Origin of the sequence: Carnobacterium sp., assembly GCF_040274945.1 — a bacterium.
Lineage (GTDB): Bacteria > Bacillota > Bacilli > Lactobacillales > Carnobacteriaceae > Carnobacterium_B.
This window is the reverse complement of record NZ_JBEMAR010000008.1, coordinates 1-57,671: the sequence shown is the minus strand read 5'-3', so window position 1 is coordinate 57,671 and position 57,671 is coordinate 1. Positions and strand designations below refer to the sequence as shown.

Sequence of the window (57,671 nt, the reverse complement as noted above, 5' to 3'; positions counted from 1 at the left end):
AAGCATTTCTGCCGACCAACTAGGGGTTAGTCAAAAACTTATGGAACAAGTATTCGGAGCGCTACAAGATGGCTCACTTACTTACCAAGATATCCTAAGCGGCAACTACGATAAATTCGCTGGCTCTATTGGGGCAAGTGCGGAAGAAGTCAAAAAAGCAATGGATGGTATTATGGAGGTTGTTCTAGGGGATAATAAAACAATTACAGATGCTTTAACAGATGCTTCTAATAAATGGTCTTCAACAGCAAAAGATAATGTTTCTCAACTAGGCGAAGCTTATAAAAAATACATGACAGAAGCTAACAAAGTTCTGAATCAGTATAATACTACGACTGGTACATTAAATAACTTGCTGAATCAAACAAATCAATCTTCTAAAAATGTAACGCAATCAATTAAAAACCAAACTGATGCAATGGTTAAAACCAAAAAAGCATCAGATAACACTTCAACTTCTGTTAAGAATTTAGAAAAAATGTTGATTGGTAGTGGTAATGGTGGATTATTTGGTTCATTTGTAAAAGTTAAAAACGAACAAAATAATAAACTGCAACCTTCTATTAAAACAACAACTAAATTAACTAGCTCATTAAGTTCAACAGTAAACACTACTGCTGGCAAATATAAATATATGGGTGAAAGGGCAGAAGAAGCTCGCCAAAGAGTCATTGCTTACAGCGATAAAAAGACAAAACAAGGAGTTAAAGACGTTGAGTCAGCTGGTAATGTTGCTAAAAACAATGCTGCCAAATATGATACTTGGAGAAAAAACATTGATAAAACTAAATCTTCTACGGAAGACTTAATCAAATCATTGTCTAAGCTCCCAGGAATGGAAAACTTCTTAGGTCAAGCAACAGGTGTAGCTGGAGCAACAGCCGGAAATAAAGTTGGGAAAGCTTCTAAGGGAGCATCTTTTGATACTGGTGGTTACACTGGTACATGGGATAATTCAACAAATAATTCGACTGGTAGAATGGCTATCTTACATGAAAAGGAACTTGTACTAAATAAATATGATACTTCTAATTTATTAGAAGCTGTTAAATTACAACGTAACTTGACAGAAAAGCTTCAAAATGCTAAACTAAGTGCAGCGAGCACGATAAATAAAGTGAATGAAACAGTAAATAATAATCGTATTGATAATAGTAATATTACTCAACCGATTACTATCCATGCTGATTTCCCTAATGCGAATAGCTCTTCAGAAATTGAAGCTGCATTCCAAGGATTGTTTGGGAAAGCTTCCACTTTTATCGGTAAAAAATAGAATCAAAAAAGGGCGGAACGATAACTATTTGTTCTTGCCCTTTTTATTTTCTAAAGAGAAAAGACGAGAGAGTAAAAGGAGTGGAAATAAATGGATCAAGATAAAATTGTCCAAGACTTATTTAAATCTATGGAGTTAATCGCAGAAAAGAAAATTAGCGAACTGGACACTCCTGGAGTTATTGTAGGAAATATTATTGAACGCTTAAATAACAGTGATTCATATAGTATTTCTTATTTAAATACAGAAATAACAGCCTCAAGTCTAGGAGGTCTTTATAATAAAGGTGATGAAGTATTTATACTTCTTCCAAGTGGATTAAATAAAACTAAGTTTATCTTAGGTAAAACAAACAATAGAACACCAACATTTACCTTTAACGGAGAAGGTTTATCTGAACAAGACCTGGCATTATTACAAGACATAATTAATGAGATACAAAATTTGACGTCCGATAATGTAATTAGTCCAGTAGAAAAACAAACTTTACAAATGCAATGGGAAAACATTGTAAAATCCTACAATGAGGTTATGCAATTAGTTAGTCCTTATGCAGAAGAAATAGACACAAGTGAACTAGAGCAGTCTTTTAACGCATTGAGCATTCTTTTCACAACGATTTTAGCCAACATGGAGGAATCAACCCCTATTGATGGAGAAGCCTTCAGAAACGCTGTTACGGGCTATTTAAATCTTGATAAAGATATTCGATTAGCAATTCAAGCAGCATTACGAGAAGAACTTACCTATAAAGTAGATATTTTTTCTTCTAATGGAGAGTCTTTTAAGAACGGAGTTATTGAGACAACTCTTACAGCTGTCGTTATGAGAGGTAAGAATATTGTAACTGATATTATAGGTGACACTAATATTATATGGAAAAAATTGAATGGAATGGGAGAAGAAATTGCTGGTTGGACTAGAACTGGCAAAAGTATTGCTGTTAACCAAGATGATGTTGATGGAAAACAAATCTTTCAAGTTTCTATTCAAATAGACCAAGCTATTGTAGCTAGAGATATTGTTACTATTGTAGATTTAAACGATATAGGAAATGTTTCTTTAAGTGCTACTACAACAAGAAATAAAGTTCAGGTATATAACCCAGAGACTGGAACTTTCAAACCTGATTATACAGTAACTAATCAACAAATTGCTATCACAGCAATTTATAATGGAGAAGATGTTACATTAGATTCTGTATTTACATGGTATTATAACGACGAAGAATTGACTGCTTCAGATAGTCGTTTTGTAATTGGCAATGATAAATTAACCATTAAAAAGAATTTAATGAATACAACTACTATCCCATCAATGAAAATGAAAGCAGTTGTGAGATATTATAATCCCGATTATCAAGTAGATGTTGATAATATTATTGAAATTGATTTTTCTTGTGTTCAAGATGGAGAAACTCCTATTCTAGCACAAATCTTAGCCCCAAAAGGAACGGTAATTAAGAATGAGGGAACTGATTTATCGGCGACAGCTGTTCTACGACAAGGAAATATTTTATTAACTCCAGATACTATTACTTGGTATTCTTCTAGTAATACAACATCATGGACGGAAATTCCTTTATCAGCTAATCTAAACACAATCGCTATTCTTAGAGAAACGATAGATGGCACGCTTCATATAAAGGCAACAGTTACTTATAAAGCAAAAACTTATGAAACAGCCGTAATTAGTTTTGCTGACCTCTTGGATGCAATTAATCCTGTTATTATTGGTTCAGGTTTATTTAGGGACGGGTCAACGAATACTTATACAGCTGATATTTATTTAGGACAGGAATTAGTTGAAGATCCAGAATTATATTACGATATAGTTTGGTCTATAACTAATCAACAAATGAGAGCTAGTTTATTTAATGGAGACTGGCCTAAACGAGGAAAAACTATTACAGTAAGTGCAAGTGAAGTTCCAGATAATGCTGGTGTTGCATTAGTTGTAAATGTTTTCAAAAAAGACGAGTAAAAGGAGAGAATCTTATGGCACAATTGGTAGGTTCAAATTCCCTTGGTTTAGGGAAATTAATTGATGGTAAAAATCAGTTTGTTCATATTATGTATTCTGCTAATGCAGATGGCTCTAATATGACGGCTGATATACAAGCCGATACAAAATATATTGGTATTGTAACAAGCAACAGTGAAACTGCCCCAACAAATCCATCAGACTATTCATGGGGACGTTTTGTAGGTACGTCGGGTACTTCAAGTTATACTTGGCTTAGATATTCTCCGAATGAAGATGGATCGAATATGACAGCCAACCCTACTCCTGAAACAAAATATATTGGGGTAGCAATTACAGCTGATAATAATGCGCCAACAGACTATACAAAATATTCTTGGGCATTGATTAAGGGTGATGATGGTAGGGGTATTTCTAAAACAGAAGTAACTTATCAAAAATCTACTAGTGGAACCGTAATTCCAACAGGAACTTGGGTTACTACTATTCCAACAGTAAATGCAGGGGAATATTTATGGACAAGAACTTTGTTTACCTATACAGATAATACAACAAGTAGCACATATAGTGTTGCCCGTAGTGGTGTTACTGGACTAGGTATTTCAAGATCTGATGTTGACTACCAAAAATCAACAAGTGGTACGGTAGCTCCAACTGGAGCATGGACAGCAACTATTCCAACTGTTGCAGCTAATGAATATTTGTGGACTCGTACTACACTTACTTATACAAATGCAACAACTAGCGTAAGTTATTCAGTAGGTAAGATGGGTGCTGATGGTAAAGACGCACAATTACTCTACTTAACAGCTTCTTCACAAATTCAAGCTTTTGATAAAGACGATAAACCAAAAACAACTCAAGCTATTACGATTAGCGCTAAGTTACAAAATGCTTCTGGAACAGCTACTTTTGTAGCAATTCCGTACATTGGTAATGTGGCACAAACAGCTATTACATTAGGTGGCACAGGGAATGATAGAACATTGCTACCGAGTCAATGGACCAATTCTCAATGGACAACTATTGCTATTACTGCCACTCTTGGGTCTTTAACTGATACGATTAGTATTATTAAAGTAAAAGATGGAGCAACAGGAGATAAAGGAGATCAAGGTAATCAAGGGATACAAGGACCTCCAGGACCAGATGGTAAACCAACTTATATTCACTGGGCTTATGCGTGGAGCGCAGATGGCAAGGATAGATTTACCACATCATATCCTAATGAAAATTTATTAAGAACAACAACTAATACCGCTACAATAGTGGGAATGGCACAATCAAATCAAACAGACGCAAGAACAAATTACATCCTGAAAACAACACCATTCAACACCCTATGGGCGGATATGAAAGTAGGAGATACATTCACTTTTTCTTGTGACGTGACTATCTCAGGTAGTGGTTTTGCGGGCCAGTTCCGCACTCAAACACATATGAACCCTTATGTTGGTATGGGTTCATATTATAAGATTACTAAAGCTGAAACAGTAAGGGTTAGCTTTACAGGAACCGTAACACAAGCACTTATTGATAGTGCTACGGTAACTTTGATACAAATGAGATACGATGATGTACCAACAACTGTATCTATAACAGTTAGTAAACCTAAACTGGAGCATAATAATTCATCGACAATTTATACGCCAACGCCTAGCGAAAGTTTTGCAGACGCTTACCCAACTTATGCTGGTACCTATACTGATAATGAATTGATTGATAGTGAAGATCCTACAAAATATACATGGCAAAGGATTTTAGGTGATGAAGGTGAAAGTGCATCAAGTTATTGGATAACCCCTAGTGTGAATGTTATTAAAAAATCTATGACGGGTCTATTGAGTCCTACTACTATCACATTTAGTGCTTTTACTAAAAAAGGGTTAGAAGATAGTGTTCCTTATTCAGGTAGGTTTGTGATCTTCACTTCAGCCGATGGAGTCATATGGACAAATAGATATACGGCAACTGCTGATAGTACATCTTATACTTATACAATTCCATCAAATGTAAATTTTGTTAGAGCAAGAGTATATCAAGCAGGTGCTACAACAGCGTTATTAGACGAGACTAATGTTCCAATAATTGAAGATGTGAACGGACTTGAGCTAGGAAACCGAAATTATTTTTCTGTTAAAGCATGGAATACAAAACCTCCTTTAACATCTAGTGCGGTTCCATATATGGATATTAAGGTAGAGCCTAATACGCAATATACTTTATCAACTAATATTCCAGATAGAGCAGGCTTATACGATGTATTCTTCTTCAAGGGAACAGATGTTATATCTTCTAACTCTAATGGCGTATCAAAAGGACGACCTAGAACATTAACTTCAGATGCTGATGGAATTTTAAAAGTTGGTATGAGAGAATACGACTTATCAAATGGCTATTGGATAATGTTATCACAAGGGAACAAAGCTCTTGATTGGCAACCAGCGTTAGAAGATGCTCAGTTATACACAGCTTGGTCAACTAGTCCAGATGGTACAACAGACTTTTTACAAAAATATCCTAATACAAACTTATTCTCAATGAAGAATTTTATATATGGGAAACATGTGTCTTGGAACGGAACTAGCTTTGGAGGTCTTACAGATAGTGTTTATAGAGGAACTTCTGATTATATTAAAGTTGAGCCAGGAAAGAGATATTCTTTTAAAGTATGGGGAGATAAAGCCTACAACTTTGCTGTGTTCCTTTATAAAAATTATGGCGAAGCTACATCTGATAAAAGATTAAATTCTGCTAATACAGCATGGGAAACTCCTAATGAAGCCGGAGCGACTAACGCCTTAACAAATGCTGTTCCTGCTATTCCAACAGGGTATAATTATATGAGATTTTCTATTATTCCTGGGGCTTCAACTCCACCAGTGCTAACAGAATCATTAGTTAAGTCAGCTAAAATTAAGGTTGAAGAAGGAACTTCTTCCACAATTTATTTAGTTTCACCAAATGATAATGGATTATCTGAAATGCCTTATATTGGATATTCTGCAATCAACAGTACAGATCCAAAAAGTTATACATGGTATGAAAATCCTAAAGCTAAGATAACCGTCAAGAGATGGGCTAATGACCCTAATGGAATGATAGATTTTACGGACCGTTATCCAAATGAAAATGAGCTTTTAAACTCAAGATCGCCTAAGATTAATACCTATCAAGGAACTGTTGTTACCATCGAAGAAAACGTTTCTGTTCCAGAATGGGGCGCAACAGATGCGGTTAAACATACTGTATCTGGAGGAACTCACGCTACTGTTGCTGGTACACTACCTGCAGGAGGATTAGTTGATGCAGGAGCTACTTATGTCCACAGCATTTACGTTAAAAACTTGGGTACGTCTTATATTAGATTTAACAATAATTTGGGTCAAGCTATTGATGTATATCCTGGCGAAACTAAAAAAGTTGTTTTTAATCCTTCTGGTAATGCTGCAGGTTCTGCTGCAAAACAATTTGTTTTGTATAGAGCAAATGCTACAGTAACCCAAGAGTTTATTATATGGCACGCAAAAATAGAAAAATCAAATGATAAGGAAACAATTTGGACACCTGCTCCAGTTGATGGAGATTTACTATCAGAAATTCCTCAATATATAGGAATAGGATCTAAAGATAGTATGAACCCAGGCGATTTTGTATGGAGCGTTAATCCAGAATATACTCAAGCACGAACTGACTTAGGGTTAGACACTAAGGTTGACGATGAAACATTTAATGATTCTCAAGATCATATGAATGAAGTTATAGATAGTAAAGCTGATGCTCAAGAGTTACAAGACTTAAAAGATATGGCTGATAACCTACAACAAAGTTATGAAGGCTTTGTTGGGGAAGGTGGACAACACGAAGCTGATTTACTAGCACTTCAAGCTAGAGTTGAAGGTTTAATCTTTGAGTTAGGCGAACAAGTTGCAGCCTTTGATTTTGTTAAAACTCATATGCGCCTAGGCGAAGAAGGATTTGAGATTGCAGAAGAAGGAAGTACAATGAAAATGCTATTAAGTAATAATGCGTTAAGCTTTATTGATGGTGGTAAAGAAGTGGCTTCATTCTCAAATCAAAAATTCATCATTAATCAAGGGGCAATCGTAGAAAGTTTACAAGTTGGTTCACATAAAATGTCACGATTAAGTGATAAAGTTACTGTATTCCAATATGCACCAAAAACTACGGTTACAAATTAGAATCTTTTAGCCACACTCGTTTAAATACAGTGTGGCTAAAATTATATAAATAGACAATGAGAAAAAGGAGAGGGTAAACATGGCACTAAGCGGTTCAGCTTATACTTCCTTCCATCGACATAGACTTGTAATTGAATGGTCTGCTACACAAAATATTGGATCAAATACATCTAATGTCACAGCGAAGGTTTATTTACAAGGTATGGATGCGTATTCTGCAATTAATGCGCCTGCCCAAAATAATGGTTCTGTTACAGTTAATGGAACAACAAAAAGTTTTACGGCAAGCTCAAACTTGAGCGCCTATCAAAAAAAATTATTGACAACACAAAGCTTTTCTGTAGGACATAACTCAGATGGTACAAAAAGCTTTAACTTTAGTACAACATTCAATATAAATGCTACACTTTCTGGTGTATTCCATGGGAATAAAACAGCCAGTGGTAGTGCAACATTAAATACTATCCCAAGAGCAGCAGGGGTAAGTGTAACAAATAGTGGTTTTAACTATGGTAGTAACCTGAATTTTACTTTATCGGGCACAGTTTCTAGCTTTAACTATGATTGTAAGGTTACCATTGCTGGTAATACGACAACTACAAATATTTCCGGTGGATCGGCCGGAGGAACTAAATCAATTAATATTCCACTCTCTTGGGCTAGTAAAATACCAAACGCTTCATCTACAAGTGGTACATTAACAGTAACCACAAAAAATGGTAGTTCTTCGATAGGCTCTAAGAGTGCTAGTTTTACAATTAGAGTTCCATCCTCTGTAACGCCAAGTGTATCTTCAGTTGCTTGTGTAGAAACGAATACAACGGTAAGTAATGCTCTAGGAGTAACAACTACTTATATTCAAGGTATGAGTAAAGTAAGAATAACAGCTAGTGCAGCGGGAAATCAAGGTTCTACAATAAATAGTTATCAATACACAGTTGATGGGAAGAGTTATTCAAGTAGTTCTAATAGCTATATCTTTGATTTTGGTAGAACTTCCATTTCATCTGGTACAAAAACAGTAACAGTTAGGGTTACAGATTCTCGTGGTAGAACGGCTTCAAGGGATACTACAATTCCAGTATTAGCTTATGATTCTCCTAAAATTACGCTTTTTGATGGTTATCGTGCGACTGATGCTGGAGTTGAAAGTCAAAGAGGAGCCAATGTAATGGTTGTTCGTGCGGGTAGTGTAAGTTCTTTAGTTGTTGGTGGCTCAGATAAAAACACAATGACTACAACTGTTTCTTACAAAAAATCAGCAGATACCGTATATACTGTAGCACAAACAGGTACATCTTTCGCAAATCTTTTAGTAAAAAATATTGCTGTTGACAGTTCTTATGATTTCGTGTATACTATTAGTGATAAGTTTAATACTGTTACAGCAACAGTAACTATTCCAACTGCTTTCACAATGTTCTCAATGGTAGAGGATAAAGGTGTCGGAATTGGTAAAATTCGTGAACAAGGCGTACTCGATGTTGAAGGAGACAGTTACTTTAACGGTAACTTAATGTTAGGTATGAATGGACGAGTAAAGCTTTCTCCAGACTTATATGCTTCACAAGGTGGAGGTATAGATTTCAACAACTCAGACTTAGTTGGTATTAACGGTATTTGGATTGGAGCAACTCGTGGAGGGAAAGATCCAGCCAATAATGATGGAGAGGGATTGCTATTCCCACAAAGTAATACTATAATTCCAGAAGATGGAGTTATAACAACACGAGATGGCTGGGATAATTTCAGAATCATGGACGGCACTGGTTATTTAAACGGAGTTCCTGTAATCATGGATACCACACAAGTTTTATGGAGTGGACAGTCATATCCTGTTGCTAACTCGAATATTACGCCAAAAATAAAATTAAGCGATTGTCCAAATGGATGGGTGCTACTTTGGTCTGACTATGATTCAGATACAGGTACTGCCAATGGATATGATTGGTATTATAGTTTTATTCATAAGACATTTAACTCTGGTGGGGGTATTCGTCTTCATATACCTAATACAGATAATGACTATGGTAATAAATATATTTATTGTACAGGAACTGCTATAAATGGACATGCAGTAAATAGTCAAACTGGTGGTTCAAAAGACGTTGTTCTTCGACAAGTATTAGCATTTTAAGGAGTTGATTATATGAAAGCATATTTATTTTTAGATGAAGATGGGTTTTGCACTGGTTGGGGTTCTAACGAAGAAGAAAATAGTGTTCCAATCGAAGCAGAAGAAGAAGTCCTAAATGGAATTAGGAAGTATCGTTATGAAAATGGAGAATTAATTTATGATGAAACTAAAGCATTAATTGATGCAAAAGAATCTCGTAGATACAAACTAAAAAAATCAATGTCAGAGAAGTTATCTGAAGGCTTTATAATTGACCTTGAAGATGATAAATTTATATACCCTTATAATAACGACAACAAGGCTTACTTAAATAAAGTCTATGAATTATCCACAAGTGGACTAATCGATTCTGCAACTTTTGATTTTTTAGATAAAGATGGTAATGAAGTCACTATGGAAGTGTCTAAAATTAATATTACCGAATTGTGGTTATTAAGTTTTTTGTATGAAGAAAATATTAAAAAACTACAAGCTAAAGAATTAGAAAAGATAGAGAAAGCTAAAAGTCTAAAAGAAATTCAAGAAATTAGTCTTGACAAAAACGAATAAATAGTGTATAATGGTATTATACCGAAAAGAGAAAAGGAGAGCGTTATATGATTACTTTTAAAAAACATGAATTACCTCTATTAGAAGAGTTCCTTGGAGGAGTAGAGTTATATAGAGCAGCGTCGAGAGGCCGCAACAGATTACTCACTCTCTTGGAGCAAAAGAGAGAAGAAGTTATGGAAGAAGAACAAGATATTATGAAGCAATATGCAGAATATGATGAAGATGGAAATGTTAAAACTAAAAGAGTTGAACGAGAAGATGGTCAACCTGGGATTTACGTTGTGTTTAAATCTGATGAAGCAAATGTTTCTTTCATGCAAGAGATGCAAGAGTTATCTTTAGAAGATTGTTCTATCTCTATTGAAGAATATCTTCCATTAATGGAAGCTCTTTTAACAGGTTTAGATGAATATGATAAACCTTTATCGGGTAATCAAGCTTATTTATATGATTTACTTTGTACTCAATTAGAAGAAAACTTGGGTTAATTACCTTAACCCAAGTTCACCCTTATTTAATTAATTAAGAGAAGGAGGATGATAATATGAATCCAGAAGATATCGCACAATTAGTGACAGTTTTATTAGCTACAGGTACTGCTTTATCACCAGTAGTGTTTTGGCTATTGCAAAAAGTAGTTAAACCTTTCGTAGCAGATGGACGTTTTATGCCACTTATCGCTATTGCCGTAGGTGGGCTACTAGGATTAGCAATTCCTTTCATCCTACCAGCATTTGGAATGTCAACAATCCCTTGGATTGGTTCTATGGTGGCTGGTATGGTCGGTGGAGCTATTGCTATGAAGACATATGATGAAGGTGTAAACGAAGGTATTAAAAAAGTGGAAGGTGAAGAATAATGGCTAAACATTTAATCGTTTATGGACATGGCCAACAAGACCCAGGTGCCGGAGGTAATGGCTATGAGGAAAGAAATTTCACTCGCTATACTTTAGGGCCTCACTTAGAAAAATACGCTAAACAACTTAAAAAGAATAGTATCGATTTTTATGATAAATCTTTAAACATGTACTACCAAACACAAGCTGGTAGAGGTGCTTATACAACTTCTACAAGCTATGCTTCTGTATCAGAATTTCATTTAGATGCAGCAGGCTCATCAGCAACAGGTGGACATGTTATCGTAAGTAAAAGTTTCTCAGCTGATAAATATGACTTAGCGATTGCTCAAGTAGTTAATAAGTATGTTGGTTGGTGGGGATCTGTTAAAGGTTCTAAAGGAATTAGCTATCGTAGCGACCTATTAAACTTAAATGTTTATGCACGTCGTGGAATTAGCTATCGTTTAATTGAATTAGCATTTATCACAAATAAAACTGATATGCAAAAATTGGTTAAAAATATCGATGCTGTTGCTAAAGAAATGGTTGAAGCTATTACAGGTGAAAAATTATCTGGTTCTACTGGCGGAAGCACAAATACTAGCAAACCTAGTAAACCTAGTACAACAGTTAAAAACACAACTAAATATAACAAAGGCGACAAAGTTAAAGTATTAAGTAAAGCAACTCGCTATCAAACAGGACAACCTATTGCTTCGTTTGTGAAAGGCTCAACTTATACAGTTAAAGATGTTAAAGAAGTTAATCAATCTAACTCTAAATACGCCTTCTTGTTATCAGGAATTAATTCTTGGGTACTAGCTCAAGACTTACAAAAAGTTTCTGGTGGAAGCTCAACAACAAATACTAATTCTGGTAAGAAAGATTATAGCAAAGACTATTATACTACTAACCCAGGAAAAGTTAAATTGTTAAAAGCTGACGGTTTACGTGCTCCTAATGATGTAAACTGGACAGGTAACTCTAAATATGGTGGTTACTACCCAGCAGGAACAGTATTTAAGATTAAAGGTATCAAGACTACTTCAAGCGGTCTACCAAGACTGATTACTGAATCTGGTTTCTTGTTAACTGCTAATCGTAAATATGTTCAAAAAATCTGACGTTAAATCAAGGCACTGTCATTAGGCAGTGCTTTTTTTTATCTTAAAGAGAATTGAGGAATGGAGGCAAAATAATGACACCAGCTAATTTTTTCGGTAAATTAAAAGCAGGAGCATATTATAACTGGCGTACATATAGAGTTCTTCCTTCGGTCTGTGCGGCTCAAGCTGCAATAGAATCGGGTTGGGGAGAATCTGGCTTAACTAAATCAGCAAATAACCTTTTTGGTATGAAAGGTTCCTATAATGGAGCTTCAGTAACAATGAGAACTGCTGAATATACTGCCGGAGGTTCGCTGTATTATATTAATGCTGCTTTCAGAAAATATCCAAACTGGAATGCAAGTGTAGTTGACTATGCTAATAACTTACGTAAAAGTGGTTATTATCCAGCATCAGCATTTGCAACGCAAAGTTATAGAACACAAATTACGCTAATCGGTAGAGTATATGCAACAAGTCCATCATATGCTGCTGATGTAATTAAAATGATTGAAACATATGGACTAGATAAATGGGATAAAGATGCTATCGCAGGAGGTACAGGTGGTACTTTCGACCCTTCTGAACTAGGAGGTTCTGGCGGTGGTAGTGGTTCAGGTGATGGACAATACAAGACATTCCAAGAAGATTATATAAAAGAAAATAGTACAACACGACCTAAACTAAAATTAAGTAGTATTAAAGGTATTGTTATTCATGAAATTCAAACAAATGCAACAGCAGCCGCATTTAGGAATACCTTAAACTCAGGTTATCAAGGTAAAAAAATGGGCTTCCATGTTATTGTAGATAAATCTTCTGCTATCGCAACTGTTCCTTTAAACGAAGGAGTATACCATGCAGATAGAACAGGACAGAGATTAGTCACAGGACTTGGCAATCCTAACAATGCCACTATCTCTATTGGGGTTATTAATACAAATGTAAATGAAATACCTACAAGTACGCTACAAAATCTTACACTAGTAGCTGCAGAGATAGCTAGAATTTATAATCTTCCAACCAAGAATATATGGCCTGCTTACCTAGTTGATGGAGTTATTGAACCACAAGCTTGGTACTATAATGCTATCGCATATTCTTCTTTCTTAGCTGTAACAGAAGCTGTTAAAGTTGGAGGGGAAGATGCGATTACGAATCCTGATTATGGAGATGGATCTTCAAGTGGGGGAGGTAGTTCATCTGGTTTGATCCCAGGAGGAGAAGGTGTAATTAAAGATGTAATTAAAGAAGCCGTTTCTTGGGAAGGTAAGTTAAAATATAGTATGGAACGAAGATATGAGATCTATCCTGGTGGTTATGCTGACTGCTCATCATTTACTCAATATGTAGTTCGTAAGGTAACTAAACGAGACATTGGTGCAAACACTTGGGCACAGGTTGCTTCTGGTAAATCAGTTTCTATCTCACAAATGAGAGCAGGAGACCTGGTATTCTGGGAGAAAACATATAACGCTCCACCACCAACCCACGTGGGGTTAGTAATTAGTGGCCAAGGCCCAACTGCAAAAGTAGTCCACTGTGGTACATCTGCAGGGGTAGCTATTATTACAGCAAACCAAATTCCAGGCTTATATGCAGCAAGACGTATTTTTAGTGATGCAGATTACAATGCCTCACAAAATAACAATAATGCTTCAAAACCAACGGTAAGTACAAAAGGTACTTATGCCTTAGCCATAACTGGCGCAACAAATGCTTATAGCCAAGATATTGGTGGATATTCAGTAAAACGTCTCCCAACAGGAGAAGTATATCGTGTGGCAGAAGTTGGTACTAACTCACTTAAAATTGTTGGTAAAGTAGGCGTTGCAATGCAAAATGCAAAAAGTGTTTCTGCACAAGCGATCTCTGATGCAACGCCATTTTCTGTAACGGCTGCTCAATCAAGTCTTGTGGCTGATTTAGCAGATGATGGAGTAGAAATGTGGGTACCAATGCACTCAACAAGTATCCAAATTGCTGAATTACCTACCGTTGATGCTTCTATTGGAACTGCAAGAATTAAAATTCCTGTTAAGGTTTTAGACGGACCTTCTGCTATGTCTAAACAGATATATGAAGGTGGTAAGAATAAAACTTATGCGATTGATCAAGTAGTTCCTATTTATGCGATTGAAAACCGATTTGGCTTAGTATCTCCTACTAAGGATGAATGGATAACATTAGCTTCGGCTTATGCAGAAGTTTCTGTCGAATTAGAAACGCTTGTTACGACCGAAGTTGACTTTAGTAAAGGTCAAACAATCGAGACGCAAGTAATAGGTCGTGCTATCGTAAGTGATGAACCATTCCAAGCAGAAGGGGTAATAATGAAGAGTGGGGCTGCGGCCTTCGCCCATCCTGATTTACTGCCTATTGGGTCACTTATTAAGATAGAGATTCCTACCAATCCTGATCTTAATCGAGAAGTAGTAGTAGTATCTAATAATTTAGAAACAACGAATGGAAACAATATCGAGATTTATTTTGATAATGAATTAGATAAATATAACTTTGGTACAAGGAATGCCTTAGTTTCTCTTGTAAGACAAGTAGAAATCCCCGATGAATTAGATAAGTTCTTTAACGGGGATGAATTAAGTCCTGGTGCCGATGTAGGAGGAGGAATTATTTTTGAATAATAATGAATCTTTTCTTTTCGTACTACGGGACTCTCAAGGAACTAATTGGGGAGTTTGGGTTTATCACGAAGGTAATATTAAACAATTATACACTAGAGAGGTCGATATAGAAGGAGTTCAAACTGCTACTATTAAAACCTTCGATGGGATGTATAAAATCAAAGTTGGTACGAACGGACAGTTAATTACCTATCCTTTAGATGATTTAGGCTAGGACAAAAAAGAACAATATGGGGGTGTAGCTTAATAATTGCTGGACTCCCATTTTCAATGTTTTTAGAGTTGAACAAAGGAGGAAAAGGAAATGGAAGGTTATAAAAAAACCGCTTTTATTAATCATAAGGGAGAAACATTATTCCCATGGACTACAGCTTCTATGGTCAGTGAAGAATCTGATCGTCGTTTTGTAGATAATATCGAAAAAGAAACTTTAAATAAAATCGCAACTGGAGGTACAGCCTTAGACGAAATTCTTGCTGAACATCCTGCTTTGATGGCTTTAGCTTCAGAAGAGATTGCTATTTTAAATTTATTAGACAGTGTGCCAGGAGATTTAAGTGAATGGAATGACATTCTACAAGAATTAGCAGTAATGATGCCTCATACAACAGAATTGTTAGCATTAATTGGTGCTCGTCCAACAGTTAAATCAGAAACAACTGGCTTTAATTACTCAATCGGTGTAGATGATTCTGATTTAGAAGCACCACGATTAACTTTAGTTAGAACTGAACCAGAAAATAATCAACCTAATGATTATAGTGAAGGTGTTACATGGCTTGTTCCTATGAACGCCCCAGATGTTAAGATCGAAGTTCCTGTTAAGAAAATTGTATTCGATAACAGTCGTAAAACAATTCTAACATTTGCAGAAGCAACAGCAAAAGAAGGTGTACCAAATTCTGTATTAAATAACATTATTAACGGTGCGCAACAAGAAGGAGTAAAAGCTACTGGAGAAAACATTGCTCAAACTTATACTCAATTTGATGTTGCTGATTATCTAACTCTTTTATTTGAAAACTCAGGTAAAGAAGAATTAGAGAAAACAATTTCTCGATTCAATATTGAGATTTTATCACAACCACTAGGAACTACTACATTAGCAAAAACACAAACTTATTTAGATGGTAACGTAGTACAACCTACACGTGAGTCAGCTAAGAAAAATGATTATACAACAAACAGTTTTTCTCACCTAACTTGGCAAACAAGTATTGACACTGATTTTGTAAATCAATTCTTAAATAAAAATGGTAAGGCAGCTATAGCCGTATATGGCGGACCTGCATCAGAAATTAGTATTTCGAGACCTACATTAACGGTTTATGTAGAAAATCCTTATAAAGGAAAAACTCTAAGAGCTAAAGCTTCTTCTGCGGGAGAATTTAGCATTTTAGATTGGGAATTAGTAGAGTAAAAGGAGGAAATATAAATGGCATCTATCTATTATTCAATACTATATCCTCCTAAGCTGCCTATTGATATACCTGCCTTTGAACTTGGCAAAGCATCCGATACTTGGACTTTATATTTAGAACCAAGTGTCGGTAATAAGCCAAGCGACTTCAAAGGTGGTTTTATTAGAATCAGAAATTCTGAAACAGAAAAAAATTCGTTATTTCCTGGTACTGGGGGATATTTAGATGGATTCTTACCATTTAGAAATCCTTTTGCAGAATATAACGATTTAAAAGATCCTAGTAAAAGTATCTTGCAGCCCGCTGGATATAACAGCACACTACCAATTTTACAAGTAGATGAACAAGGACAATTCTTTATTAAGATTCGTCATGAAGTATTTACTTTATCGGGTGCTCCAAAAGACACGAAATATAAAGTACAAGTTATGTTCACAAATGATTGGCTATCTTCTACTGGCGACTATGGTAAAGGTCATATGCAAGCCTACAATGAAGACACCAAGAAATATGAAAACATTGATACGGCTAATTACTTTGGCGGGAACCTAGTCCAAAAAGGTCTATCTGAATGGTCTACTATAACAAGAGTGGCACCTGTTTCCAAAGCAAATTATGAATTACAATTTGATGGAAACAATATTTTTTCTCCTATATATGAATTTGTTGGTTCAAGTATAGAAGAGAATATAAGAAATAATAATACGCCCAATTACTTAAAAGCATATAGAATTAATATTTATAGAGCTTATGGAATTGAAAAAGAACTCTTTGTTGACACTAGCGGATGGGTCATTGGACAAGAGGCTAGTAACCTAGAAATTCGATGGCAAAACGTTGTTGAATTAGAAAACAATCAGAAATATATCGTTGAATTAGATATTCAAACTATTTGGAATCTAAGAAAAACGTTTACCTATCACGTTGAGACCAGCTTTGAAGGCAGTCTATTCAAAGGAGATATTAAGATTATTAACGATCATGATAATGCTCGTGCGAAGGTAGTCTTAAAAGCAGAAACTCCATTAACTTGGGGGCCTAGAGCTAACTTTGATATAGATCCAGTTAACTTCGACTTCGCTCAAATTAATGGTAAAGCAACTGTGGAACAAGGAATTGACTTATATAGTAAAGAGGGAAATATTTCAGGAGAAATGATTCTAACTGGAATTAAACCTATTGCAGACCTAGAAGAACATCCTAATGAATACTTCTTTAGATTAACTGGGCCCAGCTTAACTATTCACAATCCTATTCAAGAAGAGTATTCGATGTATGCTCATTCTATGCCTCTTGGGCCAGAAAAGGAAGAGGAAAATATTCCATATCTTGAAGATATTGTAATTAACCCAGTTATTGAATCACCAACTGGCGAAACTTACCAAACTTATTTGGATTCGATGATTCCAGTACAAGGTGTAGGTTCTCAACCAGCTATAATGGGTAGTGTGGCAACTACACCAACTAATATTCCAAGTTCTCATACATTCTTTTATTTAGAAGATGAACGAGGAATCATGTGGAAAACTACCATTACAATTAACGGTGAATTTACAACTGAAATCTCTCATGAAAAAGATCCATCAGAGTATCTTCGTCCTATTTATTTTTATGACAGCTACAGAAAAATCTTAGCAAAACCAACAGTAACAACTTATGGGGTCGTACAATTAAAAGAAGAGGATTGTATATATAACTATGAAATTGGGAAATATATCAAACCAATGTATTTAAATGAGTTTAGATTAGTTAAAAAAGTTTATGGTTTAGAATTGGGAAGAAAAACTTTAATTCTAACACAAACTTACAAAGCATACTTTACAGACTTCAATCGAAAACTAGGAGATTGGGAAAAGATAACAGAAGATGGACAGTATTATATTTACTTTACTTGTGAGCATGGACAGCTAAGATTAATTGTTCGTCAATTAAATGCTGCCGAAACAAGTAGAAATCTGGACAGATTTACATCTACCTACCTAGAAGGAAGTGTATCTAGTATGTCAACTGGTACGAATATGTACATTGTTACAGAAGGACTAGCACCAGACTTCTTGCCAGTCGCAGACGTAAATGGAGATAAGATTCCTTACGTTATTACAGCAGATGAACGTGGTGTATTAGTTGCAGAAGAAGCTTATATTGCAGCAGCATCTTCTCGTTCTGGCAAAATATAGAGTAAAGGAGAAAAACTATGGCTTATCAAGAAATTAAAATTTCGGTTCCTCGTCGTCTGGAGGTTGATCCTCCAGCTTCGCTTGGACCTTCTAAATTCCCTACTAATGTAGACCAGCTTAAATTAATTGAGTATTCTAGTGTCCCTGCTGGTGGACAACTTGAATCTGATTTGAGACAATACTATACTTTATTAGCAAGTGTTGCTTCAAACAATGCCTCTCACCAAGATTTAACTACTCTTAAAGACCTTATGGTTCGTATTAGAGATTATGTCTTGACAGAAGATGACTATAATCTAATGGCAGATTCAATTAGAACAACACAAGAATACTTACGCAACTCAATGGAAGCGGCAGATGGAAACTATGAGTTAATCTCAGCTGTTGCTCAACAATTAGCAGACCAATTAAATGAATGGAGTTTATGGCTTCAATCTGAAATTGCAACATTAGGAGCAGAGCAAGGACTAGGAGCGCCAGTTATATTTGGCGAAGTAAACCCAGGTCCTTCGGCAATGGGATACTTATGGGTTAATGAAGGAATCCCAGATGATTTCATCGCACCTGTAATGTCATTCGATGGAGAGCTTGCTACTCTACAAGGAAGGGAGTAATGCTGTATGGCTATTCCAATTCCAGGAATTAGAGCAGATTACTCTGAAAAAGAATTACAGTTATATCTTCCTGTTTTAACAACATCACCAGCTATTCCTCAAGCGGGGAATAGCTACCTTTCTAATATTGAATTACAAAATGTATCTGCAAAAAGCATCTATTTAGAAAGAGGACAAATGGAAGCCGATCCAGGTTGGGATGGACAGAAGTATGACTGGACTTCAGGAGTGACTGAGATTCAAACAGATTTTATTAATGCAGGAGATTACAATAACGGGAATTTTAACATTCTTCAAAACACTGCATTAACAACTATGCAAACAACTAACTGGGTAACAGTTTTTGAAAAAGAAACAGATTCACCTTCTGCTTGGGTTTATGCAGTAACTGCCCCAACAGACGTAACAAAGATTTGGGTTGATACAACTAAACCAGATTTCGAACCTTTGTATTGGAGCGCAACTGGGTGGACTAGTTTATACGACGCACGAGCTAAAGAAATGCCTAAATCTTCTGTTCAGATTATTGAACAAAAGACAGGAAATTCTTTCCAAATCATTAAGGGTGAGACAAGTGGAAGAGTTGGAGTATCTCAATTTGCTAAACTGAAACTTCCTATTATGTCAAACACATATATCAATGCTGCTTTTGATATGGAAGAAACAACTACATCTGGTGGAATGTATATCAGAGTAGAGTTCTTTGATGAAAACAAAAAGTTTTTAATGACTAAAGACTCGCCACGATTCTTCAATAAAACAAATACTAAAAAGAGATTTAATTTCTCTTTCTTATATAGAAATGAATCATTTATAGACGCAGCTTATATTCGAGTTTCATATTTAACAGTTGGAGATAGAACTGTTGCAGCTGCAGCCAATCGTATGAAAGCTGAGTTCGGCATGAACGACACTGGATGGAACTTAAATGAAGAAGAAGTAACTTTAGATTTAAACGCAGGACAAATTGAAATGCCAATGCTTGATGGTTTAATTGATAAATCACAAGTAATTTCTGAAATTGCTGTACTTCGTTCTGTACTAGGAGAAGGATTACTTAAATGGCAAGAAGTTACCAGAATTAAGGCTTCAACAATGCAAGAAGCTGTGCTTTATGACTACTTCGTAGAGAACGGGAACTATTATAGATATGCATTGCAACCTATATTAGCAAATGGTGTAAAAGGTGCCATTACTACTTTCTATGATGTTGTAACAACTTTTGAAGGCTTCTGGCTATTGGGAGAAGAGGATAAACAATTCTCATTTATCTACGATGGTAAAATTGGTACAATGGATAGAGTTAAACCTAGAGATTATATCGAAACTATCGCAGGTCAGTTTCCTTATTCAGTAAGATCTTCAGAGTTAGATTATTATAAATTCCAGTTTAGTGGTAAATTAACATATCATCAAGATGTGCATAATTTATTAACAGCTCAAAATTATACGACCGCTATATCTCCTGACCCTACTATTCCTATCGGTAAGGTAGAATTGAAATATGGGGATGAAATGAAACTCAACATGAAGAACGACCTTGAAGAAATGCAAGATGGAATGGTTATGCAAAGAGCATGGCGTAACAAAATTCTTGATTGGCTATCAGATGGCAAACTTAAAATCCTTAAATCAGAAGCCCAAGGAAACTTGTTGGTTGAGATTAGTGATATTAAAGTTACGCCAGTTGAATCTTTATATGGTTTAGTAGCAGACTTTGAGTGTCAAATGACTCAAATGGGTTATGTAACAGAAGAAACCTTGCAACGTTATCTTTTACGTAAGGGTGAACTTACAAAAGAAGACCTATTACGTGAAGCAATGTCAGCAAGTCCATTGTAATGAATCAAAAGCCGGAAGTTTTCCTTCTGGCTTTTTTATATTCTAAAGAAACCGAGAAGAAGGAGCGATAAAATGAATACAGATGAATTAGAAATTTTAGATAAAGAATATCCTACGAGTTTTTTAGAAACTCTTTTTGAACATAACCAACGTATTGTACACGTAAAAATTCAAGCATTAGATTGGCAAGAAAGAGTTTTACGAGAAATACAAGGTATTGTTAGAAATGGTACTTATGGTGCCGATGGAAGTAGTAATGTTAGACGTAATTTAAGTTTAACTTTTTCAACAAGAGATAGAGAGAATGTTAAAATTATATCCTATTTAACCCCAGGTGTAAAAATAAATCTTTTCATAGGACTAGAAAACTTGACGACCATGTATCGTGAAGATAAAATTATTTGGTTTCCTATGGGGATATTTGTGCTAACAGAACCTACATTATCTCATACAACTGAGTCAACTCAATTAACTATTTCTGCACAAGATAAAATGAGCATGTTAAATGGAACGCTCGGTGGTAAATTAACTACACCAATTTCATTTACTCAACGTGTTAATGGTACTACTGTATCAATGCCTTGGAGAGAAATCTTTTTAAACACTGCTATTTTGTTTGGTAATGAAGATCCAGCTAAAGTAGTAGTAGATTCAGTACCAGATTACATTCAAGAATATACTCAAGTAAAATCTGTTGGTGGTTTGAAAGATACATTTATTCATGTTAATGCACCAGCTCAAGTTGATGGTGAAAGAATTATTACTAGAGCTTGGAGTCCAACAATTCCAGAAACAGAAATTAAATTTTCTAAAAATGAGCGTTTATATAAACTAAGACGCTTTGGACCTCTTGATCCTATTGCATCTAACTCAAGTAATATTGAACCTTATATGAAAGATGTTGGTGAAACAGTTACATCGGTATTTGATGATATAGTTGAAGCTTTGAGTAACACCCATGAATATTTCTATACTCGTAAAGGTGATTTAATTTTCCAACCAATTCCTAATTATATTAACCAAACATTTGATCCAGATGAAGATGAAGGTTTAGGATACTTTTCTTATGAATTAAATATGGAAGACTTTATTCCTAACTATTTAGGACTTCCATTTACTTATGATTTTTCAAATAAAAAAACAATCACTAGATATGACAACAATCCTACTTATACAAATATCAAAAATGACTTTGTTGTAACAAGTAGTACTGGACAAATCTTAGAGATTGCTATTGATGATAGGCCTGAAATTAGAGAAATTAAAGAATGGTTTATTGGTGTAGCAAAAGATTTTAATGCTGCTTCACCACAAATGAGCTTTATTCAAAAAGATGGAGTACAAAGAGAACCATACAATCCTCTAACAAATACAGTTCCATTTGAATTTAGAGAAGCTGTAAAAGGAAAAAGCCCTGTATATGTAGATGTTCCACTAGATAAAATTCCTTGGCAAGTAGCTTTAGGTTTGAAAAACTACTATATTAGAAATATCTATGGTGGAGCAAGCCCTTGGATTCTACCTAGATGGGGTCAAGAATGTGAGAGTATGATTTTTAAATACACTGCAAGTGCCGATAAAACTTCATATAATCCTAACACAGGAATTTTTAATCCAGCTAACATTTACATCGGTGAACCATGGTTAGCAGGTTATCCAATTTCTCAATCGGCAAGCACAGAAACCGAAACTGAGCAATTAGATTATTCGAACCCAATTTTCACTGCTGTTGGGGATCCAGCATTCTGGTCGTATTACTTAGATTTAATTGATACTAAAACTGCATTAGGAAAATATTCTATTGCATTAATTGGTAAACGTCAAGAAACGGCTCATTCTGAAATGGCAACAACATTATTTAGAACTAACCCAACAGAGATGGTAGTTGTAACAGAAACTGAGTTGGCTGAATTGGGTGGAGACAGTATCTTAGACGACCTTAAAGCACAAAGTCAAGCTTACGCTGTAATTAAAGATATTAACGACCAACTATTCTTACCAGAAGCTCTAACAGGAGAAGATAAAGGTAGAGTACCTTATGTTAATATTACTGGCGATCCAGCTAAATTACAAGAATTAAAATATGCTTATCAATTTACTGGTGGAGGTTTTTCTGTAAATGTTGGGGGTAAATTTGAAGGAAGTTTCTTAACTAATGAAGATGGAGTAGGAAATGAAAAAGATGCAAATATTTTCATCACAAACTATACTTATAAACATCCCATTACAAAAGTAACTTATACTCAAACTACTACAAGTCAAATTCAAGCACCTTGGTACTATCAAAATGAAGACTCCAACAAAGATGATTTTACAGAATATGCTTTTCTTGCTTTCATCTTAAATAAAAACTCAAGATGTCCAGGAAGTGGAAGTTCGAATCACTTTGCTTTGATTAAACATAACGATAAAGGTCAATGGTTTTATGGACAAGGAAACAAATGGACTCAATTTACTTTTAATGCCAATACAGATGTTATCGTAGCTGTAGCAGAACAAACTGTATATAAAGGTGAATATACATTTGGTTCTCATAGAATTGATGTCTTTAATGACTTATTCAATATTCGTGATTCAAAACTAGGTGATATGTTCACAGTAGATGGCGCAGTAGATTGCTTCTCAACAATTAGAAACTTAATTTACCAAAGAACAAACACTGCTGATGTTATTACTTTATCTGTCTTACCTGTGTACTCTTTAGAACCTAATACATTAATTTATGTAGAAGATGAAGAAACAGAAATCATGGGTATGTATATGATAACTGGTTATACTATAAATCTAAATACTCAAGGAACTCCTTTAATGAATATCACTGCTGTTAAAGCCAATCCGAGAATATAAAAAAGAGCCGCAAAGGCTCTTTTTGTTTATCCCCAATTTATTTCTTTATGAGAAGCATATCGTCCTAAAAGAATGGCATCGGCCTCATCTTGAGTTACTTTAATTCCATGAAGTTCTTCTACCTTCTTTTGGGCGTTACGTTTCTGTTCTGCACGAGCACGTCCAGTTACTTTATTAAAAGATTTCCAAGAGGAAGCATAATAAATATCTGGAATTTGTTGGTAATTATCTAGCACTGCTACAATAACGGCACCTTGTAATTGTGCTAATTGTTTAAAGGTTAGTGTGTTTCCATTCTTACCTTGTTGAAGTTGAATATCTTCAATAATAACTTTTAATTTTTCTTCAGGATATTTATCTTTATATGTTTTAATCACTTTTAATATGTTCTGAACAGTTTTACTTATTCTTTGATTTATTTCCCCTTCATGTTTAAATTTTCCATAATCAATTAAATCATGGTCTTTATAAACAGAATATCCAGAAACAACGGTTGCTTGGTCAAACGCAATATAGAGCATAGAACAACCCTCCTTTTACAGAAGTGTAAAATAGAGGGCTGTAATTATATTATGACGACCTAAGCACTAACACAGGCTTGCCATCTACTTTTCTTATCTCCAGCGAAGTTACTGGAAATAATTCTAAAGTAGGAATATCAAATTGTCCTCTTTGTTCACCCATCTTTTCAATATAAAGAGGAACATTATCTTTTAGGAAAGATAGGTTTTGCAAATCTTCAGTGCTTATATTAGATACTGTCGGTTGATCCATGTCCCCCAACTCTCTTTCCTCCAGCAACATCATTGTCTGCCAATAAGAATGGCTGGAACATTCCTTGGAAGATGCGGTCTCCCTTTTTGATCCATACTGTTTTGGCACCAAAATTAATGAATTGACCCATAATATGTCCATCGTTATCTTCATTTCCATAGTAATCAGCATCAATCACGCCAATTCCATTAGATAAAATAAGATTTTGTTTTAATGGATTGCTAGAGCGATTAGCTAAGACTAAGACTTCTTCTTCACCCATATAGGCTTTTACCCCAGTAGGAACTAAAACAGGTTTAAATGTTTTGTTAGCTAAATCTTTAACTTTCGCAAGAGCCTCTGGTCCTAGGATAGTTCCTACAACTCGATCGGACTCTTCTTCTGTTTTAGAATGTTCAAGTGCGAGACTGCTAATATCTAATGATTGAAGAAAATTTGGATCCTCTAAAGCTTGAACAGGATCGATATCTAATGCTTTAAATAAATCAAACAATTTAGATTGTAATGATAAAACTGTGATTGGATCAATAGCATCTAAATCAACATCTCCATTTTTTACTTGGTCTTCTGTTAGTTCAAATCCAAATAATTCTCCTGTCATAATTTTAAAGATCCCATCTCTGTAAATTTTATGCAAATCTGCAAGAGAAGGAATTACAACATCTTCTGCTGCTTCAAAGTCGTAGCCTGCTGCATTAGCAGTGCCACGCTTTGGTAAGTTAATCCCTTTATCTTCAAATCCTTTAGCTACTTCAAATCCTCGTTTTGTCATATTAATGTTTCTCTCCTTTATCTCTTCTCATTTATTTTTAAAATTAAATTTCTTCTACTTGCCAGCCTGCGCTATAAAACTTGAAGTAGATCCCATCGATATAAAGGCCTAAGCCATCTTTTTCTTCATCGATATCTTTAATATCAATCATCTTATGTTCTACTAATTCATTAGTAGCGACCAATACTGAATCTTCAGAACAAGTAACAAATGTACTTTCTTCTAAGAAATCTAATATATGGTCAGTAACTTTTTTAGCATCAGCTGTTTCAGTTTTTACAAATACCTGGGTATAATTAATTTTACGTGAATTAAGAATAAAATACTTAGAGTTTTTAGCATTCTTAACATAGTCTAAAATCTTTTCGGCAATAATTTCTTTATCTAATACAGGAGCAGAAGCTAATGCTCGCTCGATAATTTCACCTTTTTTAATTTTCCCTGATTCATCGATAATATTTTCCATTACTTATTCTCCTTTTGTTTCTGCAACCACATAATTGTTAATACTGCATAGTTAGCCATATCAAGCAATGTATCTTCAATAGATTCATCATCTACTTCTTGCTTACTAGAGGTAACTAATTGAGTTAAACGTTTATGTTTTTCTTTAAGACGTCCTACTGCATAAGATGCGCCAAGATCATCTAATACTTCTTCAAAAGCATTGCCATAATCTGAGTTTTTCTTAGAGAAAGTATCTGCCATTTCATCTAAGATTTTTTTATGACGATATTCATCTTCTGTCATCATTTTTCCATCAGATACGTTTAAGTCTAATGCGCCTATCTTTATTTTTTCAGGTTCAAATTTATCTGGTCTGTTAGGTAAGCCCCATCCGTGCATATTGTCACCTATAATACTATTTCTATCATCTGCCATGTTTTCGAACATCCTTCCTTAACTTTATAATTAATTATAACATTTTAAACGAGAAAAATCAAGAGAAGAAATAAATCTTCTCTTTTTATGCTCGTTCTGATTGAAGCTTAAATTCTCCTTCTGAATCCTCAACTATCAATGCAATATTTGGATATAAAGAATTAGAATAAGCTTTTGGAATAAATTGATCATCCCTACGATACCCATGTAAGAATAATTTATTCCCTCGTTGGAACCAAGATTTTTCTGTTACTTTCTTACTTCCATCTGCTTGACGTTCTGAAATTTGTCTATCCCAATGAGAAAACTCACCTTTATACATTTTCACTAATACTACGTCTCCTTCTGGAGTTAATAAATCAATACTTCCTTTAACTTTATTTTTCCCAATAACTGTCCCAATAATTGAGAAAGTTTTATTTCTGAACCAACGTCCAGATGCTTCTTTGATTGGACTTGGACTTAATTCTCTAAAGCTAGAAATATTATATTTTTCGTAGTCAATGTGAGCCAATTCATGTTCTGTATAATAGAAACTCATTGCTTCCATTTCCCAAGTTGGAATAGAACCTTTTCCAAACTCAAAGAATTTCTGAACCATTTCATAAACTCTTAATGATTCAAATAAATCTTTCTTGTTTTGTTTCAACCATTCTCTAATTGGATCTAAAGCTTTATCATATGTTTTAGCCCATAATTTCGCATCCATGATGTAGTCTGCACCACGACTAAAGTCTTTATATTCATAAAGATTCTCTTTTCCAATCGAATCTAAGAATGCTATTCCTCGTTGATCAAGAAGAATATCTTTAGTTTCAGTCTTACGAAGTTCAGCTTTTACATAACGATTAAACTCATAAATTCTATAAGAATCACCAAACTCAGTTGGATCCATTAAACCAGCTTCGACTAACAATGGAACCTGTGTAACTGTTAAGTTTTTACGTTTTGGTGTGATAAGTTTTGCATACTTTAACAAAGTTATTCTTCTATCTTCATTATCAATTTTTCTAAAAGCTCCTGCTTTGATTAACGTTACTGCTTGAACTTTATTAGGTTCAGCTCTCTTAACAAAATCTTCCAATGAAGTAAAAGGACGGTTTTCAATTATCTTTTGAATGAAATCATAACCAATACCAGTTAATGAACGGAAACCATAAGAAATAAAGTTACCATCAACATTTGGTGTAAAACTTGCTTCTGATTCATTAATATCAATAAGTTCAACCTTAATTCCATGTTTAATTGTATTCCCAAGAGCGACAGCAATTTTAGAGTAATCTGTATTGGACCCCTCTTCATCACCTGAGTTGACAACTAAACAACCACAATTCCAATAAATAGATGGATAATGATTAAATAAGTTCAACTCTTGGAGAGCTATCAAAGTATAACCAATCGTGTGTAAGATACTGAATGAATAACCCATTTGCACACTTACTGCTGTGTCCCAAATATATTGAATCGTATTATGAGAACATACAGCTTGATCAAATACTTTCTGTCTTAATTCTGGAATCTTATCCATTAATTTCTTACCAATGATTTTACGAGCGCCATTTGCTTCTGTTTCTGTAAACCCACAAATCTCTGGGTCCATCAACAATATCATCAGTTCCTCTTGGGTATTTGGAACTCCTGATGAAGGAAGATAATGTTTCTCTAATAATGGAATTTCCTCTTCTGGAATATTATATTTAGCTAACTCTTCATACCATAACTGGATATTCTTTTTAAACCTTGTATATTTATCAAGTGGCATTTCTCCACTCTCTGTTGCCATAAGACGCATTAACGAGTTCAAAGCTGCTGCTTCACGAACTTCCTCTGGTTTCGCATTTCTCATAGCTTGTTTACCAACTGGTGTATCTAACTGGAATACATCTAAAACTTTATTATCCCAAGTAGGTTCCCACAATTTTCTGTCATAATCAAGTACGTCTGGGTGAATGTTATCGAAATAAGTCTGTTTCAAACTACCTTTCCATTCCATCCGACCATCTTTAATTAATAAGTCCATTGTTTTACGAATTTTATCTAATGCTTCGATTGACAACATATCCATTTTTAAAGCACCCATATCATCACTATCATGATAATCCCATTGAGTAACTTCTAAATCTTTTGCTGTTTTCATCATTGCATTAATATCTGTATAAGGATGATTGAAAATATAAACTCCACTTGCATGAGAACCACGACTTTTTACAATACCCTCAATCGCCAAAGCTGTTTCTAAATAGTTTTCATACTGAGTTATTTCTGCAACAAACTCTCTAACAGGTCTACGTCCTTTTTCTGGATTACCATAAACAACATCATGAAGTCCCCAGTCAAAACCACGTTCATTTGGAATCAAACCACTTAAATAGTTTGAAATATCATCTGAAATCTCTAAACCACGAGCTGCAGTTGCTAAAGCTGATTTTGCCCCCTCTGTTCCAAAAGTTGCAATATTTAAAACTCTATCGTGACCGAAAAAGTTTTTCAAAGCCGCCAATATCTGTTCTCTCTTGGAGCCTTGAGAATCAATATCACAGTCAGGTAATTCAGGTCTACTTTCAGCTAAATGTCGCCAACTCATATCTCCAACGTAAGGTATTGGATCAACCTGTGTAATATCTAATAACCAGTTTGAAACAAATCCCATCGCTGAACCACGAGATACTCCAACTAATGAATCTCCTTCATCCCAAATCAATTCTACAATTTTTTGAGCTGAATTATAATAAGATGTCATTGGTTGTTTTAAACGTTCTGAGATTTTAATTAAAGTTCCTGCTTCAATATTTAATTGATTGAAATATTCATCATTATTTTTCTCACGATTAACTAATTCATTCAAACAAGAACGAACCCAATATCTATCTTGATCTTCATCTGAATTTTCAAGTAACGATAAGTTTTCATATTTTTCCCAGTCAAAGTTAGAATACTCTGGCTTTAAATCTGGAACCTTTACTGCTACAAATGGAATCTCTTGTCCCCTAAACAAAGTATAATGAGAAAGACTTTTTCTCATTTTTTCTAAGTTATCCAACATTTCGTTATATTCTTCTTCTGAAAAATCTAACATAAAATATTCTTTAACTTGTTGAGGAGACATCATATAAGCTGTATAATAAAAATCATCTACTTCACGTTCAGCTTGTTTACTATTCAAATAAGCTTTATGAATCTCTCTATCATCTTCTGTAAGATAATGACTATCTGTACTGAATACAACCGGTACATTCATCGCCTTACCAAGTGTCCAAACTCTTCTATTTACATATCTTTGTTCTTCTGAAGTATTAGGTGCAATTTCTAAATAAAAATCGTCTTCACCAAACACTTCTTGATTCCATTGAACAAAGTCTACAATACGTTGTTTTTCTGCATCAATTTCTGCTCTAGCTAATTCTTCTCCAAATGGTACATCTTCTGAAGCTTTAATATTTAAAAATGCTTGAGCTTCAACACTACCTAAACAAGCTGTCGAAGAAATTAAATGACCTTTACCATTTTCTCTTTCCATAATTTCTTTAACTTGATCTCTTGTAATAGGAGTTCTTTGTAAACCTCTATCCCAATAAGAATTTTCCCAAGCTTGAGAAGATAAGATTCTCAATAGTTTGTGACCAATTTCATCTTTTGCAATTAACAAATGATGATAATATTTTTGTCCCATTTCTAAATTCTCGACTAAATAAATTTCATCACCAAAACCGACAGTGAATGATTCGTGATCAATTTCACCATCTTTCTCTAATTTATCTCGATAGTGCATCAGTTGTGCATGTCCAGACAATCCCTCATGGTCTGTTAAAACATAACCTGACAAACCTAAATCTCTTGCGTAGTCTACTGATTTTTTAATGTCGTTGATTGAATCAGCAAATCCTAGTAACGCATTACTAAAACTTGAATGATTATGAATACTGAAATACGCCAATTTATCAACTCCTAATATTATTTATACTTAATTATAACACAAAACATCATAAAAGTCAACTCTTGTTTTTCATATAGCTAGAAAGGAGATGATGCTTAAATGGCAACAAAAGCAGAATTAATAGATTTATTTAAACAAGGTGAACAATTAAAAGGGGAAAACTTTAAAAAATTAATAGAATTTATTCCCAATGATTTACCTCAAGCGCAAAAAGATTTTCTTTATTCTTTTGTAGACGCTATGCCAGAAGAAAATGGTGTAGGTGATTTAACCTCAATCTTGATTTTCCCAGAAAAGGTTCAGGCATTAGACCAATTTGCTACCGCTCTTTCTCCAGAAGATCAAAGACAAGCTTTCTTTCAATTTGTTCAATCTATGAACCAAAAGACCGTAGAGAATATTGATGGTTTGAATACTTTAATGGGCGAACAAATTGACCCATTAACAATGACAACTATGACTATGTTTAATATGGTAATGGACACTAGAACTAAACTTGGTGAAATCGAACAAAGACTTCAAGCTTTAGAAACTCCAGCTGAATAACAAAGAAAAAAGGAAGAATTTCTCTTCCTTTTTTTTATTTCCATAATGGACTATCTTTATCATAAATTAATACACACTTATCCTTAAAACGAGTTACCATGGTATAAATCAAACGATGGTGGTTTGTTCCACGCATACGTTCCTCAATGCCTAGTCCTTTAGAATATTCACTACCTTGTGATTTATGAGTTGTAATTGCAAAACCAAAATCTGCTGAATTAATTTTATCTGCTGCCTTAGCATTTTGATCAAAGATATAGCTAGTTTCTCCTGTTAAGAATGGCAGAGCATCAAACTTAACATTTCTAAACTCTGCTGTATTAAAATCTGGCATAAAACTCATATATCCATACACAGATGCCTGATTAATAATATTCCCACGAGGATCCCGAATAGGCTCAGAAACTCTTGTAACATTGCCAATCAATCCATTGATAATAGGGTTCCCATCTGTATTAACAAACTCCCAATTATTTCTAGTTAAAATGATCTTATCTCCTACTACTGGCATGTTGCCTGTGTGACCCAATTCTTCTCGAACTGTTCTATTCAGTTCATGACGAGTTGCATTTTTACCACATAAAATTTGGTCGGCCCATAATAACATCCCTGTATTTAGCTCTTCTCTTGGAAACATCTGAACATTCTCATCTGAGAAAGGCTCAATAGGTTCACGATTACGAATAGCATGTGCTAAACGAATAATGCTATTTCCTTCAGCTTGTCGAACGATTTCATCTAAGAAAATATGAGGAGAAGCAAGCATTCCATTATCCGTACCGATTGGAGGCAACTGTTCTGGATCACCAATATTAATAACATGTAAACCAGTATTAGCTATAACTCTTAACATTGAATCTGGAACCATTGAAACTTCATCAATGATAATAAGTTTAAATGCACTGAATAAACTTTTTTCTAAAGGTATATGGATAAAATCATCACTACCTGGAATTTTTACACTTTTGTAAAATAATTTATGAAGTGTTTTAGCTTGAGGGAAACCATTTTCTTGTAAACGTAAAGCAGCTTTACCAGTATATGCTCCTACAAGATATTCGCCTTCTTTAATTCCTAACGCATCTAACAACATATGAGATAAGTATGTCTTACCTGAACCAGCTAAACCAGCAATCGTTGTATAACGTTCCTTTAAATTATATCTTTGTCGTGCAATTTTTAGTCCTTCTTCTTGTTTTTTAGTCAAAGACAAACTATCACATTCTTTCTTTATTATTATAATTAATTATAACATTTTATAAAACAAAAATCAAATAAAAGGAAGAGCCTTTAACTCTTCCTTAATAGGGGGGGGGTGGTTTTAGGATTTTGCTTTTTGAAAAATTTTGAATCCAGAAACCATTTCATTTTTTTGCTAAACTCATGGTTTTCCGAGAAATAGGGATCGCAAGCGGGAATTAGAAATAATATTGTTGAGTTTCTTTAATATCAAAGTCTTCAACCATAACTTGCAAATTGCTTTCCCCTTTGAAAGTATTCATGGTAACTTTACCAATTACATCAATCGTTGTTCGTTGATTTTGTTTTAAAGCTACTGCTTTATCCATAGGAACCCCAAAAGAGACGAATTGAAGTGGGCCTGACTTGAATCGAACTAATTGGCTGTCGAAGCTGCCACTTGTTTCAATATCTCCTTTAAATACTGGCACATCTTTTAATAGAAAGACTGGCTCTTCTAGCCCTCTCGCCCAGAATGTAGCATAGCGAGTAATTTCAAGCATGTTATCGATCGATAGCTCAGAGTAATTAATAATGAAATCTAATTTGTAGACTGGTTCAAATACTTCCCCTGCTAATTCAGTATTGAAATAGTCAACTAATTCTTGTTGTGTTCCAGCAGGAATACCAAAACCATGAGCTGCTTCGTGTCCTTCTGCATAGATTACTTTACCACTCTCATTCAAGAAAGTTTTTAAGTTAGGAAGAGTTGATTTATCATCGCCACGAGCGGAACCTGAGAAAACAAGCTGTCCATCAAAAGTATGTTCTCTTCCGATTAGAACAGGCTTTTTATATTTCTGCAAGAATTTATTGGCAATCAAACCATTAAATTCAGAAGGAAACTCGCCTTTTGTATCTAACAGAATCAACTGGTTTTGCTCTAAGTTATTTTCGGCAATCTGAGTAGCTAATTTATCCATAGCTTTATCAACTTCTCGTCCTTGACGAGATTTAATATTTCCTAGAATACGAATTGCTTGTTCTTGGATAATCTCTGTTTCGCCTTCTTTAGCTCCACGTTTTTTAGATGGAACCTCTTTGTGTACTTTGGTACACATTGCTTTTGCAAGCATTTGTTTTTCTTCAATAGTTCCAACACGTACTGTTGCGTTCAGTAATGGAACTACATAAAATGCGATACCAATAGGAGTTACTTGGTCTCCAAGGTTGTAAGATTTCACTTTATACATACTCTTCATAAAAGCTGTATGAACATCTTTCATTCCTTTTTGAACCATATACATTGCTTCTGGTGTATTGATTTCAATCATATCACCAATCATACCTACTGCAACTAAATCATAATACTTGTCAGCAAATTCAAAACCATAAGCTTTGTCATATGCTTTCGCAAATTTTTGACAAACACCAACTCCAGATAAGTTTTTATTTGGATAATCATCCAAAGAAATATTTACCATAGTTGCATGTTCAGAATATTTATCAGCATCATGATGATCTAGTACAACTACTTCTATCCCAAGGTCTTTAATCTCTTTATGGACATCTTCTTCATTAGAAGAACAGTCAGGAGCAATTACTAGACAAAATTCGTCCCCTTTGGCAATAAGTTCCTTTAATACGTTAACTTGAATGCCGTGGGCCTTACCTGGTTGAATAAAAACTCTTAAACGTTTATGTAGTTCAGGGTAACAATCCGTTAAATACATAAACATTAAAGCAGTCGAAGTTAAACCATCGGCATCTGGGTCTTGTTGTATTGCAATTAGTCTATCATCATTCTCAATATAGTGATGAATTAACTCAACAGCTTCTTTCATGTTCTTCATTAAAAATGGATCATGCAGAGCTGACTCATTTAACTTCATAACGGAGTCTGGGTTGACTCCTCGATTCTTAAAGATATTATAAATATCATCACTATTATTTCCTATTAAATCATAACGTAACAAATATGTCGTCCTCCTCTTCAAGTTCAGGTTGTGCCCACTCTCCTGGTGGCACTACATCTTCTTGAAATTCTTCTTCGATTTCTTCAATCGTTCTTTTCTTATGATACAAAGTATTAAAAACATCAAAACCATCATCTATTGGAGAGTCTTTATATCCACTAATCATTTCATCATCTAAGATAAAACTAAATTTAACACCCTGATTACTAAATCTATCATTAATCTTTCTATATAAATCTATTAGTTTATAAAAATCAGAGTCTTCTGTTTGTTTAAACTGTCTATCAAATGCAAAAATAATTTCTTCCACACCCATAGACTTTAACTGTTCAAACTGATGTCGAGAAAATTTCATTCCAAAAGAAGCTACTGAGATATTGTTCTGTGGTCCAAGGACATCATCCATTTTCATCACAGATTTTTCTCCCTCATATATAATTGCTTTTTTCTTTTTACGTATTTCTAAACCATTATGATTTAAACCAAATAAATAAAATGATAATGGAGAAGAAAACATTTCTCCCTTTCGAGTTAAAGGTCGATATTTCCCATACATCAACTGATCTTCGGCTGATAATATCCTCTGTCTAATTCCTAACAAGTTCCAAAATTCATCGAAGTGAGGAAAAGCAGCAGACATTAAACTAGGATTTAACTTAACTCCATACTTTCTTTGAGTTGCTTCAGAGATTTGTTCTTCAACCCAGTTATCTACGATTGCATTAGGTAACTCATTCAAAACATTCTTATCAAAATATAAAAATGTTGGTGGTACATATTCTTTGTTATCATCAATTTCTTCATCGAACTCTTGTTTGCCAGCAAATAAAAAACTACTTGAATGAACAAAAGTTTTAATTGAATCTTCTAACTCAAGTTCTTCACCAGTTTTAATTACGTGCATCTTATTAATTAATTCAAATATATCAAAGTTCGCTCCACAATCTGTGTAACAGTTAAATAACTTTGTATTATGATAATAATAAAGCTTATGTTTACCTTCGCCTGGATGATTATGACAAACTGTCTCAAACAAAAGTTTCTCTTCATCCAAAAACTGACCTTGCACACCCATCCCTGTTAAAAACTCATAGACAGAATCAATCGTCATACCATTCTTTAAGGCATCTTTATCCAATCTTAAATTGAAATTATCTGTCATACAACTACCGCCATTTCTTTTTTCTAATATTACTATAATTAATTATACCATATATAAAGAAAAAAGTCAAGAAATTAATTCTTGACTTTAAAATGCGCTGTTCTTGAATTTATTTGCGCCACTCTTTTTATCTCTATATTGAAGCTCTCTTTCAGCTTTTTTCTTAACATTAATTGTTGTTTTATCAATAGGAATAACTTCATTCATACTATCTGTTAAATATAAAGGTTCAACACGACAAGTACCTAAATCTGCATTACACCATAGTTTAGTTCCTGCATACTTACCACGACGAATCTTATAAAAGCTCATGATATAATTAGGTTTCTTATATCCATTAGCTACTAATTCTTCTATGATAGCTTCATCAATAGGACGAACTTTAGTAGCAATAATACCAACGTCAACCCTATCCGCAATAGCTTTCGCACCACGTAATAGATTCTGTGTTAATTCACCTTCCAGATAATCTCCATTTACCTGAGTACCTGACTCTATAAACACATGAAGATTAGTTGCTAAGTTTTTCAAGCTAGTTGATAGCATAAACAAAATTTGGTCTTCACGCAGTTTCATTCCATTTGCAATAGAAGAAATTTCTGCCAAGAATTTCATAGATGTATGAATATAATCAAAGAAGAAAAACTTACAATCATGCTCACGATAATATGAACGAATAGTTGTTTCAATATCTTGAATGGAAAAGTCTGGAATTAACTCAAAGTATAAAGGTGAGTTTTCCATAATCTCAATACCTTGAGCCACAACGGCTTTTTGGTCATCATTTAATTTACCATCTAAGATAAGATCTTCTTCAATCCCTGTTAAATAAGCTAAGGCTAATGTTTGTAATTCATCAATCTCTAACTCTGTCGAAATAAACAGGGCGCCTTCTTGAATACCATTCCCTTCCCACTTTTGGGTCTTCTGATTATACAGTTGATCAAAAGCCATGTGACAAGCATCCGCCATCATTAAACGAGATTTACCTCCACCAGTTGGAGCTGAACGCAGATAAAATTTTCCTAGTCTTGCTCCACGAGTTACAGTATTTAAAGTTGAAATTGGAAAAGGTGAACCAAAGTCTGGAGTTTCACTAAATGATTCAATTAAATTCCTTAAACCATCACCTGCTTGTGCGGCTACTCGTTCTGAACCATTTGCTGAACCTGCCATAATTTGACTAATTTTATCACTAACTGTATCAGCAATATCTTTTAAGCTTGTTTTCTCTAACCAGTTATTCTGTGCCTCAATCAACTTAGCATTCTCGGAATCCCAATCATAAAACTCTTTAACTGATACTCCATTACGTTCTAAGTTTCTTAATAAAGTTAATTTCTTAACCTTATCAAAGGAAGGCTTAAATAACGTGGGATCTCCAACTTCTCGCAGTTTACTAAAGTAAAAATCGCCTTGTCGTTGCTTACCTTCTGGCGTATCAATTTCTTTATTATAGAAACTATAAACAGATGGCTTACCTTGAATATAGGATTCAATAATTCCTTCACTAAATTTCGAATGCCCAATAGAGAAGAGATTGTACATAATAGAGAAAGCCACTTTTGTCATTGGGTCGGCGAAATCTCCTTCTCCTAATGCTTGGGCCTCTTGGGTTTCAAACAATGCCGGATAAGTATATAATGCCCCTAATAACATATTTGACGTAGTTCTATCATAATAACGCTCCAAAATATCACTCCTCTAGTAGACTATCTAAATCAATTAGATTTTTCATTTTATTGGTTTGTTGTGGTTTAATTTCCACTTCAACTGTTTTAGAAACTATATCAGGAATAATTGTAGATTTTAATCTTTCTTTTTCCTCAAAATAGTTTCTTGCATTTACATAATGATAAGGAACAATAGCTATTCCCATTTTAGGAATCAATCTCATTTTTTTAACATTTGTTAAATAAACTAATGTTCCTGTTATTCCTTGAACAGTCATATTATTTCTTGTTGTTAAGTCTTTAATTTGCTTTCTTATTAATGGATAGTTAATAAAATTATCTCCCCAAACTTCTCGTAAGAAATCAAATAAGACTTCTGTATCATCTTTATTTTTTTGAATTTGTTTATAGCAGTCGATATGATAGAAGCCTTTGGAAGTTTTTTCAAAATTTCCTTCAACTCGCACAAACTTCTCACGACAATGTTGACAAATTACAGGTTTTTGTTGAGCCATATTTTCACTCCTATCAAAAGAAATAGCAGAGGAAAAGAACCCCCTTCCTCTGCTACTATGTTATTCTTATTTATTAGTCGCAGCTAATTCTTTAAGTTGAGTTAAAGCAGAGTCAACTAATTCAGCTTGCTTAGGTAATGCTTCGGAAATCTTAGCACCATGACCTAAGTTTTCATTTACAATGTCTACAATACGAGGACCGTAGTAGTCTTTGTTTTCATTCATTAATTCGCCAGCAATTTGGTTGAACTCTTTAACCAAGTCTTCAACTGGAGTAGTTACTGTTTTATATTGGTAAGCATCAGATTTAGTTGTTGTAACAGCTTCAACACCGAAACCTTTTTCTAAAGCAGCAACTGCATCAGCAATAGTATTAACCAAGTTATTGTAATTAAAGACAATAGAACTAGGGAATACATAGTCTACTTCAGGTACATCTGGGAAACGAGATCCAGCTGTAAATCGAGGTGTTCCACGCATAAACAAACGAACTTCTTCTTGTTCTGTTTCTGGGTTTACAACAGAGCGAGAGTAACCAATAATATCTGCCATACGAGTAACAATTTTATTAGCACGTTTATCCAAAGTAGGAACAATTTGATTGTACTCAGTTCCACTTTCATCTGTAAATGTTTTGTCTTGTGAGTGAGAAATTAAAATTAAACCATAACCCATTTGCATAATTTTACGCAAGTTTGCATCTAATTCTTTTTCTACCAATCCATAACCTTTACCGAATGGAATATCTGCAATAGTTGCTACTTGGTTTTGATTTGAGATATATTTCTCAGCCAATTCTGCAGCGATATCAGCCGTATCGACAATGATGTTGTCATATGTTGCACGAGCTTCATCACTATCTAACTGTCGCAATACTTGTTTGAAATCAGACCAAGTATTCATTGGTAAAGCTAAAACTCCTGGAATTGCATTATAACCTTTTTCAAAAGCTAGTAACAAGCTTTTAGGAAACTTAGCAGCAGTAGTTGTTTTACCTGACTTAGGCTCTCCATAAAACATCAAGGCATACCCTTTCAAATCTTTCGATACTTGGTGTGGTTCCACAGCAAAAATATCTACCATTATATCACTTTCCTTTTCTGAAATTTTATGAAAACTTTTTGTTATTAATGTTTTCAATGAAGGAGCCGAACTTTTTGTTCAGCTCCTTTTTGAGAGCACTAATATTAGAAGTTAAATTCTCCTGCTTTAGCAGCTGGTTTTGATGCTGTGTTCGCCGCAGGACTAGCATTAAATGCGTTTCCTCCAGCGTTTTTAGCTGCATCTTCAGCTTGAGCAACACTTACATTAAACGCTTGACGTCCTTCTGTAATTGCTTGTTCTAACAATTCGTCCATATCACGAGTTTCAGTTGAAGCACCCTTGATAATGTTTTCACGAGTTGTTGAATTAATTTCTTGAACATGAGCTTCACCGAAAGCATTTTCAGTTGTTTGAGTTCGAGTAATAACTGTGTTTACTACATCGCCCCAAATTTCAACAACAGATGGTTTTGGTAAACTATTTAGGTACTTAACTCCACCTTCGTTTTCAATAACAAAACGAACTGGGAATAATACACCACGATAATCAGCAATTTCTGCTTCTAAGAAGAAACGACCAGTTTCTTGTTCTGTTTCACGATCTACTTCTGGAGTCAAATCTTTTGTAATTACTGCATCAACAGCAAATTCAGATTTGTCAGAACCAATTCGTTGTGGGTTTGTTTCGATAAAACCTGCACCAATTTGATAAGTCTTAACTGTACTTCCATTACTAATAAATACATTTGGACTAATGTTCGTTCCCATTTGAATACGACGTCCAATTACTGGGTTAGGTTCACCCTTAGCTTCTGCTGCTGCAATTTCATTTAACCAACCATGTGCTGTGGTATAGTTTCGGTTAATATTACCGTTGTTGAATTTTTCCATGTACCATACACGTAAGTTTTGAACATTCTGATCATCAGTTTTAACTGAAATTGTTCCATTGATTACAGTATATTCTTCGTTATTGGTTTTCTTTTTACGTGTTTCGTTTTTAAGGTCTAAATCAACGATCTCTCCTACGATAACCACCGAATTTTTGAATTTCACTTTTGCTTTGTCTGCCATAATTTAATTTCCTCCAATTAATTTGATTACATTATTATTATATATTGTTTATTTAAATTTGTCAAGTTTTTATTTCGGCTTTGTATCTTTCCAAAGTTTTAGACCTTCGATTAAAGCGTCGTCATATAAAAACTCTTTGTAAAATCTAACACGTTTGCGGAAGATAAGATTAGAATCTTCCTGACGAACAAAATCATCTGTTTTCAAAGATTCATCACGTAAATGTTCTAAATCTTCCTTAGAGAATTTGTCGCCATATTTTTTAACGGCATCATCAATACTAACGAAATCTTGCCAAGTCTTACCTTCATCTTCACTAATCTTAATCCCAAAGTAATGTACACCAGTTCGAACCGGTTTAATTCCTTTGTCAGCTAAGAATTGCGATAAGTTTTTTGAATAACTCTTGAAAGTCTTTCTTTTTTTCTTTTCATTATTTGTCATAATAGTGCCCTCCAACATTTTATTATTTATTTCTTATTTAACTTTATAATTAATTATATCATTTTATGAAAATAAAGTCAAATTATTTTATTCTTGCTTCGTTAATTTTAGCTTCCCCAATTAAAGAACTTGGTTCAACTATTGGTTTATCAATTTTAACATAAGAATTTTTTGTACGATCAACTTCATAAACATATCCATGAATATCACACATTAAATCTGTTTTGTCGTCTGGAGAAAGATAAACCATTCGTAAAATTTTATCATTTTCCCAACAGAAAGGACAATAATGGTCTTTGTTGTACATCATAATGTAGCAACCTCCTTTATATTTTTGATTACTTTTAATTTAAAGGAGATATTTCTGGCTTTACTTTAAAGAGACCACTAATCTTCTACGATTATTAATTCTAATTCTGATGGCGAACAGTTGCAATATTGTTGAAATCCATGCTTATCACAAAATAAGCCACGCTTCCCATCCTCCAGCATTTCAGAATAGAGTCTAATTAGACGTCCTTCCTTCTTGCATATTGGACAAAGATATTTTCTTGAATACTGCCTAATCATTTTCTTTCAGAACCTTCATGACTTTAGTTGCGTCAAAACCGGTTGAGAGTAACTCTGTCTCTCCGTTAATTAACATAGGATAAGATTGTCCACCTTGGACAATACCCTCATCTAATAACATTTGAAAAAGAACGGCGTCTTCTCCCGTTACTGTATCTTTATTTAAAATAGTGATCTTTTCTGCTGCTTTCTTACCTACTGGAGTAAACTTCAAGAAATTCTTAAAATCATTACAGTAGGGACAATCATTTTTTGTTAATAAATACATATTCATTAAGTATTTCCCCCAATTTATTTATTTCTTCATCATGCTCGTCTGGAATGAAAGTTAATTCAAACTTAATAGAATAAATCTCTTTACCTAAAATAATTTGTATGCTATCCAAAGCGGCACAAAAATGAGCGTAAATAGTAATACCACTCCCGAATAAAAATGCTACCTTCTCTTGGAGCAATTCTCTGTTTTCGATAACGAAACGCTTCATCTCTACGGGTATTTTACCATTCGCCCATGTATAACTTCCTAAAGTAATTATATCATATTGTTCAATATTTGTCAAATTTTTATCTCTATACAAGTTGAAATAAGTGATGTCGAATTGGTTCGAGAATTGCTTCCCAAACCAATCAACAAAACTTTGAGTATTCCCAGTTTTACTTGTATATAAAACTAAAAGTTTTTGCATCATAAATCGTCCCAATCATTTTTATCCTCTGTGACTTTAGAATAATTTGTTACACGTTTTTCAAAGAAGTCTGTTTTAGTGTTGTTAATATTTTCAGAGTCATAAGCATTGATCCAAATCATTGGGTTAGCTTTTGAATCGAAAATTTTATCTAAGCCTAAGTTTTGTAATAGAATATTAGCACGCCATTCAATATATCCATGCAATTCTTCCATGCTAATACCAGCATAACCTTTATACAAATCATCTGCTAAAGCTTTTTCACCATCAACAACTTTTTTAAAGAAATCATAAATCCATTTAGTTAATGAATCTTTTTCTGTATCAGTTAAATCTAATTCTCCAAGAATTGTACGCACAACCAATGTTTGGAAATAGCTGTGTTGAATTTCGTCTCGTTGAATTAACTGAATAATTTGTCCAGTCCCCAACATTTTTTTGTTACGATTCATTAAATAGAAAGGTGTAAAACCATTCGTAAAACGAATACCTTCTAGCGCAGCCATAGCGACTAATGCTTCAACCATACTTTGTTTAGTTGGTTCAGAAACAAATTTTTCAAATTGATCCAAGATTAATTCACTAGCACCTAAGATTAATGGGTCTGTTTTAGGAATGCTAAATACTTCATTAGCTTCTTCTTTCGTTAAGAAAGTGGTTGCAATATAAGTATAACTTTCGTTATGAATAGATTCTTGTGATGCAATATAAGCCATTATCGCTTTGATAGCAGGGTTTTTAATATAAGAAGCTAATTGTCCATCAATTACAGTAGAAATGGAATCAAGTAAAACTAGCTGTGAAATACTACGTTTATAAAGCTCTTTCTCAGCATCACTCATATTTGTTCGCCAATCACGAGAATCAGAGCCTAGTGTAACTTCTTGGGGAATCCAGAAGTTTTGTTTTAATTCGGAATATACATCATACCATACTGGATCTTGTTCATCCCAATAAAGTAATCCTGAATGTTCTCCAAAAATTGATGCGTTTGTATTTGCTGCATCTTTATTAAAAAGTCTAATATGTTTTTCCAATGTTATTTATTCTCCTTCATCTATAAAATCAAGCCATTCTGAGAAGCTTCCACAGAAAGGATTTTCATCAGCAATATAACAATCATGAAGATATTGTATGATTTGATCTTCTGACTTGTAACCCTTTTCCTCGGCTTCTTCAATTAATTCGTATAATGTTTGAAATTTAGTATCTCCATCCAGAGTAAACTGAGCCCTCATATGAATAACTCCTTAGTCTAAAATTTCGTAGGTTTTATGAAAAATATCTGGTTTACATGGATAAAATTCACCATTAACACCTTTGATGATGTAGTCACCATCTGATACCTCCATCGCTCCCTCTAATGTTTTAATAATAGGCAATCTATTATGAACACTCTCAATCCATGCTTCACCAACAAACTCTTTACACTTACGATATGAACGTGGAGATACCATTTTTAATTGTATTACTTCTACCTCAACGGGTTTTTTACGAGCTTTCATTATTGACGACACTTCCTTTTTTATTTATAATTAATTATAACATATTAAAAAGAAAAGTGCAAATAATATGCACTTTTCTTAATATAAAATTACTTTGCCATGCTTATTCTGTTTCTTCATTATATCGATCATATGTTTCGTACCTTTTGAGTTCCCATCCCAAAAGGCAACAAGGAAATCTGCTTCATTTGCCATTTCTTTGTTTCTTATATACCCTGCTGATCGTCCATACTTATCCCACTCTGCTGGAAAATATAAAATCTCTATTCCATATTCTTCGGCAAATTTTTCTCCTAGTGAGTCAGCCCCATTTGCTCGACCAGAAATGATACACTCAATTTCCGATTTCATAGGGAGTAAAGTTTCTTTAACTAAATCATAATTAAAGAAACTTCTACCACCTGCAACTATAACTTTCATTATGCAGAACAAGCAACACATTGATCGACTTTAGAAGCGTCATGAGAACGAGTATAATAAGAAGTCTTGATTCCTCGTGACCATACCTCATTATGAAGTCTTAATAAATTACGAGCTTTAATATCATCTAAGATATAAAGGTTAAATGAGGTAGATTGATCAACCCATTTTTGACGTTGTTCATTATGCAGCACAGCCCACATTTGGCCTAAGTCACGTTCACCATCAAATTCCATTAGCATAGTTGGTTTATAAAAGAACCAAGTTTCTGGAGATAATCCTGGTGCAACAACAGGTGTGCGAGAATCTTTCTTACCATCAAAGAAGATTGTGTCATAAACTGTGTCCGCCGCAGCAGTAGAACCAGCTAATAATGAAGTAGAACCAGTTGGTGCCACAGCACGCAAGTATCCATTACGCATATTTAATTTTGCTTTCTCTTGGATAACTCTCCACTCTTTTTCATACTTCGAGCCATTGATACGTTTTTCTAACCATTCTCCAGTTTGCCATTCGCTTCCTTCAAACAATGGATAATTACCTTTTTCTTTACCAAGTTCAGAAGAAGTTTCAACAATAGCCATCATAATTAATTCTTCTAATTCAGCAATAACTTCTGTTGCTTCATGCGAATCAAAAGGAATATTCATTTTAGCTAATAAAGCAGCAATACCTTGTTCGCCAATACCGATTGCTCGATAGCGATTATTTGTATATTGAGCTTGTAATACAGGTAGGTTATTAACTGTGATTACAGAATCAGTTGCACGAACCTGAGCAGAGATAATTTTACGAAGTTTATCATAAGCTTCTTTGTTTCCATCAAAAATAGCTGGGTCAACAGCATTATTAATTACCAATGAAGAAAGATTACAAGTAACGAAATCTCCACTTTGTTTATGAATTAAGATTTCTCCTAAGTCATTAATTTCTTCTTTTGTAACAGTAGTTGGAGATTGATTTTGAATAATTTCTGAACATAGATTTGAACAGTAAATCATACCTTCATGTTTATTAGGGTTATCTCTGTTTGCTGTATCACGATAGAACATATAAGGCATTCCTACTTCAAGTTGAGAACGCATAATTTTCTTCATAATGTCAATAGCTGCTACACGTTTTTTCAGGTGTAAATCATTGCTATCAATAGCTTTATAATAATGATAAGTAAAAGCATGTAAATCTTTATTGATCTCTTCTTTACCATCCCAAATTTCTTTATCATAGAAATCTTCAAGAGAAAAGCCTAATTTAGCTTTAACTTCATGCGGGTCGAATAAATACCAATCGCCACGTTTTTCTACTTGACGCATGAATAAATCAGGGATAGAAGCACCTAAGAATAGGTCATGCGCACGCTTATTTAAATCACCAGTATTAAGTCTTAATTCTAAGAAGTCTTCGATGTCATAGTGCCATACATCTAAGTAAGTAGCGATAGCTCCATTACGTACTCCTAGTTGATCAACAGAAACAGCTGTATTATTTAATTGTTTTAACCAACCAATGATACCGCCAGCAGCACCCATATTTCCACGAATGTCTGAACCAGCTGCACGAATCTTACCTACATAAACTCCGATTCCTCCACCAGCTTTACTCAAACGAGCAGCATCTGTATTATCATCATAAATTCCTTGTAAGCTATCGTCAGTTGTTAAAATGAAACAGCTAGAAAATTGTGCATTTGGCCGTCCTGCATTAGCGAATGTCGGAGTAGCCATAGTCACTTGTTGTTGTGATAAAACATCATATAAATCTTTTACATATTGCAAACGATTTTCTTTATCTTCTGTGCGTAAAATCGTTAAAGCGATAGTCATATAACGTTCTTGTGGAAGTTCATAGATTGACTTATCTTTTGCTTTAATTAAATAACGCTCACTCATATTATATACACCAGCATAGGTTAATAATAAATCACGCTCTGGTTTAATATAATCTCCTAGTTCATGTAATTCTTCTTTTGAATAATCAACAAATACTTGAGGCTCAATTAATCCATCTTCCCCAAGAGAGACAAGCAAACCGTAATAATCTCCATATTTATCTGTTGCATCATAACTGCGATTCTTGGACGCACGTTTATATAGAGAGTTTAAAAGTACTCGTGCTGCCACATATTCAAAATCGGTATTCCCAAGTTTTTCAAAGTCCATTCCATCGCCAGTGTTAAAGCTCATAATGAAATCAATAGCATTCAAAATTGCGGCGTTATTAATATCCTTGAAATCTACCTTCTCTTGGGCGCTAATCTGATTGATTACAGATTTAATATATTTATCAACTGTTTCAGGGTGAACTTTTAACCCCTCCGTATATGTTAGCAACTTTTCTTCTAATCGTTTAGGATCAAATTCTAGTTGGCGTAAACCTTTATCCTTAATTACTAATGTCAATATAATCTCTCCTTTTTTAATTCGTACTTTAACTAAAAATCAATATATAGGGTCTTATAATAAAAAAACCACAAGATATAGAAATTTATATAAATAAAAACTTCTACTATTAGTATATCATAGTAGAAGTTTTTTGTCAAATATTTTGTTTTTATTACCAATTAGTGTATATATCTACACCAGCATGGCCTACTCCAGTGTCATAAACTTTACCAGTACCTAAAGAAGTTTCTGTAACAGAACCTTTAGATAGATTGTCTGATGCGATTACGATATAACCATCAGCATCACGGACAGTTCCATCTGCCGCTACGTGACGACCAGGAATGTTTAATCCGCCACCAGGCAATACTTTCTGTGAATAGTAAGTTTCTTTACCACTTGGTCCATTATAAACACCGGCTGAAGCTGTCAATCCTCCACCAGAAGAGCTGTAATTAGCTGCTGGTGCTGATGCTTGACTTTGTGTGTTGCTAGATGTGCTTTCGCTAGCACTTGCTGTTTCAACATAAGTAGCTTGTTCTTCAACTGCTGAAGCCTCTGCTATTGCAGCTTGCCGTTCGGCTTCTTCACGGGCTGCAATCTTAAAAGACAGTTCTTCTTCTAAAGAAGCAACTTTATCTTTCAGGTCAGATACTTCTTTCTTGCTTGAATCTTTATCTTTTTCTGCTTTATCAAGAGCGGCTTTCGTTTCATTCAAGTCATTTTCGATCTCGGCACGTTTAGCTGCTTCCTGCTCTTTTTGTTCTTGTGTTTCTTTTAAATCCTTGGTAAGAGCAATTTTATCTTCTCGCAAGTCATTATACTCATTATAAGCATAAGTACCTCCAGCGACTAAAGCAACTCCTGCAACGATTCCTACGATAACTCTCTTTACTGTTTTACTCAAATATAATTTCCCCTTTACGTTTTGGTGTTAATACACGCCTCGGCGTATTGGAAAGTAAGACTCTACTTTCTCTTAGTGCTGTTGTTTAAGGCATTAGCATAAGATTGAGCTTCATCTTCATCAGTGAAACTAATAACCAAAGTACTCATTCCTGTAAAGCAACCTCGTTTAGTATCGATGATAGAATCTCTGTCAATCTTGACAGAAGGATAATTATCAATTAAATACTCTAAGAATGGAAGAACAATGTCTCCTTCTTCATTTGGCTGAATATCTAACAAGTAAGGTTCAAAAACCCAACGTTCATTAATATCCAACTTGCTATCTAATACTGTAATTTCCTTACTTCCTTTTGCCTTTTCAACTGTATATGTCATATAAATGACCCCTTTCAAGATTTTATAATTTGACCCTGTTACTTTTTATTTACTTTTATTACAAAACTGTTAAAAAAGTTTCGTTTTCTTTCTTGTAAAGTTAACAGTTGTTTGGCTGCCATCATCATCTACTGTAACAGCGTTGTTCTTGATACGAATTAATGAATGGTGTTCAGATAACTTTTCAGCAAATTCTTCGATATAACTATTTAATTTATTAGCTACTTCTAATTCTTGAACTGCTGGTTTTTTGTGCTTAGTTAATGATACTTCATAAAACACATCTTCAAATTTAACTGCCCCAACATTTTTAACTGGATCAATAACATTAAATTCGATTCCATCAAGCTTAGACAGAATATCAAAAGCTTCACGTCGCAAACCTTCTTTATCAGCAATAACTTTTTCAGATGGCAATGCTCGTCCACTTTCTACAAGATAATCATTCCACGCACCAAAGATAATATCTTCATATTCTTGTTGTCGAACCTTACCACTATTTACAATACCTTTAGTAAGTGCATTTGAAAATCGCTTTGTCGAGATTATAGCATTGTAGTACATGCTCATGAACTTGCGATCCTCTTTAGCTTTCAACATTTTCACATACCCTGCATTATCTTCGTATCCCATAATTTTTACTTCCTTTCATAACTTTATAATTAATTATATCATTTTAAAAAGAAAAAATCAAAAAAGAGTTTTTAAAGCTCTTTTTTGATTTAATTTTATTCAAGTTCGTCTAAATCTACATCATATAAATCAGATAAATTATCTAAATTGTCGCTTAATTCAACAATAATAGACTCTTTTTCTTCGACAAGTTTTTCTAGTCGAGCGATTTCCTCAAGAGCCCGTTGTTGTGCGATCTTATATCTCGCTCTCTCTTGAAGGCTCTGAGTTAATAAAGACTGTAATTCATTAATAGTATCTTGTGATACCATTAATTCAACGCCCATTTGTTCAATTTGTCCTTGTAATTGTTCTTCCATTAGATCTCGGTCACCTTTCCTTCATCATCAAATGATAAATGACGAACTCTGTAATAGTTTGGGTCTTTACGAGTATTACGAACACGCTCAAAGAAACCTTCTTTTAAATCAATGTATTCTTTAAGTTCTTTTTTTAATGCTTTAGTTGTTTTAACTAAGTTATCCATGTCCTCACCAAAGTGAGGAAATTTAGTAGTAATTTCTTCTAAAGCATTAATTCGTAAACGAGTATAAGCAATTTTTTCTCCTACTAATTGGGTTGCAAAATCTAAGTCTTCTTTTGCAGTTCTAGCAACTCCAGTAAGTTGTAAATCTGTATCTTGATAGCTAAAAACTTTCTTAGCCTGAACAGCTGCAATTTGTCCTTTAGCATTTTTTGAAGTTATAAAATCTACATCATCCAAAAAATCTTCGCTTAAAACAAAATCAATAACTTCTTTTGTTTTCATATATTTCTATGTCCTCCTTAATATTTATAACTAATTATATCATGGTAAAAAAATAAAGTCAAATTTCTTTGACTTTATCTCTCAACCCATTTACCATTTACCTTAACTTTGGGTTTCTGTGTTGTCATAGGGAACCAAACACCCTTTTTACTTGCTTTAGCAATCTGGGCATCAAATACTGAACCCCATGTCCCATTTGTCCCTTTTGGTTTATCCATTTTAAATATTTCCATATGAACACCTCATTAAATTTTAATCCAGATATCTCCATCACTAGCTTCTTTACCTGGGTCAGTAGCAGAGAAGAAAATTTTAACTCCACCTAAACGAATATATCTTGCGTCTGAAGCTAAAGCTGTATCTGTTTGTAATTCTCCATCTAGCATTCTTAGGTAATGATATAAACCAATATCTGTTGGTTGTGTATTACCAGCATAGTTTTTAGGGAATAAAATAGCATTTTGTCTTCCTTTAGAAGGAACTTTAAATGCAATTTGACTAGCTCCAATTAATGCAGAATTATTCAAATCAAGTCCAAATGTTCTATTCATTTCTCCAATATATGTCTGACCTTCTGATGTAATTTTCAATGAAGGAATTGTCATATATTTTTTATTTTCTCCGATAGTAAAGCCACCAGTTGGAACATGAACTTCACTAAAGTTTAATGTCAAACGTCCTCCAACGGCCCCTGCTGCTCCAGAGATCATAGCTTCAGTTACTTCAGAGCCTGCTGTATTTTGGAAACTCAAAATCGTTGGGCCAGCTTGGTTTTCTGAAAACTCAAATGCTGCACGACCATACTGTCCTGAAATAGTTAATGGAGTATTATTGCCAGCGGCTCCACCAAGATTTAATTGATTTTTTAAACTTCCAGCTTTAGTTGTATCAAGATAATTCGTGTGAGTATGATTAGCTGCTGCATATTCTGTATGAGTATGAGTTTTTGTTGCAAATTCATCTTTAACACGATTATAAAGTAATGTAGCAACACTAGCTGCCAAAGGTGCAGTTTGATCACCTGAACCAATACCTGTAACTAAAGAATCTTTTCTTAGATATTGGGAGAAGTCAATTCCTCCATCACTAGGAGAAGCTCCTGTCACTTCATAGGGAACAAATGTACTACCATTCCAACCAAGCAAAGCATTAGCTTTTAATCCTGTTGTAATATCAACATCACCTAAATCCCCAATAGAAGAACCCTGTGTTAATACATTCTTACCGTTCTGGCGCAATTCACCAGTAAAGTTATTCCAGGCGCCTTCCCATGTGTTCGTTCCACCTTTTAAAGATAAAAGAGCTGCTTCTATACCTTGCTCTTGGACGATCTTAGTAATTTCAGTTGTTAAATTAGTAAAGTCCGCTACTGTATGTTTGTGTCCTTTAGGAGACAATTCAGTCCATCCAGAAACGTTTTCTGAAGTAGATATCCAAACACCACGTGGGTTTGCTCCTGTATCAATATATGGTTGACCATAATAAGATGGAGCCATATTTGGAGAACCTACGCCTTTTAATTGATTATCTCTTGAAATATGAATACTCATTATTTTTCCTCCTTTGTTTCTTCCTTTAATATATAAAAATGTCCTCTATATAATACGAAAAAAGAACCCTGTTGCCGCAGGATTCTTTTATTGTTAAATGTTAAGCTTATAGATTATTCCCTCTTGAATCAATCGTTTTCCCCAATAAGATTCTTGTAACGCATCAAAATCACTTTGTTTTGCAATCGGAATTAGCAATGAAGTCTTAACTTTCATACGCTCAGTAATAATCTGTTCTTTTAGATGTTTCCTGTCCAAATACTTCTTAATCAAGTAAGGGATGTATACAAACATAGGAATAACGGTCATAATAGCTATAAATAAGAACATGAATGTTCTAAACTTAAAAGTTTCTGCTATTGTATAATCATTTTCCCATTTACCAGCTGGAGCAAAGAAAGACTGTTCTTCCCTAGACCATAATTCCATAAGGATGTCCTTCTCAGTTAATGCACCAGTAATTAACTCTAGTTCATCATCAACTGAAGATAAAATCTCCCGCTCTTTTGTAGTTAGTTTTTCCATCGTTATCACCTACTCTCTGAACCCCCAGTTTCTCTATGGAACCCTTTTAACATGAAGTTAAAATAGGTCCTCGACCATAGACTACAAAAAATTTGTCAAGCTTTTTGGTAAATTACCTTTCACTATTATATCATAAATGTATAGTGCTAATTTGCCAGAATCGACACTTCCTTCACTATATATAAAATCAATAGTCAAGCTTTTTTTTATTTTATCCCAATCTACTAAAACATTATGTTCTTTAAGGAGAGAGTTGTATACATCTTCATATTCACCATCTAGTATTACAGAACCATATTGAGTAATACGACGTTTAATCTTATTTTCTGTATCTAAACTATTTAAAGTAGTAACAAACCATTCAGCATTCTTAATTGATAAAGTTAAAATATCAGGGTCGTCCAAGAGAGGAAAGATATTTCGTTTTAGGAATCCTTCTGGAACATATAGAGAAATTCCACCTTTACTCGGCGGATTTATAGATACACTAACACATGGGCCTTCAATAGTTGGAATAATAACATCTCCATTGAAAAGTCCATCTTTAAAAGTATAATAGCTTCGATAGTTATTATGCACAATATCTGGCTTTGCATTTATTGCTTGTAAAAATACATAATCTAAGTCGAGCCTCATTTTTAATCCTTCTGCATCAGAAACAGGAGGAGCGATAGGAAGCTCCCCCGTGAATAACTGTGCTTTACCTGTTAAATTAATCATGTTTATCACCATCTAATACATTTCTGAAGTCTTCTTCCATAACCTTCATTAAATCATCCATAGATTTATCTTCTACAAAAGACTTAATAAATCGGTAATATTCTGTTGGTGCTTCAAATCCAGCTAAAGAAGCTACCATTAAACATTCGCTAATATATTCTGTTACAATATCTTGGTTAATTGATTCTTGAAGTTCAGCCGAACTATATTCAATTCCTAATAGCGGCTCACCATCTTCATTTTCCATATACTCAACTCTGATGCTGCCATTAGCAATCAGCTCAAAAATATCTTCTTTTCTCATGTAATAAATTCCTCCCAATCATCTCCCACTACTTCATATTCGCAATCTGAACAAATAGGAATATCTTGAAGTGCGGGCTTCGAATCGCATCGTAAGCATGAAACATTCGCCCCGTAATGTAATATTTCCTCTTCTCTTGGGTTCCCTATGTATAAATTCTCTTTCTTATTAGAAGGAGAGGAAACGAAATCATTAAAGATTTGTGAGGAAAGATTTTTGTGTACTCTAATAGTTTTATCTTTCTTAGCTACAAAATTATCTTTATCGAAGATAGTATCTTTTAAAGCTGAAATAGTAAACTCTTCAAAAGAAGAGTTTTTATAAGGATATTGTGTTGATAACATCATTCCCTTATAATCAGGAGTAAATACTCCTAAGCGTCGATAAAGTTTTTTCTCAGGATCTTCTAAATCTGTTGTAAAATATGTCAAGATAGTAGAGGAATCCAGTCCAGCACTGAAAGCTCCAGTGAAATGATCTCCATCTATCGGATTATAACAAGTTTTCCATCCTTTGCCAATACCCATCAAAACAAAGTCTGTAGGATCGATGGAAATAACAAAATAGCTTTTCGGCATAATAAATGAATTTTTAATCTGTGAATACATAAGAATAATTTCATCTGCAATGTCTTCAAAATTTTCTTTAGATAGTGCTTCTTTAACCTTCTTAGTAAACTTCATTCCTGTTTTATGTTTATTTAAAATTAAATTTGAATCAGCCATTACACTTATAACTACAAAAAATACCTTACTTACTTTATATCTTTCTTTCAACTGATTCCGAAATTCTTCTCGAAAAGCTCGTTCTTTTTCTTCTCCAAGAATATCATTATCTACCTCAAAAACAATCTTGTCCTGCCCATTCATTAGTTCTCTAATTTTTGATTTGGCTTTCAGAGAGTTTTCAAAGTAGTTTTCATATTCTGATAAACTAAGGGGATTGACAAAAACTAATTTGTCAATCATCCTTAAATCTTTTTCTATTTTAGTCAATCTAACATCTCCAGCCGAATTTAATCTTGTACGTTATTTTCCATTTTAAAAACTTCCTTGCATTCGTCACAAAGAGTATCTAATACTGGATCATCACTATGGGTCCAAGGAACAACTCCCTTACTTTGCATACAGTATTGACAAGTTTTATTTTCAGAATAATCACTTTCAGTACTAGCATAAGAGTATGCTCCATATGGATTACCGACTTCATTATCATCATCTATTCCATCATACCCATTTGCGACATCATCAAAATTATAGCTGCTACGTTTCGAGTATCCACCGTACCCATATCCGTTCCATCCCCAAAAATCACCTCTATAACCATAGTCAAGTTCTTTATATTCGAAGTGTTCAGGATTTTGGATTTGATCTTCCAAAATTTTAATAACTTTAGCTTGAGAGGATAACATTTCCTTGAGGAAAATCATTTCAGAACTTGTATGTTCATTCAAATAACCAGCAGAAATATTAACACCAGCAAAGCCAAATGTTGGACAATATTCACAGATATCTGTATAAGAACCCATTTCCGTAGTAAAACCAAAACCATTAATATAGTTTTCAAATGGTTGGTTATCTAAATAGTAATAAACTGCTTCGCCGAATCCTTTTCTATCAAATTGGATCGCAAAGTTAATATCATTGGTAAGAGATCGATAAACGTCTGTACCAAAATATTTCTGAACATTTTCTGTAAACTTACTTGCGCCTACACCACCAATTTCTTCATCCCAAGAAAAAATTACGTGTGGAAGATAGCCTTGTGATAAAATATCTAAGATATTAAATACTCCACATCGATCGTCCCCACCAATACCATCAGGACACCACATAACCTGTTTTTCTTGGTCATGAAGTAATGTATATTTAGTTGGTTTCTTCGAGTGAACTGTATCAAAATGCGCACAAAGTAAAACTGGAATATTTCCACGTGCATAGATATATTCTCCGTGCATTGCAAAAATATCATCTTCTGGGAAATATTGCTCCAGTTTCCCTAATGTATAAAAATGAAGCTCATGCTGCTCCATATATAAAATTTTCTTAAAAGCGTCTAAACCTAAATTAAACTCTTTCCTTTTCATTACATCACCGCTTTCTTTTATTTTAGTACCATTCTTCATCCCATTCGTATGCTTCTACTTCATATCCACTAATTGGATGAGGAACACTATCAACACCAATTCTATAGCTTGGGTTATATTCATCATTAATGAATGCGTTTCTCATTGCATCACGACCAGATTTTTCGCTGAAATTAGAACCGTCGAAAGCAATAGTCATTACTTTTTCCATAGCTCCCTTGGTAATATCATTATAATGATAATCACCAATATTCCGAGTTCGTTGACCAATAGTTCCAGCAGAAACAAAACCTGCAACGGGTAATTCTTTACCTAGATGTTCCATAATTAGAGATTGGGTTGCCTTACGGTTATTACTATTTGTGCTAGGATATTGACGAGAAAGAATAACTCCAGTAAGGTCAGTATCGAACCAGACCATTTGACGCCAAATTTTATCTGCTACACCACTCTCAGAATATGATGTATAAATTTGAGCAATAGCAGAACTAGAATCTAGTGCGTAAGAGAATGCTCCACCACCATATTCACCATTGATAAAATTATGACAAGAACGCCAATCTTTTCGATCGTTTACACTCATACAAAGAATGTCGAAAAAGTCAATAGATACGTCCAAACGACCTTTTGCTTCTAACTCTTGGATGAAACGAGAAAAAGCCGTTTGAACAATATCCAATTCTACTTTATCTGGAATAAAAAGTTTAAGCGCCTTTGTAACTTTCATGCCTTTTGAAATTTTCTTTCCAGAAAACTCAGTATTAGCAGCAATACGATTTAGTCGTAGTTCTTCCCTAGAAAATTGATTCAAAAAGAAAGCTGCAACTAAATTAGTGCGAACAGAAAGAGAACCTTTGATTTCTCGTAAAACTTTTTCTTCATAAGCACGAGTAATATCTGAATCTGATAAAGTATTTTCTACTTCAGAAGTTAGGCATAATTTATCACCAAAAAGCTTAAACAAATCGTATTTATTTTCAGCCCAAATAGGACCATAATTAGTGCGAGTATCAGGAGATCCACCTAGTTGATCTTGAATAAAAGCATCAATTTGGCCCCAACTAACCCGCATCTCTTTTTCCATAATTTCTAATTTTTCCTCAGCAGATAATACCATTTATCTTTCTCCTTTTTATTTATTTTATAACATTATAAAGACAAATTAATCTTCGTCTTTATAATTACGTCCTTCATCTGTCAAGAAAAACAAACGAGGAGAATCTTCTGTTTTACCAACAAGTCCTTTGTTAACTAAACTTGTCAATACACCTGGTACGCTTCGAGGTGTCATAAATGCTGCTGCTGCAACGTCTTTTGAAGATAATGGAGCATCCTTAGACGCATTGTGAGATTTTAGAACTTCCAATACTTTATTGCCTTTTTCTGTTAATGCCATAGTCAATCGTCTCCCTAAAATTTATTTGTTTTATTAATTTACTATACATATATTATATCATTTTAAAAGAAATTTTTCAATTCGTGTAAGACACAATTTACTTTTTACTTTTCTCTTAAAACTTTATAATTAATTATATATCTTTAAAAAGAAAAAATCAAATAAAAAAAATCACCCAAATGAATGAGTGATTTTATCTATATTATTCAACTGTAATAGCTACTGTTTCATCATTTGTTAATGTTGCAGTACCACCAGTGATTGTACCATCTTCACCTTTTGTAAAGACGATTGATTTAATAGAAGCTCCATCGGCACCTTTAGCACCTGGATCTCCTTTTGCACCAGCTGCTCCAGTATCACCTTTATCACCCTTAGCACCGGTATCACCTTTATCGCCCTTAGCCCCCGTGTCACCTTTTGGACCTGCAGGACCTGTTTCACCAGTATCACCTTTAGGACCTTTTTGCGCTTCAACAAACTCAGTAATATCAGTTAAAAGTTTTGTGGTAATAACTTCACCAGGTTGAATTTGAGCTAAAATTTCTTCTTTGCTTGCAGCCATATTTTATCTACTCCTTTTTTATTTGATAATTGCTTTTCCAATGATTGCTTCTCCAATAATAGAGCTATCCTCTTTGAGGACTTGAGCGGGGGAACCATCTTTTGGACAGCGAATAAAATCAATCACTTCTCCATTAGGCTCCTTATACTTTTTAACAGCCCACCAATTATAGTCATATTCACGACCACAGACGTTGCATTTAAATTTTGTATCTGTCATTTTATTTTACCTCCCCCTTTTCTATATCATTAAAGGTGTTCTTTTCAAGCGTAGCCTTTTTTGCCCTTATTTTCTCAAGCATGTACCAAAGCTCCTCTTTTGTATATTGTTCTAGCAGAAGACTTTTTAATTGTTCAAAATCGTCCGTTTCATACGGCCAGCATATTCCCCTGTCTTTTGGGCATTCCATAACGATTGTATTGTAAATGTTCTTTTGATTGTATAGATTTGCGTCATACACTGTGCCACAAATAGAGCATTTGAATTTCTTCTCTTTCATAGGCACCTCTTCCTTTCCTATACCTAAGCAGCCAAATTATATAAAAAGATACGCTACTCTTAAATAAAAAAAAGACCCCCGTTAAGGGAGTCTTCTAACCTAAGCTAAGTTTGCTGGAAATAGATAACGACCTTCTTCATCTTCTTGCAGATCGTCTACAAAGACATAATCATCTAAGTCTAAATATAAAGGAAGTGGATGTGGTAAATCTTCAATATCTCGAACTAAGATTGCAACTTCATCAAGAACACATTCTTCAACTACATCAGTGGTAGTATAAAAACTGCCACTCATTCTTCTATTAATTGTTTTAACTTCTACGGCATCATCATTAAGAATATATTCAGAATGATAAGAAGAATAAGAATAATAATTTTCTAAGCAATCATCACAAACAGTATCTCCATCAACCCATGCACCTTCATCGTCATAAAATCCTTGACCACAGTGATCACAGTGATAATCATAATTATCTCCACAACTTTCACAAACGCCACAAGATTCAGACATTTCGCAATCTGCTTTAAATTCTCCACAATCTAAACAATATGCAACTGATTGTGCACAGACTTTAATACGACTTTCTTCTCCGGTCTTTACACCAAAAATATAAGGTAGATATCCACCATGTTCTAAATCGATATAACCAGTACTAATACCGATATTTCTAACATATAATTTATCTACATTTTCAGAATTTGCTTTTTTCGTAATTTCCAAATTAAGATCTAAAGCTTCATTGATATAAGCAGAAAGAGCTACTGAAAATTTAGGTTTATCTCCTGGATAAGGATTCTGAGAAATAATAAAATTATCATCAGTTACGTACATAATTTGACGCCAAATTTTATTGCTCCAATTAGAGCGTTCAATTTCAACTTCATAATCTTTTGTATTTACCAGGAAACCAATTACTGTATCTTTCCCTGTTGCATAAGGAAGAGTTCCAGTTGAATACTCTCCATTAGGATACATACAAGAGTCCCAACTTGTTCCGCAACTCATAGTTAAGAAATCTAATGGATTAATAGATAAAACTAAAGATAAATCATCAGAAGCTGCAGCAGCATTATCAATGATATTAGCAATTTGTCCACCAATAATATTATTACGAATATAATCAATATCTTGTTTACTACAATCAATCCAAGATTCAGTAATAATGTTAGAATCTAAAATCAAATTCAAAGCCTTACCAATCTTCATTCCTTTCAATGAAGAAAGGATACCATCGTTATCTTCAATTTTTTTTGTTTGTGTATTTAAAAATGGTGAACAAATAATGTCCATAAAACCTTTTGTTAAGGCACGAGTAGCAGAATTACCAAAAGAAGTATTTTGAAGAATCAATGTACGAATTGTACTAAAAATTTCATCTGATTCTTGAGAAGTAATATCCAAACCAAAGTTTCTCACAGAATTTACTGAGCAAACTTCTTTAGCATTTAAAACAATTCGACCATCTGGATGATTCTCAAATAAACGTTTAATATTATCATTTTTAAAATGAAGCACATCTGCATATGCTGAAACAGCGTTAGGATTCGCTTGTAAATCAAAATCCTGTAAAACTTTAGCTAATTGTTTTGTTTGTACTAATGCCATATATAAATCACGACTCCCTATCTGTTTTTTGTGTTCTTAATTTAATTTATAACTAATTATATCGTTTTTAAAAAAATTTTTCAACTTGTATTTGACTTTTTCTAAATAAAATATTATACTTTATTTACGAAATAAGAGTTACCCCAATAGAGGATGAATGTGGGCCAGTATCTACCCTCTTGGGAAAAACACCGTGTTTTGTTGCCTTTCTGTACGGGTATAGACAAAAAAATAAAGGACACGGAAAATAGAGTTTTAATAAAGGAGTCGAAACGAATGAAAAAGATCACAAAAAGTTTCATAGCCTCTACTTTGTTCGCATCCGCATTATTTGTAGCGAGTGATGACGTTTTTGCGAAAAAGACTTTTTATGATGTAGAAAATAGCCGAAATTCCCATACGGAAGCCATCCAATATTTAAATAACTTAAATGTGTATGATTATAAATCAGGCAATCAATTCAATTTCAGCAAACCTGTTTCACGGGCAGAAGCATCGAAAATTCTCCAAACGATTC

The 57,671-nt window shown here is 34.1% G+C and carries 56 protein-coding genes and 2 pseudogenes (1 of these 58 running past the window's edge); 17 read left to right on the top strand and 41 right to left on the bottom strand.

What is annotated here, in order from left to right:
- From ABS916_RS09405 to ABS916_RS09335, 15 genes are all read left to right on the top strand, one after another.
- Nucleotides 1–1,276, top strand: partial view of a phage tail tape measure protein gene (locus tag ABS916_RS09405; RefSeq protein WP_350451651.1) — the end only. 6,695 nt of this gene lie to the left of the window's left edge; the window shows 1,276 of its 7,971 coding nt (coding positions 6,696–7,971); its start codon lies off the left edge, out of view; it ends in the stop codon at nt 1,274–1,276.
- Between the two features lie 90 nt (nt 1,277–1,366).
- Entirely contained in the window at nt 1,367–3,259 is a 1,893-nt protein-coding gene (locus ABS916_RS09400; RefSeq protein ID WP_350451650.1) for a hypothetical protein, read from the top strand.
- A 14-nt stretch (nt 3,260–3,273) separates the two neighbouring features.
- Nucleotides 3,274–7,461 carry a collagen-like triple helix repeat-containing protein gene (locus ABS916_RS09395; RefSeq protein ID WP_350451649.1) on the top strand — a complete coding sequence of 1,396 codons (4,188 nt, stop codon included), beginning with the start codon at nt 3,274–3,276 and terminating at the stop codon, nt 7,459–7,461.
- A gap of 79 nt (nt 7,462–7,540) precedes the next feature.
- Nucleotides 7,541–9,598, top strand: a complete 2,058-nt coding sequence (locus ABS916_RS09390; RefSeq protein WP_350451648.1) for a DUF859 family phage minor structural protein — start codon at nt 7,541–7,543, stop codon at nt 9,596–9,598.
- A gap of 12 nt (nt 9,599–9,610) precedes the next feature.
- Nucleotides 9,611–10,147, top strand: coding sequence for a hypothetical protein (locus ABS916_RS09385; protein ID WP_350451647.1), 537 nt, complete (start codon nt 9,611–9,613; stop codon nt 10,145–10,147).
- A gap of 47 nt (nt 10,148–10,194) precedes the next feature.
- Nucleotides 10,195–10,638, top strand: a complete 444-nt coding sequence (locus ABS916_RS09380; RefSeq protein ID WP_350451646.1) for a hypothetical protein — start codon at nt 10,195–10,197, stop codon at nt 10,636–10,638.
- A gap of 56 nt (nt 10,639–10,694) precedes the next feature.
- On the top strand, nt 10,695–11,009 hold the full coding sequence (locus tag ABS916_RS09375; RefSeq protein WP_350451645.1) for a hypothetical protein: 315 nt from the start codon (nt 10,695–10,697) through the stop codon (nt 11,007–11,009).
- A complete protein-coding gene (locus ABS916_RS09370) occupies nt 11,009–12,115 on the top strand; it encodes an N-acetylmuramoyl-L-alanine amidase (RefSeq protein WP_350451644.1) in 1,107 nt (368 codons plus the stop codon). Before ABS916_RS09375 ends, ABS916_RS09370 begins: the two co-directional genes overlap by 1 nt.
- A gap of 74 nt (nt 12,116–12,189) precedes the next feature.
- Nucleotides 12,190–14,742, top strand: coding sequence for a glucosaminidase domain-containing protein (locus ABS916_RS09365; RefSeq protein ID WP_350451643.1), 2,553 nt, complete (start codon nt 12,190–12,192; stop codon nt 14,740–14,742).
- Complete coding sequence (locus ABS916_RS09360) at nt 14,735–14,956, top strand: hypothetical protein (protein WP_350451642.1); 222 nt, start codon at nt 14,735–14,737, stop codon at nt 14,954–14,956. Before ABS916_RS09365 ends, ABS916_RS09360 begins: the two co-directional genes overlap by 8 nt.
- A gap of 90 nt (nt 14,957–15,046) precedes the next feature.
- Complete coding sequence (locus ABS916_RS09355; protein WP_350451641.1) at nt 15,047–16,162, top strand: hypothetical protein; 1,116 nt, start codon at nt 15,047–15,049, stop codon at nt 16,160–16,162.
- Nucleotides 16,163–16,177: 15 nt separating this feature from the next.
- Nucleotides 16,178–18,340: a hypothetical protein gene (locus ABS916_RS09350; RefSeq protein WP_350451640.1), complete on the top strand. Its 2,163-nt coding sequence runs from the start codon at nt 16,178–16,180 to the stop codon at nt 18,338–18,340.
- 17 nt (nt 18,341–18,357) lie between these two features.
- The gene (locus ABS916_RS09345) at nt 18,358–18,954 is read left to right on the top strand and encodes a hypothetical protein (RefSeq protein WP_350451639.1); all 597 of its coding nucleotides are present in this window, start codon (nt 18,358–18,360) and stop codon (nt 18,952–18,954) included.
- A 6-nt stretch (nt 18,955–18,960) separates the two neighbouring features.
- Nucleotides 18,961–20,796: a hypothetical protein gene (locus ABS916_RS09340; protein WP_350451638.1), complete on the top strand. Its 1,836-nt coding sequence runs from the start codon at nt 18,961–18,963 to the stop codon at nt 20,794–20,796.
- Between the two features lie 72 nt (nt 20,797–20,868).
- The gene (locus ABS916_RS09335; protein WP_350451637.1) at nt 20,869–23,643 is read left to right on the top strand and encodes a hypothetical protein; all 2,775 of its coding nucleotides are present in this window, start codon (nt 20,869–20,871) and stop codon (nt 23,641–23,643) included.
- A gap of 26 nt (nt 23,644–23,669) precedes the next feature.
- Here the strand turns inward: ABS916_RS09335 and ABS916_RS09330 are convergent, their stop codons facing one another.
- The 7 genes and pseudogenes from ABS916_RS09330 to ABS916_RS09300 all read right to left on the bottom strand — a co-directional run bounded on the left by ABS916_RS09330 (nt 23,670) and on the right by ABS916_RS09300 (nt 30,005).
- On the bottom strand, nt 23,670–24,164 hold the full coding sequence (locus ABS916_RS09330; RefSeq protein ID WP_350451636.1) for a crossover junction endodeoxyribonuclease RuvC: 495 nt from the start codon (nt 24,162–24,164) through the stop codon (nt 23,670–23,672).
- 49 nt (nt 24,165–24,213) lie between these two features.
- Nucleotides 24,214–24,417: a hypothetical protein gene (locus ABS916_RS09325; RefSeq protein WP_350451635.1), complete on the bottom strand. Its 204-nt coding sequence runs from the start codon at nt 24,415–24,417 to the stop codon at nt 24,214–24,216.
- Nucleotides 24,395–24,730 (bottom strand): annotated as a pseudogene (locus tag ABS916_RS09320) (dCTP deaminase/dUTPase family protein); the annotation flags it as partial. The gene ABS916_RS09325 and the pseudogene ABS916_RS09320, both read right to left, overlap by 23 nt.
- Nucleotides 24,731–25,063: 333 nt before the next feature.
- A pseudogene (locus ABS916_RS09315) lies at nt 25,064–25,189 on the bottom strand (dCTP deaminase/dUTPase family protein); the annotation flags it as partial.
- A 43-nt stretch (nt 25,190–25,232) separates the two neighbouring features.
- Entirely contained in the window at nt 25,233–25,655 is a 423-nt protein-coding gene (locus tag ABS916_RS09310; RefSeq protein ID WP_350451634.1) for a hypothetical protein, read from the bottom strand.
- Complete coding sequence (locus tag ABS916_RS09305) at nt 25,655–26,071, bottom strand: nucleotide modification associated domain-containing protein (RefSeq protein ID WP_350451633.1); 417 nt, start codon at nt 26,069–26,071, stop codon at nt 25,655–25,657. Before ABS916_RS09305 ends, ABS916_RS09310 begins: the two co-directional genes overlap by 1 nt.
- An 85-nt stretch (nt 26,072–26,156) precedes the next feature.
- Nucleotides 26,157–30,005: a helix-hairpin-helix domain-containing protein gene (locus tag ABS916_RS09300; RefSeq protein WP_350451632.1), complete on the bottom strand. Its 3,849-nt coding sequence runs from the start codon at nt 30,003–30,005 to the stop codon at nt 26,157–26,159.
- Between the two features lie 99 nt (nt 30,006–30,104).
- Between ABS916_RS09300 and ABS916_RS09295 the strand changes: the two genes are divergently transcribed.
- Nucleotides 30,105–30,551, top strand: a complete 447-nt coding sequence (locus tag ABS916_RS09295; protein WP_350451631.1) for a hypothetical protein — start codon at nt 30,105–30,107, stop codon at nt 30,549–30,551.
- Nucleotides 30,552–30,585: 34 nt separating this feature from the next.
- Here ABS916_RS09295 and ABS916_RS09290 read toward each other — a convergent pair whose 3' ends face one another.
- The 34 genes from ABS916_RS09290 to ABS916_RS09125 all read right to left on the bottom strand — a co-directional run bounded on the left by ABS916_RS09290 (nt 30,586) and on the right by ABS916_RS09125 (nt 57,154).
- Nucleotides 30,586–31,758, bottom strand: coding sequence for an ATP-dependent DNA helicase (locus tag ABS916_RS09290; RefSeq protein ID WP_350451630.1), 1,173 nt, complete (start codon nt 31,756–31,758; stop codon nt 30,586–30,588).
- A gap of 211 nt (nt 31,759–31,969) precedes the next feature.
- On the bottom strand, nt 31,970–33,706 hold the full coding sequence (locus ABS916_RS09285; RefSeq protein WP_350451629.1) for a DHH family phosphoesterase: 1,737 nt from the start codon (nt 33,704–33,706) through the stop codon (nt 31,970–31,972).
- Nucleotides 33,693–34,868, bottom strand: a complete 1,176-nt coding sequence (locus ABS916_RS09280) for a hypothetical protein (protein ID WP_350451628.1) — start codon at nt 34,866–34,868, stop codon at nt 33,693–33,695. Before ABS916_RS09280 ends, ABS916_RS09285 begins: the two co-directional genes overlap by 14 nt.
- An 87-nt stretch (nt 34,869–34,955) precedes the next feature.
- Nucleotides 34,956–36,560, bottom strand: coding sequence for a DnaB-like helicase C-terminal domain-containing protein (locus tag ABS916_RS09275; protein ID WP_350451627.1), 1,605 nt, complete (start codon nt 36,558–36,560; stop codon nt 34,956–34,958).
- 4 nt (nt 36,561–36,564) lie between these two features.
- Nucleotides 36,565–37,056: a YorH family phage-derived protein gene (locus ABS916_RS09270; protein ID WP_350451626.1), complete on the bottom strand. Its 492-nt coding sequence runs from the start codon at nt 37,054–37,056 to the stop codon at nt 36,565–36,567.
- 66 nt (nt 37,057–37,122) lie between these two features.
- The gene (locus tag ABS916_RS09265) at nt 37,123–38,139 is read right to left on the bottom strand and encodes an ATP-binding protein (RefSeq protein ID WP_350451625.1); all 1,017 of its coding nucleotides are present in this window, start codon (nt 38,137–38,139) and stop codon (nt 37,123–37,125) included.
- A gap of 104 nt (nt 38,140–38,243) precedes the next feature.
- The gene (locus ABS916_RS09260; protein ID WP_350451624.1) at nt 38,244–39,173 is read right to left on the bottom strand and encodes a YorF family protein; all 930 of its coding nucleotides are present in this window, start codon (nt 39,171–39,173) and stop codon (nt 38,244–38,246) included.
- A 69-nt stretch (nt 39,174–39,242) separates the two neighbouring features.
- Nucleotides 39,243–39,617: a hypothetical protein gene (locus ABS916_RS09255; RefSeq protein WP_350451623.1), complete on the bottom strand. Its 375-nt coding sequence runs from the start codon at nt 39,615–39,617 to the stop codon at nt 39,243–39,245.
- Nucleotides 39,618–39,699: 82 nt separating this feature from the next.
- Nucleotides 39,700–39,927, bottom strand: coding sequence for a hypothetical protein (locus ABS916_RS09250; protein ID WP_350451622.1), 228 nt, complete (start codon nt 39,925–39,927; stop codon nt 39,700–39,702).
- Nucleotides 39,928–40,179: 252 nt separating this feature from the next.
- Nucleotides 40,180–40,461 (bottom strand): hypothetical protein, encoded by a 282-nt coding sequence (locus ABS916_RS09245; RefSeq protein ID WP_350451621.1) that lies wholly within the window; start codon nt 40,459–40,461, stop codon nt 40,180–40,182.
- Nucleotides 40,433–40,873: a flavodoxin domain-containing protein gene (locus ABS916_RS09240; protein ID WP_350451620.1), complete on the bottom strand. Its 441-nt coding sequence runs from the start codon at nt 40,871–40,873 to the stop codon at nt 40,433–40,435. Before ABS916_RS09240 ends, ABS916_RS09245 begins: the two co-directional genes overlap by 29 nt.
- The gene (locus ABS916_RS09235) at nt 40,873–41,910 is read right to left on the bottom strand and encodes a ribonucleotide-diphosphate reductase subunit beta (RefSeq protein ID WP_350451619.1); all 1,038 of its coding nucleotides are present in this window, start codon (nt 41,908–41,910) and stop codon (nt 40,873–40,875) included. The genes ABS916_RS09240 and ABS916_RS09235 overlap by 1 nt, the downstream gene beginning before the upstream one ends.
- 6 nt (nt 41,911–41,916) lie before the next feature.
- On the bottom strand, nt 41,917–42,111 hold the full coding sequence (locus ABS916_RS09230) for a hypothetical protein (protein WP_350451618.1): 195 nt from the start codon (nt 42,109–42,111) through the stop codon (nt 41,917–41,919).
- A 12-nt stretch (nt 42,112–42,123) separates the two neighbouring features.
- Nucleotides 42,124–42,378 (bottom strand): hypothetical protein, encoded by a 255-nt coding sequence (locus tag ABS916_RS09225; RefSeq protein WP_350451617.1) that lies wholly within the window; start codon nt 42,376–42,378, stop codon nt 42,124–42,126.
- Nucleotides 42,379–42,456: 78 nt separating this feature from the next.
- Nucleotides 42,457–42,798 (bottom strand): DUF2493 domain-containing protein, encoded by a 342-nt coding sequence (locus ABS916_RS09220; protein WP_350451616.1) that lies wholly within the window; start codon nt 42,796–42,798, stop codon nt 42,457–42,459.
- Entirely contained in the window at nt 42,798–45,197 is a 2,400-nt protein-coding gene (locus tag ABS916_RS09215; protein WP_350451615.1) for a ribonucleoside-diphosphate reductase subunit alpha, read from the bottom strand. Before ABS916_RS09215 ends, ABS916_RS09220 begins: the two co-directional genes overlap by 1 nt.
- A 154-nt stretch (nt 45,198–45,351) precedes the next feature.
- Nucleotides 45,352–46,086 carry a coiled-coil domain-containing protein gene (locus ABS916_RS09210; protein ID WP_350451614.1) on the bottom strand — a complete coding sequence of 245 codons (735 nt, stop codon included), beginning with the start codon at nt 46,084–46,086 and terminating at the stop codon, nt 45,352–45,354.
- 62 nt (nt 46,087–46,148) lie between these two features.
- A complete protein-coding gene (locus tag ABS916_RS09205; RefSeq protein ID WP_350451613.1) occupies nt 46,149–46,463 on the bottom strand; it encodes a hypothetical protein in 315 nt (104 codons plus the stop codon).
- 69 nt (nt 46,464–46,532) lie between these two features.
- Nucleotides 46,533–47,096 carry a hypothetical protein gene (locus ABS916_RS09200; protein WP_350451612.1) on the bottom strand — a complete coding sequence of 188 codons (564 nt, stop codon included), beginning with the start codon at nt 47,094–47,096 and terminating at the stop codon, nt 46,533–46,535.
- 95 nt (nt 47,097–47,191) lie between these two features.
- On the bottom strand, nt 47,192–47,455 hold the full coding sequence (locus tag ABS916_RS09195; RefSeq protein ID WP_350451611.1) for a hypothetical protein: 264 nt from the start codon (nt 47,453–47,455) through the stop codon (nt 47,192–47,194).
- Complete coding sequence (locus tag ABS916_RS09190; RefSeq protein ID WP_350451610.1) at nt 47,455–47,904, bottom strand: hypothetical protein; 450 nt, start codon at nt 47,902–47,904, stop codon at nt 47,455–47,457. Before ABS916_RS09190 ends, ABS916_RS09195 begins: the two co-directional genes overlap by 1 nt.
- Before the next feature lie 74 nt (nt 47,905–47,978).
- Nucleotides 47,979–48,137: a hypothetical protein gene (locus tag ABS916_RS09185; RefSeq protein ID WP_350451609.1), complete on the bottom strand. Its 159-nt coding sequence runs from the start codon at nt 48,135–48,137 to the stop codon at nt 47,979–47,981.
- Between the two features lie 12 nt (nt 48,138–48,149).
- Nucleotides 48,150–49,454, bottom strand: coding sequence for a hypothetical protein (locus ABS916_RS09180; protein WP_350451608.1), 1,305 nt, complete (start codon nt 49,452–49,454; stop codon nt 48,150–48,152).
- 93 nt (nt 49,455–49,547) lie between these two features.
- On the bottom strand, nt 49,548–49,979 hold the full coding sequence (locus ABS916_RS09175) for a hypothetical protein (protein ID WP_350451607.1): 432 nt from the start codon (nt 49,977–49,979) through the stop codon (nt 49,548–49,550).
- An 81-nt stretch (nt 49,980–50,060) separates the two neighbouring features.
- The gene (locus tag ABS916_RS09170; RefSeq protein ID WP_350451606.1) at nt 50,061–50,699 is read right to left on the bottom strand and encodes a hypothetical protein; all 639 of its coding nucleotides are present in this window, start codon (nt 50,697–50,699) and stop codon (nt 50,061–50,063) included.
- Nucleotides 50,692–51,003, bottom strand: a complete 312-nt coding sequence (locus ABS916_RS09165) for a hypothetical protein (protein WP_350451605.1) — start codon at nt 51,001–51,003, stop codon at nt 50,692–50,694. The genes ABS916_RS09170 and ABS916_RS09165 overlap by 8 nt, the downstream gene beginning before the upstream one ends.
- Nucleotides 51,000–51,998 (bottom strand): hypothetical protein, encoded by a 999-nt coding sequence (locus ABS916_RS09160; RefSeq protein ID WP_350451604.1) that lies wholly within the window; start codon nt 51,996–51,998, stop codon nt 51,000–51,002. Before ABS916_RS09160 ends, ABS916_RS09165 begins: the two co-directional genes overlap by 4 nt.
- Before the next feature lie 20 nt (nt 51,999–52,018).
- The gene (locus ABS916_RS09155) at nt 52,019–53,128 is read right to left on the bottom strand and encodes a hypothetical protein (RefSeq protein ID WP_350451603.1); all 1,110 of its coding nucleotides are present in this window, start codon (nt 53,126–53,128) and stop codon (nt 52,019–52,021) included.
- Complete coding sequence (locus ABS916_RS09150) at nt 53,112–54,206, bottom strand: hypothetical protein (RefSeq protein WP_350451602.1); 1,095 nt, start codon at nt 54,204–54,206, stop codon at nt 53,112–53,114. Before ABS916_RS09150 ends, ABS916_RS09155 begins: the two co-directional genes overlap by 17 nt.
- Nucleotides 54,207–54,251: 45 nt before the next feature.
- Nucleotides 54,252–54,485, bottom strand: coding sequence for a LexA family protein (locus ABS916_RS09145; RefSeq protein ID WP_350451601.1), 234 nt, complete (start codon nt 54,483–54,485; stop codon nt 54,252–54,254).
- Nucleotides 54,486–54,687: 202 nt separating this feature from the next.
- Nucleotides 54,688–55,050 (bottom strand): collagen-like triple helix repeat-containing protein, encoded by a 363-nt coding sequence (locus ABS916_RS09140; protein WP_350451600.1) that lies wholly within the window; start codon nt 55,048–55,050, stop codon nt 54,688–54,690.
- An 18-nt stretch (nt 55,051–55,068) separates the two neighbouring features.
- Nucleotides 55,069–55,269, bottom strand: a complete 201-nt coding sequence (locus ABS916_RS09135; protein WP_350451599.1) for a hypothetical protein — start codon at nt 55,267–55,269, stop codon at nt 55,069–55,071.
- A 1-nt stretch (nt 55,270) separates the two neighbouring features.
- Nucleotides 55,271–55,549 carry a hypothetical protein gene (locus tag ABS916_RS09130; RefSeq protein WP_350451598.1) on the bottom strand — a complete coding sequence of 93 codons (279 nt, stop codon included), beginning with the start codon at nt 55,547–55,549 and terminating at the stop codon, nt 55,271–55,273.
- Between the two features lie 99 nt (nt 55,550–55,648).
- Nucleotides 55,649–57,154 (bottom strand): hypothetical protein, encoded by a 1,506-nt coding sequence (locus tag ABS916_RS09125; RefSeq protein ID WP_350451597.1) that lies wholly within the window; start codon nt 57,152–57,154, stop codon nt 55,649–55,651.
- Between the two features lie 276 nt (nt 57,155–57,430).
- Here ABS916_RS09125 and ABS916_RS09120 point away from each other — a divergent pair.
- Nucleotides 57,431–57,671: hypothetical protein (locus ABS916_RS09120; RefSeq protein ID WP_350451596.1), on the top strand; the 241-nt coding region annotated here is incomplete at its 3' end.

Excerpts from the sequence above, each read along its gene's own strand:
- ABS916_RS09395 (WP_350451649.1), top strand. The coding sequence starts at position 3,274 with ATGGCACAATTGGTAGGTTCAAATTCCCTTGGTTTAGGGAAATTAATT.
- ABS916_RS09330 (WP_350451636.1), bottom strand. The coding sequence starts at position 24,164 with ATGCTCTATATTGCGTTTGACCAAGCAACCGTTGTTTCTGGATATTCT.
- ABS916_RS09375 (WP_350451645.1), top strand. The coding sequence starts at position 10,695 with ATGAATCCAGAAGATATCGCACAATTAGTGACAGTTTTATTAGCTACA.
- ABS916_RS09180 (WP_350451608.1), bottom strand. The coding sequence starts at position 49,454 with ATGAGTATTCATATTTCAAGAGATAATCAATTAAAAGGCGTAGGTTCT.
- ABS916_RS09145 (WP_350451601.1), bottom strand. The coding sequence starts at position 54,485 with ATGGCATTAACAGAAAAAGGCAATAAAGTATTGGAAGTTCTAAAATCT.
- ABS916_RS09310 (WP_350451634.1), bottom strand. The coding sequence starts at position 25,655 with ATGGAAAATATTATCGATGAATCAGGGAAAATTAAAAAAGGTGAAATT.
- ABS916_RS09325 (WP_350451635.1), bottom strand. The coding sequence starts at position 24,417 with ATGGATCAACCGACAGTATCTAATATAAGCACTGAAGATTTGCAAAAC.
- ABS916_RS09305 (WP_350451633.1), bottom strand. The coding sequence starts at position 26,071 with ATGGCAGATGATAGAAATAGTATTATAGGTGACAATATGCACGGATGG.
- ABS916_RS09265 (WP_350451625.1), bottom strand. The coding sequence starts at position 38,139 with ATGGTAGATATTTTTGCTGTGGAACCACACCAAGTATCGAAAGATTTG.
- ABS916_RS09270 (WP_350451626.1), bottom strand. The coding sequence starts at position 37,056 with ATGGCTCAACAAAAACCTGTAATTTGTCAACATTGTCGTGAGAAGTTT.
- ABS916_RS09365 (WP_350451643.1), top strand. The coding sequence starts at position 12,190 with ATGACACCAGCTAATTTTTTCGGTAAATTAAAAGCAGGAGCATATTAT.
- ABS916_RS09205 (WP_350451613.1), bottom strand. The coding sequence starts at position 46,463 with ATGACATATACAGTTGAAAAGGCAAAAGGAAGTAAGGAAATTACAGTA.
- ABS916_RS09155 (WP_350451603.1), bottom strand. The coding sequence starts at position 53,128 with ATGAAGAATGGTACTAAAATAAAAGAAAGCGGTGATGTAATGAAAAGG.
- ABS916_RS09230 (WP_350451618.1), bottom strand. The coding sequence starts at position 42,111 with ATGAGGGCTCAGTTTACTCTGGATGGAGATACTAAATTTCAAACATTA.
- ABS916_RS09345 (WP_350451639.1), top strand. The coding sequence starts at position 18,358 with ATGGCTTATCAAGAAATTAAAATTTCGGTTCCTCGTCGTCTGGAGGTT.
- ABS916_RS09240 (WP_350451620.1), bottom strand. The coding sequence starts at position 40,873 with ATGCAAAAACTTTTAGTTTTATATACAAGTAAAACTGGGAATACTCAA.
- ABS916_RS09125 (WP_350451597.1), bottom strand. The coding sequence starts at position 57,154 with ATGGCATTAGTACAAACAAAACAATTAGCTAAAGTTTTACAGGATTTT.
- ABS916_RS09225 (WP_350451617.1), bottom strand. The coding sequence starts at position 42,378 with ATGAAAGCTCGTAAAAAACCCGTTGAGGTAGAAGTAATACAATTAAAA.
- ABS916_RS09200 (WP_350451612.1), bottom strand. The coding sequence starts at position 47,096 with ATGGGATACGAAGATAATGCAGGGTATGTGAAAATGTTGAAAGCTAAA.
- ABS916_RS09250 (WP_350451622.1), bottom strand. The coding sequence starts at position 39,927 with ATGATGTACAACAAAGACCATTATTGTCCTTTCTGTTGGGAAAATGAT.
- ABS916_RS09245 (WP_350451621.1), bottom strand. The coding sequence starts at position 40,461 with ATGAATATGTATTTATTAACAAAAAATGATTGTCCCTACTGTAATGAT.
- ABS916_RS09255 (WP_350451623.1), bottom strand. The coding sequence starts at position 39,617 with ATGACAAATAATGAAAAGAAAAAAAGAAAGACTTTCAAGAGTTATTCA.
- ABS916_RS09165 (WP_350451605.1), bottom strand. The coding sequence starts at position 51,003 with ATGAGAAAAGAAGATATTTTTGAGCTGATTGCTAATGGCAGCATCAGA.
- ABS916_RS09370 (WP_350451644.1), top strand. The coding sequence starts at position 11,009 with ATGGCTAAACATTTAATCGTTTATGGACATGGCCAACAAGACCCAGGT.
- ABS916_RS09340 (WP_350451638.1), top strand. The coding sequence starts at position 18,961 with ATGGCTATTCCAATTCCAGGAATTAGAGCAGATTACTCTGAAAAAGAA.
- ABS916_RS09220 (WP_350451616.1), bottom strand. The coding sequence starts at position 42,798 with ATGAAAGTTATAGTTGCAGGTGGTAGAAGTTTCTTTAATTATGATTTA.
- ABS916_RS09150 (WP_350451602.1), bottom strand. The coding sequence starts at position 54,206 with ATGGTATTATCTGCTGAGGAAAAATTAGAAATTATGGAAAAAGAGATG.
- ABS916_RS09140 (WP_350451600.1), bottom strand. The coding sequence starts at position 55,050 with ATGGCTGCAAGCAAAGAAGAAATTTTAGCTCAAATTCAACCTGGTGAA.
- ABS916_RS09400 (WP_350451650.1), top strand. The coding sequence starts at position 1,367 with ATGGATCAAGATAAAATTGTCCAAGACTTATTTAAATCTATGGAGTTA.
- ABS916_RS09350 (WP_350451640.1), top strand. The coding sequence starts at position 16,178 with ATGGCATCTATCTATTATTCAATACTATATCCTCCTAAGCTGCCTATT.
- ABS916_RS09355 (WP_350451641.1), top strand. The coding sequence starts at position 15,047 with ATGGAAGGTTATAAAAAAACCGCTTTTATTAATCATAAGGGAGAAACA.
- ABS916_RS09380 (WP_350451646.1), top strand. The coding sequence starts at position 10,195 with ATGATTACTTTTAAAAAACATGAATTACCTCTATTAGAAGAGTTCCTT.
- ABS916_RS09185 (WP_350451609.1), bottom strand. The coding sequence starts at position 48,137 with ATGGAAATATTTAAAATGGATAAACCAAAAGGGACAAATGGGACATGG.
- ABS916_RS09175 (WP_350451607.1), bottom strand. The coding sequence starts at position 49,979 with ATGGAAAAACTAACTACAAAAGAGCGGGAGATTTTATCTTCAGTTGAT.
- ABS916_RS09260 (WP_350451624.1), bottom strand. The coding sequence starts at position 39,173 with ATGGCAGACAAAGCAAAAGTGAAATTCAAAAATTCGGTGGTTATCGTA.
- ABS916_RS09195 (WP_350451611.1), bottom strand. The coding sequence starts at position 47,455 with ATGGAAGAACAATTACAAGGACAAATTGAACAAATGGGCGTTGAATTA.
- ABS916_RS09170 (WP_350451606.1), bottom strand. The coding sequence starts at position 50,699 with ATGATTAATTTAACAGGTAAAGCACAGTTATTCACGGGGGAGCTTCCT.
- ABS916_RS09295 (WP_350451631.1), top strand. The coding sequence starts at position 30,105 with ATGGCAACAAAAGCAGAATTAATAGATTTATTTAAACAAGGTGAACAA.
- ABS916_RS09390 (WP_350451648.1), top strand. The coding sequence starts at position 7,541 with ATGGCACTAAGCGGTTCAGCTTATACTTCCTTCCATCGACATAGACTT.
- ABS916_RS09385 (WP_350451647.1), top strand. The coding sequence starts at position 9,611 with ATGAAAGCATATTTATTTTTAGATGAAGATGGGTTTTGCACTGGTTGG.
- ABS916_RS09335 (WP_350451637.1), top strand. The coding sequence starts at position 20,869 with ATGAATACAGATGAATTAGAAATTTTAGATAAAGAATATCCTACGAGT.
- ABS916_RS09190 (WP_350451610.1), bottom strand. The coding sequence starts at position 47,904 with ATGAAAACAAAAGAAGTTATTGATTTTGTTTTAAGCGAAGATTTTTTG.
- ABS916_RS09280 (WP_350451628.1), bottom strand. The coding sequence starts at position 34,868 with ATGACAGATAATTTCAATTTAAGATTGGATAAAGATGCCTTAAAGAAT.
- ABS916_RS09135 (WP_350451599.1), bottom strand. The coding sequence starts at position 55,269 with ATGACAGATACAAAATTTAAATGCAACGTCTGTGGTCGTGAATATGAC.
- ABS916_RS09130 (WP_350451598.1), bottom strand. The coding sequence starts at position 55,549 with ATGAAAGAGAAGAAATTCAAATGCTCTATTTGTGGCACAGTGTATGAC.